The organism is Acinetobacter sp. YH12100, assembly GCF_013419135.1.
Lineage (GTDB): Bacteria > Pseudomonadota > Gammaproteobacteria > Pseudomonadales > Moraxellaceae > Acinetobacter > Acinetobacter pseudolwoffii.
This window is the reverse complement of record NZ_VPAQ01000004.1, coordinates 57,672-115,342: the sequence shown is the minus strand read 5'-3', so window position 1 is coordinate 115,342 and position 57,671 is coordinate 57,672. Positions and strand designations below refer to the sequence as shown.

Here is a 57,671-nt window from a genome sequence, read left to right as displayed (position 1 = left end):
GACGGACCGAGGTACATTTATGAATCACGATGATGCCGTGTTGTTTAAAGGCTTCAATATGTTCATGCGGCTTGTTGCCTGCCGTTTCTACTATCTTGATCCCACTTTCAATAATGGCCTGTCGATATTCAGCATACGGCGGTGGGTTTACAGCGGGTAATAAAGTCAGATTCACCGCAAAAGGCTGATTGGTCATTTCTTGGCAACGTGCAATTTCCTTGGTCAGCGCTTCAGGTGTGGGCTGAGTCAATGCAGTCAGTGTTCCCAAGCCACCCGCATTGGAGACTGCACTGGCCATTTCTGCGGTACCGACCCACATCATGCCGCCTTGAATAATCGGATAGCGAATGCCTAAAAGCTCGGTAATACGTGTTTGAATGTTCATGAATGCTCTCCTTAGCGTCCGGTAAATTGTGCGGGGCGTTTTTCGACAAAGGCATGCACACCTTCTTTGTAGTCTTGGCTACTCAAGGCCAAGTATTGCAGATTTTGTTCAAGCTCCAGTTGCTGATCCATGCTATTTTCAGCACTGCGTTGCAAAGCCTGTTTGGTTAAGGCCAGTGCATAGGTCGGCTGTTGTGCCAGTCGCTGTGCCAGTTCATCGATATAAGCATCAAATTCTGCATCAGGGATCATTTTCCAGATCATGCCCATTTCAGCTGCTTCTTTGGCATGCACAGGTTCACCGAGTAAGGTTAATGCCATAGCGCGTGCATAACCAATTAAACGCGGCAACATCCAGGTACCGCCGGCATCGGGAATTAAGCCAATTTTTGAAAAGGCTTGAATAAATTTGGCACTTTCCTTGGCAATGACCAGATCGCAAGCCAGTGCGATATTGGCCCCTGCACCGGCAGCCACACCATTTACCGCTGCAATCACCGGTTTGGGACTTTTACGAATCAGATTAATCAAAGGATTATAATATTTGGCTAGCGAACCTTCGGGAGGCAAAGGTACATTGCCGAGCTGTCCGGCACGTTCTTTTAAATCCTGTCCTGCTGAAAATGCCCGGCCATTACCCCGAATCACAATCACCCGAATACCTGAATCCGTATTCCAGCTTTTCAGTACTTGCTGGACTTCCTCATGCATTTGCCGGTTGAAACTATTCAGTGAATCTGGACGGTTAAAACTTAAAGTCGCGACGCCTTGCTGAATCTGGGTTTGAATCATTTCCCACATCATCAATTTCCTTATTTTTTTGTCTGTATCCCTACAATTAATAGCCTTTATTGACATCCACTTGATGACACAAATCCAGGCCTTGATTTAAGCGGCGGTCATTTTCCAGAATCTGCTCTACCACCACAGACATTGGGGCATGTGAGGCAACATGTGGTGTCACCACAATTTTTTCATGCTGCCAGAATGGATGGTCAGCAGGTAATGGTTCCTGCTCAAAGACATCAACAATTGCACCACGCAGATGACTAGAATCCAGTGCATTCAATAAATCCTGTTCAATTAAATGCTGACCACGCCCGACATGAATCAAAGCTGCCTGTTCAGGTAGTTGCTGAAATAATTCAGCAGAAAGAATCCCGGCATTTTCTTCGGTGAGTGGTAGCAGGTTAATTAGAATCTGACTTTGAGCCAGGAACTCGGAAAGTTGTTCTTGGCCCACATAACTTTTAACTTGATTAATATCTTTTGGGGAATTCGACCAACCAGAGACTTGATAGCCCATGTCAGCAAAGCGTTCTGCTACGTATCCGCCCATATGCCCCAGTCCCATAATCCCGACCTGGATATGATGGCTATAGCTTTGGCGATACTGCTTCCATAGCTGCTGCTTTTGCTGCTGGATCATGCGGTCAAAATAACGCTGAAAATACAGCACGCCCCAAAGCAGATAATCAAACATGCCTTTTTGATGATGCGGATCCAGTACCCGGCAAACGGCTTGATCCGGGCGTACAGCATTTAAGTTTAAATGTTCTACCCCAGCAGCAATCGAATGAATCAGGCCAAGCTTTGGTAGCTGCTGCACTTTTTCCAGATCTGGAAACCAGGCAGCAACTGTGGTTGCCTGTTCAGCTTCAGGGCTGTCCACTGTACAGAAACTTCCAGCAGGCGCATATTTTTGAAAAGACTTGACCAGAATGGCTTCAATATTTGGTACAGAACTGGAAATAACAATCATGATGCATACTCCGTATATTGATGCTCAATCAGGGACAAAGCGGCCTGCCAGGCACGCTGTAAAATCGGTTCAATAAGAGGACTGGCGAACTGCTTAGCTGTTTTAATTCGGACTTCTTCTGCTGGATAATGCAATTCAGCACCGCCACTTAAGGCCTTGACCTGTGCCTGACAGGCGCGTTCCAGGAAATAGATTTCATGAAAAGCTCGTGCAATGGTTTCCCCAGCCGTTAACAGGCCATGATTACGTAAAATCATGGCGCGATGGCTGCCTAAGTCCTGAATCAGACGCTCCTGCTCATCAGTTGAAAGCGCAACGCCTTCATATTCGTGATAGGCCACATGCTGATAAAACTTCATGGCGTGCTGGGAAATTGGGAGAAGTCCATGTTTCTGTGCAGAAACAGCAATTCCATCCGCGGTATGCGTATGAATGACACAGTTCAGATGAGGATGTGTTTCATGAATTGCAGAGTGAATCACGAATCCCGCCATATTGACTGGCTTGTCTTGTTCATAGCTTTCTACCACTTGCCCTTCATGATTAATCTTTACCAGCGTTGAGGCACGCATTTTTTCAAATGCGACACCATATTGATTAATCAGAAAGCAGTCTGGTTGATCTGGGACTCTTAAACTGATGTGGGTATCAATCAAGTCGGTCATCCGATAATGCGCAATAATGCGATAAAGCGCAGCCAGTTCACAGCGTGCCTGCCATTCAGCAGCTGTAACGAGATTTTTTATTGTCATCATTCCATCCTGGAAAAATATAGCATTTCGATCACTATCTGTTATATCATAATTTTAGAAAAACAGAATATTATTTCATAAAGCGAAATAAATCATTACAAGGAGTTGCTATGCCAACATCACAATTAAACGGACTTGAATATCTCACTGCCATCAAGAATGGGGAAATTTCCAGTTCAGCCATGAGTGAAATTATTCCCATGCGTCTAACGTTGGTGCGTGAGAACTATGTGGAATATGAAGTACGCCCCGATCAGCGCCATTACAATTTACAAGGTGGGATTCATGGCGGTTTTTGTGCAACGGTTTTAGACAGTGCGACCGGTGCTGCCGTGCATACGACGGTTGATGCCGGGGTAAGTTTTTCGACCATCGATCTGAATGTGAAAATGCTGAAAGCCATGAAAAGTGGTGAAACCTATACTGCCATTGGTGAAGTCATCCGGATCGGACGTAATGTACTCACTTCAGAAGGCCGGATTGTCGATAAAGAAGGTAAAGTTTATGCCTTTGGTTCAGCGACTTTATTGGTGACTGGACGCAAATAGTCTTTGAACTGATTTAAACATTCCCTGCATGTGCAGGGATTTTTATTTCTCTATCTATATAAATAGCGCAATAAAAAATGCCATGCATATCATCTATACATGGCATGAAGGTGATAACTCAAGCGGTTAAGCTGCTTCAGGGTTTTCAATCACCATTGCCAAGCCTTGACCCAGACCAATACACAGGCTGATCACGGCATATTTTTTACCGGTACGCTGTAACTGACGCGCAACGGTTAAAGCCAAACGCGCACCCGAACAGCCCAGTGGATGGCCAATCGCAATACCACCACCGTTTGGATTCACACGCGGATCATCAAAAGCCACATCCAGACCTTTCAGGCAAGATAATACCTGGCTAGCAAATGCTTCATTGATCTCGATAATGTCCATATCATCTAGCGTCAAACCCGCACGTTTTACGGCTTTTTTGATCGCTTCAATTGGACCCGCACCCATGATGCGTGGCTCAATGCCAGCGGCTGCAGAAGACAGGATACGTGCTAAAGGTTTTAAACCATACTGTTCCTGAACTTTTTCACTGCCGATAATCAGTGCTGCAGCGCCGTCATTGATACCTGATGCATTACCTGCAGTCACAACACCACCTTCGAAAAGCGGTTTTAACTTGGATAATGCTTCAAATGTCGAAGATGGACGTGGATGTTCATCTTCAGTCACTAATTTAGGCGGTAATTTACGCCCTTGTGAAACTTCAATCGGGGTAATTTCACCCTCAAAGAAACCTGCTTCTTTTGCAGCTTGATATTTCGCTTGTGATGCAGCAGCAAAAGTATCTGCCTGTTCACGCGTAATGCCAAACTCTTCAGCGACGTTATCACCTGTTTCTGGCATGCTGTGCGCGCCAAACTGATCGGTGAATTTACGGTTCGGGAAACGTGTACCAATGGTGGTGTCATAAATTTTGGCATCACGTGAATACGCACTTTCAGCTTTACCCATTACAAACGGTGCACGCGTCATGCTTTCTACACCACCTGCAATATACAGTTCGCCTTCACCTGCGGTAATGGCACGTGCTGAATCGATCACAGCACCCAGGCCTGAAGCACAAAGACGGTTTACAGTTTGACCTGGAACGGTCACTGGCATACCTGCAAGCAATGCTGCAAAACGAGCCACATTACGGCTGTCTTCACCGGCTTGGTTGGTGCTACCAAAGATCACATCTTCTACATCTGCTGCCGGAATACCGGTTTTTTCTAGCAGATTTTTAATGACTGTTGCTGCCAGATCATCTGGACGGACAGTTGCCAGGCTTCCTGCATGGCGACCGATTGGAGAACGTAAACCATCATAAATATAGGCATTTAACATGAGTGTTATTCCTTTAACTTTTTAATTAATGTGTAGTATGAACAAGAGGTAAACCGAGCTGAACGCGGCGGCGCAACCAAGGACTTGGACGGTAACGCTGGTCACGAGTAATCGCAGTCATGCGGTCTAAAATTTTCAGAATTTTTTCAGCGCCTAATACATCGCCCCATTCAATTGGGCCGTATGGATAACCAAGACCTAACTTCACGGCAACGTTGATATCTTCTACGGTTGCAACACCTTGCTGGGCAATATCACAGCCTAGATTCACGATCATGGCCAAAGCACGTTGGGCTACAAAACCAACGCTTTCCTGAATTGTGCTCGCAGTCACACCATCCAAATTGAAAATCGATTGTGCTGCGTTTACCAGTTCAGGTTTGGTCACAAACGTTGGCATCAAGGTGCGGTGTTTATTCAGGCCGTAAAGTAGATCGATACAGACTACTTGCTGGGGAGCTACCTGATAACGAACTGCGGCAGAAGTCGCATCTTCGCCATAAGTGGCAATCAGAATTAAAGCATCTGCTGATGGTGTTTCAGTTTGCTCGATCTGGATGTTGAACTGCTGCAGATATTGCTCAAGCGCCTGACGGTCTTCGCTATATTCTGTGCCTAGCCAAACCGATGGATATTGATCCAGCTTTTCAACCAAGGTTGGAGCCACATCACCTACTTTGCTACCTGAAGTGTAATCATAAAAACCTTTACCAGTTTTGCGGCCTAATTGTTTGGCAATAAAACGCTGGCGGGTAATCACGCTTGGGCGGTAACGTGTTTCTTCATAATATTGGTGATAAATAGATTCGCTCACCGGATGAGATACATCCATCCCGGTCAAATCGCCTAACTCGAATGGTCCCATTTTGAAACCGATCCCGTCACGATAGATGCGGTCAATGTCATAAAATGGAGTGACATTTTCATTCAGGATCGCATAGGCTTCACTACCAAAAGCACGGCCAGCATGGTTGATAATAAACCCTGGGGTGTCTTTAGCCTTTACCGGGCGATGTCCCATCTTGGTCGATAGCTGAGTGAGTGCATCCACAATATCGGCACGAGTATTAAAGCCTTCAATGACCTCAACCACTTTCATCAGTGGAACTGGGTTAAAGAAGTGATAACCAGCAACGCGTTCCGGCTGGCTGCAATTGGCAGCAATCGCACTAATGGATAGTGAAGATGTATTGGATGCCAGAATTGCTTCCGGTTTTACGATACCTTCCAGTTGCTGCATCAGTTTTTGCTTGATTTCCAGATTTTCAATAATCGCTTCAACGATTAAATCGCAATCTTTCAGGTCTTCGATCTGATGAGCAATCGATAAATGAGCAATATCTTCAGCAGCTTTTTCATGGCTGAATTTACCTTTATCAGCCAGGGTATTTAATGTTTTAGCCAGCTTTTCCTGTGCCTGTTCAGCAGCACCCGCTTTGGCATCAAACAACACGACATCATGGCCAGATTGAATTGCGATCTGGGCAATGCCCGCACCCATCGTACCTACACCAATAATACCGATTTTCTGAATTTGAATGCTCATGCTTATCGTCCCTGATAATTTGGTTTACGTTTTTCAATAAAGGCTTGCATACCTTCTTTTTGATCTTCTGAAGAGAACAGCATCTGGAAGGATTTACGTTCCAGCATTAAGCCGGCATTGAGTGGCACATCTTCAGCCAGTAAAGCCACTTCCTTAATTTGTTCCAGCGCGATTGGCGGCATTTTTGCCAGACCTTCAGCCATCTTGATTGCTGTTGCCAGGGTTTCGCTATCTTCCGTTACTTGAGACACCAGGCCAATCTGATATGCCTCTGGTGCAGGTACCAGGCAACCCGTCATGATGATGCGCATCGCATGGAATTTACCCACGGCACGGAATAAACGCTGTGTACCTCCAGCACCCGGCATTACCCCTACTTTGACTTCAGGCTGACCGAACTGGGCACTTTTTCCGGCAATGATAATGTCAGCGTGCATCGCCAGTTCACAGCCACCGCCCAATGCATAACCGTTTACTGCTGCAATCACCGGCTTTGAACACTGTGCAATGGCTTGCCAGTAACGTTCGGTACGACGTTGCATCATCTGGATCGTTTCAGCATTGGCTAATTCTTTAAGATCAGCACCTGCAGCGAAGTCAGTTTCACCACCAGTGAGAATAATGGCACGGATATTTTCATCGTCATTCAATTGCAGAAAAGCCGCAGCCAGTTTCTGACGCACTTCTGTATTCAGGGCATTTTTAGCTTCTGGACGATGGATCTTGACCATCGCCACATGTGCCGAGATTTGCTCTACTTGAACTACCTGTTCCATTAAAATCTCCATTTATTTTGTATAGCGAAATTTTATTTTATATAAAACTACGGTTTCTAAGGGCATAAATCAAGGATTTTTAACTCCAAAATTCAAAAAAGTTATTTTTTACTAAAAATAGAGTAAAAACTCTTGTCCATCTGGTTATTTTATGATTAATTGATTTCGCAATACGGAATTAATTATTTAAGGCTAAATTTGGCTATTCATTTAAGTAATTATTAGCCTTATAGCGAAACTAAAAATTAATTTACGTAATAAAGATACTTCGTCGTTCAATGATTTTTTACCCGTATAGGACTGAAAAATCAGATTTAACCTGATTGTTGAAGTGACTAAACCGAACAGAAACGGACACTTTATATCAGGAAAAACACTTTTCCGAGAGGAAGAAAAATGGATTTAGCGGTAGCAGAGGAAATGCTACTTTTAATTTATAGAGGATATAAGAATGACAAGCGATACCATCGTAGCTGAGGAAACTAAAACGGGAGTCTCCTCCGACGGCACTGTCAAACAGGCACCTAAACGCCTGTGGATGACAGCCTTTGTCTTTGCTTTTTTGATTTTACTATGTGACGGTGCAGACATTGGTATTCTGGCTTTCAGTTTGACCAGTCTGAAAGCGGAATGGGGACTGACTTCTGTACAGGCAGGTGCTCTGGGAAGTTATTCTCTTTTGGGTATGGGGATTGGTGGCTTTGTCGGTGGATGGGCTTGTGACAAGTTCGGTCGCGTACGTGTCATCGTATTAGCAACCATCGCCTTTTCAATTTTATCTGCCTATTCAGGTTTTGCTCAGTCTTATACTGAATTCTCAATTCTACGTACCCTTTCGTGCTTGGGTTTAGGTTGTTTATATATTGCCTGTAATACCCTGATGTCAGAATACGTACCGACTAAATACCGTACCACCGTACTGGCAACATTAATGACCGGTTTCACTTTAGGTTCTCTGGTCATCACCATGCTTTCAGGCTGGATCATTCCTGAATTCGGTTGGCGTATGCTGTACTGGATCACGATTGCTCCATTGGCTTTAGGTATCCTCATGCATTTCATGGTACCAGAGCCTGAGTCATGGAAGCGTGTCCGTGAAATGAAAAGAACTGGTCAGATTGTGGATAACGATGCCAAAAAGGGCAATCCATACATCACCATTCTTAAAGACAAGACCCATGGCAAGATGTTCATCCTGTGGTCTTTCAGCTCCGGGTTCCTGTTATTTGGTTACTTCGGTGTAAGTAACTGGTTGCCAAGTTATCTTGAAGCTGAACTAGGCATCAAGTTTAAAGAAATGGCGTTATACATGGTAGGTACCTTTATCACCATGATGTTCGCCAAAATCATTGCAGGCTATGTGGCTGACAAAATTGGTCGCCGTATCGTATTTGCTTTCGGCACCATGGGAACAGCGCTATTTATTCCTGTCGTAGTGTATATGCATACCGCCGATAACATTGGCGTTCTCATGCTGATCTTCGGCTTCCTGTATGGTATTCCATATGCGATTAACGCAACCTATCTCACTGAAAGCTTCCCGACTGGCGTTCGTGGTACTGCCGTAGGCGGTGCGTTCAACATTGGCCGTATCGGTGCGATCTTCGCGCCAATTACCATTGGCTATCTGGCGATGCAAGGTTCGATTGGTACAGGCTTGATGGTGATGGGTGCAGCATACTTCCTGTGCGGCTTGATTCCAGCCCTGTTTATTAAAGACCGTTTATACGATCCGCAAAAAGCAGAATAAGTTTTAAATCAGGAGAGCTGTGTATTTACGGCTCTCCTGAATCCAAATTTCATGACTTTAATATCGAATCCATATGCTTTGATCTGATCAGGATGTGTCGGGTTGAACTGATCGCGTATTCACTATTTAAAAGTCAAAATTTCTGCATTTAGCAATAAGAGCAACGACAAGGAAAGATTTTCCTTTTTAGATATCAGAAAATTTCTTTAGGGATTAAGAAATGAAAAAATTAGTTTTAGCGACACTATGTGGCATTGCTTCAGCACAGACATTTTCAGCAGAAGCATCTGAAGACCGGATGCAGTTTTTAGAATCACAGTTAAAGCAAATCCAGGCCGAACTGGAACAGCAAAAAGCAGCGCAACTTGCCTTAAAGAACCAGCAGGAAGAAGCCAAAGCACAAGACTCTAAAACCTTGAGTTCGATGGTGGATAATGTCGATGTTTATGGATTGATTCGCTTTGATGGCGCAGTCGATTTCAAAAGTACCACCGAAGCTCGTGGCCGTACCATTAACCAGATCAATAAAGTCCCTTTTACTGAACCTGACTCTACCCGTTCAGATTTTACTGCAGCTGCCAGCCGAATTGGTTTCTTGGCGAAAGACCTTGGTGGAAATCCAAATGTTTCTGCACGTTTAGAAGCTGATTTCTGGACCAATAATGGTAAAGGTGACGGTGGATTACGTATTCGTCATGCACATTTAAAATACTATAACTGGACATTTGGTCAGGCCTGGTCACTAATGTCTACCCCTGAAATTAGTACTGAAGCTGTCGATTACAGCCTGTTTCTGGGTGGATCAGTCCTACGTACCCCTCAAGTCAGCTATGCTTTCAAACTTGATCCGGAAAATACCTGGAATGTCGGTCTGGAGTATATGGCCGGTGGCGATCGTTCTTCTGCCTTGCCTGCTTTGACGACGAAATATGTCCATCAATCAGGTCCGCTGCATGTATTAGCTCAAGGCTTTGTCAATCAAAAGCAGGCGCAAACAGATACAGGCGATATTGAAAAAGTCGGTTGGGGTGTAGGTCTTGGTGGACGTTATCATCTTGATGATCAAAACTCGATTCAGGGCAACTATTTCCATATGGTCGGTGACCAGCGCATTGCAGCTTTCTTGACTCAAGGATCAACAAGTGATGGCGCTGAATGGGGGGGTGATTATTCAGTCGATCCAGTTAATAACGAACTTTTACTCAATGAGTTTAATAGTTTAAATATTGGATTCACACATAAATTCACCCCAAAACTACGTAGCAGCATTAATGCCAGCATTGTTGATTTTGATGATTCCAGCGACTATGCACGCGCGCATCCTGAAACCAACAAACGTTTAACTGACTATGTGGCCAATGTGATTTACTCTCCAGTTCCAAAGGTTAATCTGGGCGCAGAATATCACCACGGCAAACGTGAGACTTTTGATAATCGAGAAGCGGATGTTTCGCGTGTGAACCTATCAGCGACTTATAGTTTCTAAAGCCTCAGGAGACAAGGATGTCAACCCAAGGGCAAATTTCACGAAAATTTATGTTTATGATGGCTATGACCTGCGCACTCTGCGCGGGTTGTAATTACTTTAACCAGCCCTTAATTTATTCGATTGCCCAGGACTTAAATATAAGTGTGGCGCAGTCTGGCTGGACAGTGGTCCTGACTCAGATTGGCTATGCAGCCGGTCTGTTTTTGTTTGTGCCTCTGGGTGATTTATTTGAAAAGCGTTTATATATCTGTAGCCTGATGTGCTGTACCGGTCTGGCGCTAATCGGACTTTCTGCCAGTACCAATCTGCATATGCTGTATGGTTTTACTCTGCTCGCCTCTTTCTGTTCGATTACCACCCAGATTCTAATTCCTTTTGCGGCCAACCTATCTCAAAGAGAAAAAAGTGCTGAAGTGGTCGGTCTGCTGATGAGTGGTGTTCTGGTCGGTATCCTGTTTGCCCGAACTGTATCAGGAATGATTTCTACCTTATGGTCCTGGCATGCCGTGTACTTATTAAGTGGTTGCGCCATTTTACTTTTAAGTATTGCGATGTGGTATCAATTACCCAAAGCGAAAAGCCAGTTACAGATGAGCATTTTACAGATCTATTATTCCTTATTTACCTTTGCCAAGACCGAACCGATGTTGATGCGACGGAGTCTTATCGGCGGTCTGGGTTTTGGAATGCTGAGCATCATTTTTACCACCATGACTTTTATTCTGGCAGAAGCACCCTACCATTTTAATGACTTCCAGATTGGTCTGATGGGCGTCGTGGGGGTAATCGGGATCTGGTCTTCACAATGGACGGGGAAAATGATTGGCCGCCATCGGGAGAAGTGGCTGGCACAGCTCGCGACAGCTGGACTGATTTTGGCCTGGATTCCTCTGGCTTTTGCACAGCGCAGTTTATGGTTATATATTCTGGGCCTGATGATTGCCTATTTTGGCATTTCATCTTTACATGTACTCAACCAGAATCTGGTCTATCGGCTTTCAGTCCAAGCCCGCTCGCGTATTAATGCCATCTACATGACCTGTTATTTTTCTGGTGCCGGGCTTGGTGCATTTCTGTCTTTAAGTTTATGGAAAATCTATGGCTGGCCGGCCTGTGTAGCACTCGGTTTTCTATTTGCCTTGCTGATGTTTGTAATTAATTATTATGACCTGAATCAAAAACACAATTTGGTGAATATCCAGCCCAGACCTTAATCACTGTACTTTCACCTTGAATTTTTAATTTCTTTGCGGATGATCAGATTCCATGGATAAATAAAGAGGCTTTAATTCAGTTAAAGGCGCAGGTTTCGCATAAAAAAAGCCTTGTAGTAAATCACAGCCTTGTTGATAAAGTAATTGGGCTTGATTCAAGGTTTCCACACCTTCAGCCACAACATCTAAATCAAGCTGATGGGCCAGATGAATGATGGATTGAACAATTGCAGCATTCTGATCATCCAGTGTCAGTTCCTCGATAAAACTCCGATCTAGCTTGATCTGGTTGATCGGCAGGCGCCGTAGATAACTCAGGCTTGAATAGCCGGTCCCAAAGTCATCAATCGCGACTTGAACACCTAAAGCACGTACCGTTTTCAAAATTTCAATGGTGCGATCTGCGCCATTAATAATCACCCCTTCGGTAATCTCAATTTTGAGCAGCTCCGGAGGCAATTGACTGCTTGCAAGGACATGTTTAAGTATTTGCAGGAAACCTGCCCTGCGGAATTGGAGCGGAGAAATATTGACCGATACGGTGATCTGACGATTGTGCTGCTTGTTCCATGCAGCAATATCTACGCAGGCTTTTTCCAGAACCCACTGGCCTACACCGATAATTTGCCCTGTTCGTTCTGCAAGCGGAATGAAAACCGCAGGAGAAATATAACCCTGCTGCGGGTGCTGCCAGCGAATCAGAGCTTCTACGCCAGTCACCTGACCATTTGCAGGATTAATAATCGGTTGATAGAAAAGATTAAACTGTTTCTGGTTGATCGCTTGCATCAGTTCCATACGCAGATTTGCATAATCTATTTCTGGTGCAGGTTTCATATTGGTTTTTTCATACCATTGCCAGATATTTCGGCCTTGTCTTTTGGCTTCCTGCATCGCCAGAACAGACTGATAAATCAGCTCAGAAGAATGCTGAATCGAACTGTCATCTGCAACAATACCAATACTGGCACTTAAATGAATCTTGTATTCATCCACGATAAAAAGCTGGGACTAAACACATAGCAAAAATTTGTATTTATATCTTCAAATTGCGTAAAGATCGGCCTTATTCCAGATATTCAAAATCTATATGTAATACTCAGCATTTAAACATGCGTAAATCGCAGCCTAAGCTACGATTTACAAGTTACAGGCATACTGTAATTTATACAAGGTGAAGCTCTGCGCTGTCTACTGCTGCCGATGATCCAGCAATTTACATCCGGTCTGCTGTTGCAGTTCCTCAAAGCTTAACCCCTCCACCATCTCAATGACCCGGGCCTGCTGGTCTTTGAGCTCAATCACACACAAATCGGTATAAATACGGTTTACACAGTGCTTGCCGGTAATCGGATAAGTCAGCTCTTCAACAATTTTGGCTGCACCGTTTTTGGTGACATGTTCCATACAGACATAAACACAACGGGCACCGACGGCCAGATCCATGGCGCCGCCTACGGCAGGTACAGCAGCGGCATTACCGGTATGCCAGTTGGCCAGATCACCATTAATCGCCACTTGAAAGGCCCCCATGACGCAAATATCCAGATGCCCACCGCGCATGATATCGAAGGAATCTGCAGAGTTCATAAAACTGCCGCCTTCCAGCATGCTCACCAGTTCCTTGCCGGCATTAATCAGGTCATCATCTGCCTGTTCAGGATCATTCAAGGCCGCAAAACCCAAAACACCATTTTCAGAGTGCAGGATCACGTTCTGTTCCGGTTTTAAATGACCTGCCACACGGGTCGGTAAACCGATGCCCAGATTGACAAAAGAACCGCTTGGAATATCTTGCGCGACTTTTGCCACAATCTGTTCACGAGTACGTTTTTGAATAGTCATTATTTGATATCTCCGACCTGAACCACATGCTGTACAAAAATGCCCGGCGTTACGATAATCTCTGGATCAAGATCTCCCAGCTCCACAATCTGATGTACCTGAGCGATAGTGGTTGTCGCCGCTTTGGCCATGATCGGACCAAAATTACGCGCTGCCTTGCGGTAGGTCAAATTGCCCCAGCGGTCTGCCTGATTGGCATAGATCAAGGCATAATCGGCATGAATCGGATATTCCAGCACATAATCCTTGCCATTAATGTGGCGCGTTTCTTTGCCTTCTGCAATTTTGGTGCCGAAGCCAGTCGGCGTGAAAACTGCCCCTAAGCCGGCACCTGCTGCCTGAATACGGCAGGCCAGATTGCCCTGCGGAACCAGTTCCAGTTCAATTTTTCCAGCCTTGTACAGGTCTTCAAATACAGTAGAGTTATTGGCGCGTGGAAAGGAACAGATCATTTTTTTGACCAGTCCCGATAACAGTAAATTGGTAAGTCCACGATCTCCAGAGGCTGCATTATTATTGATAATGGTTAAATCTTTCGGGCCCAGATCAATCAGTGCTTCGATCAGTTCCACCGGTTGGCCTGCCAGACCGAAACCACTGGTCATAATGTGTGCACCATCAGGAATCTGTTTGAGAACTGTTTCGATATCCTGCGTGATTTTATTCATCATATTGCTTCCTAGCATCTTTTCTATATATTTTGATTGGTAGATCAATCGGCTTTTTGCGGATCAAATAAGCGGTCTTTAATAAAGAAAGCCGGAATCAAGCCACAAAGAAAATAGGCAATTCCCATGATCAGTAAACCCGTACCAATTGAGCCTCCTTGAGCAAAATAACCAATGGTAAGAGGTGCAAACACAGCACCCAGTCTGCCTACGTTATAGGCACCACCCACGGCTGTTCCACGCACTTTGGTGGAGAAGCTTTCTGTCATGTAAGTCGCATTAATACCGTATGGAATACCATAGAGAAAACCAAAAAATAACATCAGCCAGAGAATGTTATCCGGCGTATTACCAAAGACAATCACAGGGATAAAAATTGCAGTACCCATAGTGCCGAAAGCAAATACCGCACGACGGCCAATCCGGTCAGCGATAAAACCGGCAATAACCTTGGTACACATCATGATCAGGAAAGTTCCGATCATATACATGGTCATTTCTTTAAACTTGATTCCCAGATCAGTCTCTAAGTAGGCCGGTAACCAGTTGCTGACTCCATAATAGCCAAACTGTAAAAATGCGGTACTGAAGGACCAGAGGATAAACATGCGACGGCTGAGTGCATCTTCAAAAATCATTTTGAAAGTGTTCTTGGGCTTTTCCTGCACAATGCCACTGGCTTTTGCATCCAGTCGGGCCTGACGTGCTTCTAACCAGGCTTTCGGTTCAGGCACCAAAAAGTACATCGCGAAAGCCAGTACAATTGGAATAATGGCAATATAATAGAGGTATCGCCAGCCAAACTCAGGTAATAACCATCCAGCCAGAACAGTTGCGACCACCGAGCCTAAAGTCCAGCCAGTCATGAGCGTTGCCAATACTGTAGAGCGATATTTGGTGGGTACATACTCTGCCATGAGTGTGTTACAGGCAATATATAGAGCACCTAGTCCAATCGCAGACGTAAATCGCAGCCATTTGAACTGATCATAACTTTCCACGAATCCCAACCAGAAGGTTAATGAAGAAAATAATGCAATGGCAATGACGATAACACGAACCCGGCCAAAACGGTCACATGCCCAGCCACCAAAAAATCCACCAATCGCCATACCTGCCAATGTCCAGCTGCCCAGCGCCCCGGCTTGCATACTGCTTAATGAAAATTCCTGTTTCAGACTGGTCAGACTGTAGGCCAACAACGCAATATCGGCTCCATCGACCAGTAATGCCAAAAATGAGAACACAAAGGCCAGAATCCAGACTTTTTTCTTGGGTTGGTTATCATTTTCCAAATGAGGGTGTTGCGCACTGATCGTATTCATGGCGTCCTTAAAATATTTTGAGCATTCCGGTGCTTTTATAACTTTTATCTTTCACGTAATTATTTATATGAAAGATATAGTGAAACAGGGTGATAATCCTATCATCTGCCTATCGGGTATTTAATTTATGTGCATGTTTCCACTTGATTTTAATTGAATATCTTATAGAAAACCTGGTATTTGCAAACAAACGGCAGCAAATAGTCGGCGCTCTAGCCAGCATGTGCTGGCTAGATGTTATAGCTAGACTTAGTTACAAAATGCAGCGATGCCGGTTTGTGCACGTCCTAAAATCAGGGCATGTACATCATGAGTACCTTCATAGGTATTCACCACTTCCAGATTGACCAGATGACGGGCTACGCCAAATTCATCAGAAATCCCATTACCGCCCATCATGTCACGGGCCAAACGGGCAATATCCAGTGCCTTACCGCAGTTATTACGCTTAATTAAAGATGTACCTTCAACTGAAGCAATGCCATCATCTTTCATGCGGCCAAAACGTAATGCGACCTGTAATCCAAGAGCAATTTCAGTTTGCATGTCCGCCAGTTTCTTCTGGATTAGCTGATTTGCTGCCAACGGACGACCAAACTGTTTACGGTCCATGGTGTATTGATGCGCGGTATGCCAGCAGAATTCTGCTGCCCCCATGGCACCCCAGGCAATGCCATAACGCGCACTGTTCAGACAGGTAAATGGCCCTTTTAGACCACGCACTTCCGGGAAGGCATTTTCTTCAGGGACAAAGACGTTATCCATCACGATTTCACCAGTGATTGATGCGCGTAAACCGACCTTGCCATGAATCGCAGGTGCAGACAGCCCTTCCCAACCTTTTTCCAGAATGAAACCGCGAATGTCACCGACATTACCCTCAGCAGAGACTTCTTTAGCCCAGACCACAAATACATCCGCGATCGGACTATTGGTAATCCACATTTTTGCGCCAGTTAAACGGTAACCACCATCGACTTTTTTGGCACGGCTAATCATGCTGCCTGGATCAGAACCATGATCTGGCTCAGTCAGACCGAAACAGCCAATATATTCACCGGTGGCTAATTTTGGTAAATACTTTTGTTTTTGCTCTTCAGAACCGAATTCATTAATCGGCACCATTACCAGTGAACTCTGTACGCTGGCCATCGAACGGTAACCTGAATCGACACGCTCGACTTCACGCGCAATCAGACCATAGCTGACATAATTTAAACCGGCACCGCCGTACTGTTCAGGAATGGTTGGGCCCAGTAAACCAAGCTCGCCCATCTCACGAAAAATGGCCGGATCGGTTTTTTCATGACGGAACTGTTCTAATACGCGTGGCATCAGCTTGTCCTGACAATATGCTGCTGCCGCATCACGGATCATACGTTCCTCTGAGCTGAGCTGCTGTTCAATCAGGAACGGGTCTTGCCAATCAAATCTAGTTTTAGTCGTCATTTTTATATTTCCCTATTTTAAAAATTATATGTTTAGGCTGTGGCCTGTTTAATCATTTCACGTGCAATAATAATTTGCTGGATTTGTGTCGTGCCTTCATATAAACGGAACAAACGCACATCACGGTAAAAACGTTCAATTGAATATTCACTGATATAGCCTGCTCCACCATGAATCTGTAAACAGCGGTCAGCAACACGACCACACATTTCAGTGGCAAACATTTTGGCGCAAGAGGCTTCCGTCGTCACATTCTGACCGGCATCACGCAGTCGGGCTGCATCCAGCACCATACATTTGGCTGCATAAATTTCAGCTTTAGAATCTGCCAACATGCCCTGAATCAGCTGAAAATTTGCAATAGCCTGACCAAACTGCTTGCGTTCTACCGCATAATTTAAGGCATCTTCCAGCATACGCTCTGCCATACCCACGCTATAGCCGGCAATATGTAAACGGCCTTTGTCCAGAACGCGCATGGCTGTCTTGAAACCAACGCCTTCAACACCACCAATCAGCTGGTCTTTATGCACCCGGCAATTATCGAAAATAACATCGCAGGTATAAGAACCATGTTGACCCATTTTTTTATCAATTTTGCCTAGGCTCAAGCCCGGTGTGCCCGCTTCTACCAGAAATGCTGAAATGCCACTGGCGCCTTTGATTTCTGGATTGGTGCGTGCCATGACTGTAAATGTCGTTGCACGTGGCGCATTGGTAATAAAACGTTTGGTGCCATTTAAAACATAATAATCGCCATCTTTTACCGCATTGGTTTTTAAAGATGCAGCATCTGAACCGGAATCTGGCTCAGTCAAACAGAAAGAACCAATGATTTCGCCGGTTGCATAACGCGGTAAATATTTCTGTTTTTGCTCTTCTGTACCATCAATGACGATGCCACTTGAACCAATACCGTTGTTGGTCCCGATTAGAGAACGGAATGCAGCCGATGTCCGGCCTAATTCCATCGCAACCAGAATTTCCTCTTCCATGGTAATGCCTAAACCGCCGTATTCTTCTGGAATCGTCAGACCAAACAAACCCAGTTCTTTCATCTGCTCCACAATATGTTCAGGAATGGCATTGTTCTCTTCTACTTCATGTTCGAGAGGAACCAGTTCATTTTTTACAAAATCTCGAATCGTAGACAGAAGTTGATCGAGCATTTCCGGATCGCGAATCATATGAATCTCCATGTATATGGTCTGGGTAAATTCCTTTACCGTTTTATTTTTAGTTTCGTATTACGAAATAAATAACCATAAAAATAAAAATTCAGCAAGCAAATTCGTCAAAAAATTTATTTTTTATAAAAAAACGAAATTTATCTGGCTTTAAAATGGATTTTATATAGAATAATATTTCACAATACGAAATTATTGCTTTTTAAATTTCGCTTTACTAACGCTGCTTTCTATAAGGAGCTGACCAGAGATGAGAGCTTAAAAAGTGGTAAAATTTATTGTTTATTTAAAGGCTTTATTTTAAAAATAGCTTCACTATTTTTTGCAGTTATTTACTCTGTATAGCAGCATTTAGACATGAGATAGAATAATATTTAGTCGTTACTCATATAATTCATCTACAATTTAAATGTTTTATTTTGTATCGTGAAACTAAGTTGCTATGATATTCATTAATTTACTTCTCTATTTCTGTAGACCATGACTAAAAATAAAACAGGTGAAATACCTAATTTTGATGAAATTCGCTTAGATCCGATCTCGCATATTCATCGCGAAAACAATCCCCAATTTATTGCGTCTATTGCGCGTGGCCTTGAGATTCTAAGATGCTTTTCTGCGACCAATCAGTTGTTGGGCAATCAAGAAATTGCACAAATGACCAATTTACCAAAGCCAACCGTGGCGCGTATTACCAGTACGCTGGTATCTTTAGGCTATCTGAAACAACTTCCAAATACGACTAAATATTTACTCGATGTCGGTGTACTGGCTCTGGGCTATTCTGCCTTAAGCAATATTTCTGCGCGAACCCAAGCCTATCCATTTATGGAAGAAATGTCACGTTATGCCCAGGCGCCAGTGGCAATGGCAACACGTGACCGTCTCAATATGATCTATCTGGAAGTGGTACATACAGATACGACTTTAACCATGCGCCGTTCAGTGGGTTCAACTTTACCAATTCATTCGAGTGCCATGGGGCGTGCATGTCTGGCGGCGATGGACGTGAAAGAACGTGAATATTTATTTGATGCCATTAAAAAAAGAAATGAAGATCAATGGACAACAATTAAACGAAATCTAGAACGCGCCATTCGCGATTATCAGGATTATGGTTATTGTTTATCTCTCGGAGACTGGGCCAAAGATGTGAACTCTGTGGCCGTTCCTTTGATTCATCCCAAACATGGTATTTTAACTTTTAACTGTGGTGCACCAAGTTATTTGCTAAATCAGGAAAAACTGGAAAATGAAATTGGCCCGCGTCTGATTCACATGGTGAATAGTATTGCCATGAACCTGAATAATATGTAAGTAAAACCTCTCATTCGGGCGGCTTAGGTCGCTCTTTTTATTTGTTGCAGCCAATAATAATTAAACCGTTTTCTAATATTGAACCGGATCTTTTCAATTCTATTCATTCTACAGCAATCCAAGACTCTCAAAATCTATCCCTATAAAAAACAAAAATTAGACTTCATAAGCCATCTGGATAATGCTATAAATATCGTATAGCGAAACTGGATTTTATATTATGGAAGATATAACAAGAGAATCGATGGAGTTTGACGTCGTCATCGTCGGCGCAGGCCCTGCAGGTCTATCTGCTGCGATCAAGATCCGTCAACTTGCAATTGAAAACAACTTAAATGATTTGTCCGTTTGTGTCGTAGAAAAAGGCTCCGAAGTCGGTGCACATATCCTGTCAGGTGCGGTACTTGAACCACGTGCCATCAATGAATTATTCCCGGACTGGAAAGATCAAGGCGCACCGCTCAATGTGCCGGTGACCGAAGATAAAACTTTCTTCCTGCTTTCAGATGAAAAATCACAAGAAGCCCCACACTGGATGGTGCCAAAAACCATGCATAACGATGGCAACTATGTCATCTCGCTGGGCAATGTGGTGCGCTGGTTAGGCCAGAAAGCGGAAGAACTGGAAGTCTCGATCTTTCCGGGCTTTGCCGCATCGGACATTCTGTATCATGCTGACGGTACCGTGAAAGGCATCCAGACCGGTGACATGGGCATTGGTAAAGATGGCGAACCAACGCATAACTTTACCCCGGGTTATGAACTGCATGCCAAATACACCATTTTTGCTGAAGGTTGTCGTGGCCACCTCGGTAAACGTCTGATCGAACAGTTCAACCTGGCCAAAGATGCAGATCCACAGCATTACGGTATCGGGATCAAAGAACTGTGGGAAATTGATCCGGCCAAGCACAAAGCGGGTCTGGTGATGCATGGTGCCGGCTGGCCACTCAATGAAACCGGCTCGAGTGGCGGCTGGTGGTTATACCATGCTGAAAATAATCAGGTGACTTTGGGCATGATCGTGGATCTGTCCTACACCAATCCGCATATTTATCCATTTATGGAAATGCAGCGCTGGAAAACCCATCCTCTGATTAAACAATATCTGGAAGGCGGCAAGCGTATTTCTTATGGCGCACGTGCCGTGACCAAAGGTGGCTTTAACTCACTGCCTAAATTTACCTTCCCGGGTGGCTCTTTAATTGGTGATGATGCAGGTTTCCTGAACTTTGCCAAAATCAAAGGTTCACATACGGCAATGAAGTCCGGCATGCTCTGCGGCGAAGCGGTATTTGAAGCGATTGCGGCTGGTGTGGAAAAAGGCGGTGATCTGGCGGTTGCGCGTGTAGTTGAAGGCGAAGATTTCTTTGTCAAAGAACTGACCGCCTATAAAGACAAGTTTGATGCAAGCTGGCTGAAAGAAGAGTTATATAACTCACGTAACTTTGGCCCGGCAATGCATAAATTCGGTCAATGGATCGGTGGTGCATTTAACTTCATTGATCAGAACGTGTTTAAAGTACCGTTTACCCTACATGATCTGGTACAAGACCATGCGGCACTGAAAACTCAGGCGGCTGAAACGTTTAAACCGAACTATCCTAAACCGGATGGCAAGCTGACCTTTGACCGTCTGTCTTCAGTATTTGTATCCAATACCGTACATGAAGAAAACCAGCCTGCGCATTTAAAGCTGACTGATGCTTCGATTCCGGTGGAAGTGAACTTACCGAAATGGGATGAGCCGGCACAGCGTTACTGCCCGGCAGGTGTATACGAAATCATGGAAAATAATGACGGTTCCAAGCGTTTCCAGATCAATGCAGCCAACTGTGTGCACTGCAAGACCTGTGATATTAAAGATCCGTCTCAGAACATCACCTGGGTAACACCGGAAGGTGGCGGTGGTCCAAACTATCCAAATATGTAATTTGGATAGTTCTTGTGAATTAAAAAAATATATCTATTTCTCTGATTCACTTACCCAATCTTGAAGTAGTTCGTACTAACTCTTCACTTTAATTTTTTAGGTAATCCCAGTTCTCTCGAGAGCTGGGATTAATAAATTTTAAAGTAAATCAAAATAAGCCTGTATCACTCTATCTATTGAAATGAGATAGGAAAATAATCTGGTTTATGTCGTGCTGAAAAAATGGCTGACCCGAAGCCGGATCAGCCATTTTAAAATCAGACCTGAACGACTAAAATTTGAGTCATTCAGGGAATTGATTTATTTTGCCACAAACTTGGCACGCGCAGCATGCAGTTTTTTATAGCTATCAATCAGGCGTAAATGACGATCCAGACCTTCAAGCTTCATACTGGTTTCGCTCAAACCATGGAAACGTACTGTGCCTTCAACTGAAGCCATAACCGCGTCCATACGTGCATCACCAAACATACGGCGGAAGTTATGTGCATAATCTTCCAGTTCCATCTCGTCATCAAGCAATACTTCAAGTACGACATTCATGCACTGGTAGAACAGGCCACGTTCAACGGTATTGGTATTGAACTGCAAGAACTGCTCAACCAGATCTTTGGCTTCTTCAAATTGTTGCAGCGCAAGATAAATTAACAATTTTAATTCTAAAATCGTTAATTGGCCCCATTCGGTATTTTCATCGAATTCAACCCCGATCAAGGTTTTGATCTCGGTATAGTCATCCAGCTCACATTCTTCCAGACGCTCTACCAGCGCCTCAAGCTGTTCTTCATCCAGACGATGCAGGTTCAAGATATCTTCGCGGAATGCCAGAGCCTTGTTGGTATTGTCCCAGATCAGATCTTCAACCAGATAGATTTCAGAATAGCCTGGCACCAGAATCCGACAAGCTGTTGCGCCGAGATGCTGATAAACCGCCATATAGACTTCATGACCGAGCTCTTCCAGAATGCCGAATAAAGCTGCAGCTTCATCTGCATTGGAGTTTTGGCCATTATTGGTAAAATCCCATTCCACGAATTCATGATCTGCTTTGGCACTAAAGAAACGCCAAGACACCACACCACTCGAATCGATAAAGTGTTCGACATAGTTGTTTGGTTCAGTCACGGCATTTGAACTAAAGGTTGGTTTTGGCAGGTCATTCAGACCTTCAAAGCTACGACCTTGCAACAATTCAGTCAGGCTGCGTTCAAGTGCCACTTCAAAGTTTGGATGCGCACCAAAAGAGGCAAACACACCGCCAGTGCGCGGGTTCATCAAGGTCACACACATTACCGGGAATTGGCCGCCTAATGAAGCATCTTTGACCAGCACCGGGAAGCCCTGTTCCTCTAAACCTTTAATGCCTTCCACGATTTTTGGATATTTTGCCAGCACCTGTTCAGGCACATCCGGTAAAGCCAGTTCACCTTCAATAATTTCACGCTTGACTGCACGTTCAAAGATTTCTGACAGGCATTGCACCTGAGCTTCAGGCAAGGTATTCCCTGCACTCATGCCGTTACTTAAGTAAAGGTTTTCAATCAGATTTGATGGGAAATAAACAGTTTCACCATCAGAGTGCCGTACAAATGGCAGTGAACAAATGCCGCGTTCGGTGTTGCCCGAGTTGGTGTCATAAAGATGAGTACCTAAAAGTTCATCTTCAGGATCATAAATTTCAAGCGTGTATTCGTCTAAGACTTCCTGTGGAAGTTCGCCATTTGGACCCGGCTTAAACCATTTTTCATCCGGATAATGTACAAATTCTGCATTGGCAATGTCTTCACCCCAGAACTGGTCATTATAGAAAAAGTTACAGTTCAAGCGCTCGATGAACTCGCCCAGTGCAGATGCCAGCGCACTTTCCTTGGTTGAACCTTTACCATTGGTAAAGCACATTGGCGACTGTGCATCACGAATATGCAATGACCATACGTTTGGTACGATATTGCGCCATGATGCGATTTCAATCTTCATGCCCAGACCGGCCAGAATGGCAGACATATTGGCAATGGTTTCTTCCAAAGGCAGATCTTTGCCCGGAATAAAAGTGCTGTTTTCAGAGGCCAGACTTGGCATTAACAAGGCTTGCGCATCGGCATCAATGCTTTCGACTTCTTCAATCACAAACTCAGGGCCAGTCTGGATCACTTTCTTGACCGTACAACGGTCAATCGAACGTAAAATGCCCTGGCGGTCTTTTTCTGAAATATCAGCTGGCAGTTCAACCTGAATTTTAAAAATCTGTTTATAACGGTTTTCAGGATCGACAATATTGTTTTGTGACAGGCGAATATTTTCGGTCGGAATATCACGTGCTGCACAATATACTTTGACAAAGTAAGCTGCACAAAGTGCCGATGAGGCCAGAAAATAATCGAATGGACCGGGAGCGGAACCATCGCCTTTGTAACGAATCGGTTGATCGGCAATCACCGTGAAGTCATCAAATTTGGCTTCTTGGCGCAGATTGTCGAGATAATTGACCTTGATTTCCATGTGGACACCTAAATGTTCTTATGTGCCGCCATGGACAAATAAGATGCTGAATCTGAATGTACAAGCCGAATCACGCAGGAGAACTTGACTTAAAAATAAATCAGGGTAATAACGTAGTCATGAGACTACGGCGAACCCTTTAAGAATGGGCGCTATTATAGAGTCATTTGATGAAATTGATAACGTTTGTGAGTTTTTCCGCGATATTTTCTATAAAGCTAAGAAATAGGAACAACATGAATCAACACATTTAAAATTTGTGACGATCCATGTGTTGCTTTTAATATCGAATGAGCGCTTCTGATGTAGCTTTAAAATATGTATAGACAGATTAACAATAATTTCATCTTCTAAGCTTTAAGGCCTTAAAAATCATAGCTTAAACCGAATAAAGCCAGATTTCGCTGCTTGTCACCGTAGCGGTCATAGCCCCCCAGCAGATATTCGCCTGACACACTTAATTGAGGCAAGATTGCATAACTCAGTCCAGCAGACGCATAACGGAAGGCATGCTGTTTTTGGGTATCGCCCAGTTCTCCACCTTCATATTTGCCTTCATCATTAAAATAGCTACCTGCAGCAGTCAGACTGGCATTCACACGATCATTCAATTGATGGTTCAGATTCAGCGTATAAAAGGTATCGCCCTGATTGGCATAGGCCACATCATAAAGATAGGTCGATACGCTCGCGCCAATACTGGTTTTTTCATCCAGCATACGGCTGACATTTAAACCCAACTCATTACCGGTGGTGTTTTCGCCCCCTGGATAATAGTAGGTGGCATTCCAGAAATCCCAATCATAATGTTCCGAGCTGTGCGTATAACCGACCAGAAAATCATGCTCGAATTTATCGGTGCTATGCCCTTTGCGTCCTTGCACCTCAGCATAGGAATAACCCAATGTAGAACCCCAATAGCCCACATAAAAGTTGCCATAGGCCAAATTCAACCCTGCTTGTAGTGCAATATTATCGTCTTCCGGTGCATTGCTTAAACCGCGTGATACATATTTAGACACCACGCTCAGGTTGCCACTTGCTTGTATTTGATTATTTTGAACGTCATTTGCAAAACTACAAATACTGGAAAATGTGACACAGCCGAAGAGCAAGGTTTGATTTAAGATTCTCATAAAATATAAAATTCTTTTTGGGTAAATAAAAGGGCTGAAAACATGATGCAGCCCTACTTAAAGATCGATTAATATCAAAATATACAGCTTATTTTAACGCATAATTAATATAAGTTTATGCCTATTTCCACCTGTAAAATAGAAATTTCAAGCTTGGCTTGAGACTCGAGCTGCCCGATAAAACGGCGCAGTCGATGCAGCTAAAGCCGGATTTCCCCGAATATGATCTGCCAGTTTCTCGGCCATCATGATGGTAGTGGCATTCAAATTTCCGGTAATAATTAAGGGCATGATGGAAGCGTCAATGACTCTGAGACCCTGCATTTCATGTACCCGGCCATAACCGTCCACAACTGCCATATCATCCTCGCCCATTTTACAGCTAGAAGATGGGTGATATGCGGTTTCAGCATGATTACGCACAAACTCGTCAATCTGGGCATCTGTCTGTACAGCTTGACCCGGACTGATTTCTTCACCCCGATAAGGATCAAGTGCTGGCTGGTGCATAATTTCCCGGGTAATCCGGATGGCATCCCGGAATTCGCGCCAATCCTGCTCGGTACTCATATAGTTAAATAAAATACTTGGATGCTCAAACGGATCTTTGGATTTGAGTTGTATACGCCCGCGGGAGGGTGAACGCATCGAACCGACATGCGCCTGAAAACCATGCTCATGAATGGCATTGGTTCCATTATAGTTAATTGCAATCGGCAGGAAATGATACTGGATATTGGGCCACTCGAACTCGTCGGAAGAACGGATAAAGCCACCTGCTTCAAACTGATTACTGGCACCAATACCTGTGCCTAGAAATAACCATTCAGCACCAATCATCGGCTGGTTATACCACTTTAAGGCGGGATAGAGACTGACCGGTTTTTTACACTGGTATTGCAGGTACATTTCCAGATGATCCTGCAAGTTTTCGCCCACACCCGGCAAGTCCTGAACGACCGGAATGTCCAGACTTTTTAATAATGCGGCAGGACCCACACCTGAACGCTGCAAAATTTGCGGGGAAGCAATCGTACCGGCACACAGCAGAACTTCTTTATCGGCAAAGACCTGAATGGGTTGTAAGGCATTTTGACCTTCAAAATATTCCACGCCAATCGCCTGCTTCTGGCTAAACAGAATTCTATTGGTCATGGCATGGGTAATAATGGTGAGATTATCGCGCCCTTTGGCCATATCCAGATAACCGCGCGCGGTACTGGAACGACGACCTTTTGGCGTCACGGTACGATCCATCGGGCCAAAGCCTTCCTGCTGATAGCCATTTAAATCATCTGTTCGTGGATAACCGGCCTGTACACCAGCTTCGATCATGGCATGAAACAGCTCATTATTATCATTTTTTGGTGTTGCGACTGAAACTGGCCCGGCATCGCCATGATAGTCATTGCCGCCAATATCGCGTGTTTCCGCCTTTTTATAATAGGGCAGACATTCTGCATAGCTCCAGTGTTCCAGACCTTTCAAACTGGCCCACTGTTCCAGATCCATGGCATTGCCCCGGATATAACACATGCCATTAATCAGCGATGAACCACCCAGACCTTTACCACGTCCGCATTCCATACGGCGATTATTCATATGTGGTTCAGGATCGGTCAGATAGGCCCAGTTATAACGCCGTCCCTGTAAAGGATAGGCCAAGGCGGCCGGCATCTGGGTTCTAAAATCCAGACGATAATCCGGCCCGCCCGCCTCTAATAGCAAGACTTTGGTGTCCGGATCTTCAGTCAATCGAGCAGCCAACACATTTCCGGCTGAGCCTGCCCCGATAATAATATAATCGTAATTCATCAAGCGGAGACCTCCTTATGCGCTAAACACGGACTGGAATGGGCTCAATTCCACCTGAACCGATTTGGTCTGGGTATATTGCTGCAAGGTCATAATTCCGTTTTCACGCCCTACGCCCGAGTGTTTATAACCACCGACCGGCATTTCCGCTGGAGATTCGCCCCAGGTATTAATCCAGCAAATTCCGGCTTCAATCTGGTGAATGATACGATGCGCGCGGGCAAGATCAGGAGTCACCACACCTGCAGCCAGCCCATATTCGGTCGCATTGGCACGGCGAATGACTTCTTCTTCAGTGTCATAGCTTAAAATACTCATGACTGGCCCAAAAATTTCATGCTGAACCATAGTCATGTCGTCCCGGCAGTCACTAAATACTGTCGGCAAAACATAGGCACCCTGGGCTAAATCGGCTTGTGTGGCACGACCACCGCCACACAGTAAACGTGCACCTTCGGTTTTGCCCTGCTCAATGAATTTCAATACTTTTTCCATATGCGCAAAGCTGGAAACTGGCCCAAAATTGGTTTCCGGATCAAGCGGATCGCCTATACGGATATGAGGAATACGCTGCAAGATTTTTTCTTCAAAAGCCGCTTTTAAGGTATAGGGAATGAATACCCGGGTGCCGTTGGTACAGACCTGACCTGAGCTGTAAAAATTGGCCATCATGGCAATGTCAGCGGCAAGATCAAGATCGGCATCTTCACAGATAATCAGGGGAGATTTCCCACCGAGTTCCATGGTGACTTCTTTCAGGCTGGAATCTGCGGCTTGCGCCATGACTTTTTTACCCGTGGCAACACCACCGGTAAACGAGACTTTAGCAATATCCCGATGTGCAGTTAAATAAGCGCCAATCTCGCCACTGCCAGTCACGACATTAAATACCCCGTGCGGCACACCGGCTTCGGTATAGATTTCAGCCAGTTTCAGTGCGGTCAAAGGCGTGGTTTCACTGGCCTTAAAAATCATGGCATTGCCTGCCGCCAGTGCTGGTGCAGATTTCCATAATGCAATCTGGATTGGATAATTCCAGGCCCCGATGCCGGCCACAACACCCAAAGGCTCACGACGGGTATAAATAAATGAAGTCTCTCGCAGTGGAATCTGCTGTCCTTCGAGGGCTGGCAAGATGCCGGCATAATATTCGAGGACATCTGCACCAGTCGCAATATCTACCGTAGAGGTTTCACTCCAGGCTTTACCGCTGTCGAGACTTTCAATACGCGCCAGTTCATCACTACGTTCGCGTAAAATAGCGACTGCTTTATTTAAAATCCGGGAGCGCTCGATCGCCGTCATTGCAGCCCAGACCTTCTGCCCTTTTTGTGCAGATTCGACGGCACGATCAATGTCTTCTTTGCTGCAGATCTGGATTTCCGCCAGGATCTCACCAGTTGCAGGGTTGATGCTTTCAAAGCTGCGATGCGATGTTGCATCGACATATTGGCCGTGAATATAAGGACGCTGTAAATGATAGGTAGTCACTGTAATTCCCTCGCCTATTTGTGTGATTTCAATTGCTGCTGGATAAACTGGCTACACAGTTCGATCGGCATTTCTGGATCAATCTCGCCACTGATCAGTGCGCCGCGTAACCAGAATCCGTCGATCAGTGCAGCTAGCCCTTGTGCCGCTTTTTCTGCTTCTGATTTGGACAGCACTTTCATAAATTCGTGCTTGAGATTGGAATGTAAGCGGTAATGGTTAACCTGTTGCAACCGATGCAAGTCCGGTTGATGCAAGCTGCTCGCCCAAAATGCCAGCCAGACTTTCATAGCGGCCTTATTGGTTTGAGGTGCAGCAAAATTACCCCGTACAATGGCAAGCAAACGTTGCTCAGGTGTGGCATCCACCTGGGTCTGCATCTCTGCCACGGTTTTACCTAACTGCTGCAATAAATAACGCATTGTTGCTTCAATGAGGCCATTTTTCCCGCCAAAATAATGGCTTATGATGCCGGTCGAAACACCGGCACGTTGTGCAATCTGGCTGATTGAGGTTTCTGCAAAACCTAGTTCATTTACAGCAGCTAGGGTCGCGTCAATAAGCTGTTGACGGCGGATCGGTTGCATACCAACTTTTGGCATAAGACTAACCTGAATAACGAATCTATAAATCGGACTCATGCTGCAATAGCAGAATGAGGTAACATTAAAAAACGTTTTTTTAATTGAACGATCAATTAATAAAAATTATAGTGCCTAGCAACCTCAGATGTACAGCGCAGTTTGTTTTGGATTTGCAAATGTTTGTAATTGATTCGGCTTTGACTCTTTAAGTGTCGAACCCTGTGTCAAATCGAACTGCGCTGTAAATCACATGACAATAAAACTACGGTCACAGATTTATGCAAAAGAAAACTGAACAAGTGCAGGATAGTCTGAATAAAGTGGTGTTTTATGTTTCAGCAACACTTATTCTGCTTTTTTCTCTCGTCACGATTTTATTCAATCAACAGGCCAATCTGGTCATCACCAATATTCTGAACTGGGTCAGTCGTACATTTAGCTGGTATTACCTGCTGGCTGCCACTTTGTATCTGGTGTTTATTATTTTTATTGCCTGTTCACGTTATGGGGAAATTAAATTAGGGCCTAAACATTCCAAGCCTGAATTTAGTTTATTAAGCTGGTCAGCCATGTTGTTTTCTGCCGGAATCGGGATTGACCTGATGTTCTTCTCGGTGGCGGAACCTCTCTCGCATTATATGAATCCACCCGTCGGTGAAGGCCAGACTTTCGAGGCGGCTCGCCAGTCCATGGTCTGGACCCTGTTCCACTATGGTTTAACTGGCTGGAGCATGTATGCACTGATAGGTGTGGCCCTGGGCTATTTCAGTTATCGTTATAACCTGCCACTGACCATCCGTTCAGCACTCTATCCGATTTTTGGTAAAAAGATTCATGGTCCGATTGGGCATACGGTCGATACTGCGGCAGTACTCGGCACGATTTTCGGTATTGCGACCACCTGCGGTATTGGTGTGGTCCAGCTCAATTACGGCCTGCATGTGCTGTTTGATTTACCGGAAAACCTGTGGGTACAGACCGGATTAATCGCAGTCGCGGTGATTATTACCATTATTTCTGTTGCATCCGGTGTCAATAAAGGCATCCGCGTCCTTTCAGAAATTAATATTTATGTCTCGATTGGCCTGTTACTGTTTATTTTAATGATGGGCAATACCGAATTCTTGCTGGCCGCCCTGATTCAGAACTTTGGTGACTATATCAGTCAGTTTCCAAAGCTGTCCTTAACCAGTTTTCCATTTGAGCAACCTAAAGAATGGATGAATAGCTGGACTTTGTTCTTCTGGGCCTGGTGGATTGCCTGGTCTCCTTTTGTCGGGCTGTTTCTGGCGCGTATTTCACGTGGACGAACCATCCGTGAGTTTGTCGCCGGCACCTTGATTATTCCCCTATTATTTACCCTGACCTGGTTATCTATTTTTGGTAATAGTGCACTCCATAGCGTCATGTTTGATGGCAATACTCAACTGGCGACCACAGTCCTGGAAAATCCGGCACATGGTTTCTATGACTTGCTGGCGCAATATCCTGGCTTTAGCTTTATCGCAGGGATCGCGACCATTACCGGTTTGTTGTTCTATGTCACTTCTGCGGATTCTGGCGCTTTGGTACTGGGGAATTTCACCACTAAATTTACCAATATCGAGCATGATTCACCGCGCTGGCTGAGTATTTTCTGGGCCATTGCGATTGGCTTGCTGACTTTGGCGATGCTGATGGCCAACGGTGTTACAGCCTTGCAAAACACCACCATTATTATGGGACTGCCTTTTAGCTTTGTGATTTTCTTTGTCATGGCGGGCCTGTATAAATCCCTGCGTCTGGAAGATTTCCGTCAGGCCAGTACCAGTATGAATGCGGCACCTGTGGTCGGAAACGTGGACATCTTTAACTGGAAAAAACGGCTGAGTCGGGTGATGTTACATCCAAGCCTGTCCCAGACCCGAAGCATGCTAAATGAGGTGTGCAAACCGGCTATCGAGGCTGTTGCAGCCGAACTCATCACTAAAGGTGTGCATGTTGATGTACAGGAAAAACCGGTAGAGGATGAACCGGAACTCTATCATCTGGATTTGATTATTCAGCTCGATGAAGAAGAAAATTTTGTTTATGAAATCTGGCCGGTGCGTTATGACACCCCAAACTTCAGTTCGCGCGGGAAACGTGCCAAACGTTATTACTATCGTCTGGAAAGCTATCTGTTTGAAGGTTCGCAAGGCAATGATCTGGTCGGTTATAGCAAGGAACAGGTCATTAACGACATTCTGGATAAATATGAACGTCATATGATGTATCTGCATATTAACCGTATCAGTCCGGGTACACGCCCGCTGTTTCCAGACCGTGAAAATTAATACTGTCCAAGGTCTTAGAAGGAATTGATGATGTCAGAAAGCTTACATGCCTTTGCCCTGTTCTTCTCTTTACTCAATCCATTTTTGATGAGTATTTATATGCTCGGAATTATCCGTAATTCCGAGGCCAAAGTATTTAACATGGCATTGATTCAGGGCAGCCTGATCAGTTTTATCGTCTTTATCATTTTTGCCAAGACCGGTGAAGCCTTCTTTCAGGAAGTGCTGCATGTACGCTTTGAATCTTTCCAGATTTTTGGCGGTATCATTTTTCTGGTGATTGGTTATCGCTATGTCTTTGAAGGCGCCGATACCATTGGCGTGATGCGTGGGGCGCCTCATCATCTGGCAGGCACCATTGCCATGCCATTTATGATTGGCCCGGGCACCATTTCAGCGGCGGTGATTACCGGAATTCAGCTCAGTTTATGGCAAACCATGCTGGTGATTTTTCTTACCCTGTTTTTGACCTGCAGCCTGCTGATTCTAATGAAATATCTGCATGATCATTTACAGCATAAATACTCCAACTACATAGATTTATATGTGGATATTGTTGGCCGTGTTGCTGCGCTGCTGATCGGTACCATTGCGATAGACATGATCGTCACGGGCGTCAATGGAATTATCCAAAGTTAATGGTTGAATTAATCATATATAAAAAAGAGCGGGCTAATCTCCGCTCTTTTTTTTACGCTTGTAACAGTTTCAAGTTTAAAACTTGAAAGACACACCAGCATAGGTCGAGAATCCTTCTCCTGGTGAAGAACGCGCCTCATCCTTTCCTTGATCATTTAGACCGGGAATCACCACAGCAGCATATTTTTCATCGGTGATATTTTTGAAGTTGATCCAGGTTTTCCAGGACTGCTGTTCAGGTGCATAACCCAGATCAATGCCCCAGATCTGGTAATCATCACTAAAGCGGCTATTGGCATAATCATGTGCCATTTTGGATGCATATTCGGTATTCAAACCAATATAGAAACCATTATGCATGGCATAACTGAGCTGTGCCTGATACAAATGTTTTGGAATTCCCGGCAACTGATTTTCGCCAAAAAGTGGATCATTTTTGTATTGGAAATCACTTAGTGTATAAGCTTGTTGCAAGCGTAACTCACCGTGTTTAAATTCATGCAATGGTGTATCAAAACTGAGTTCGACACCTTGATGAATGGTTGGCGTGGCATTTGCTTCTACACTAATTCTTTCCTCTGAAGTAGTAGAATCAGAATCATTCCCGTAATTTTTAATCATTTCAGAAGACAATAGCTCCTTTTTAATCTTGGAATAATAGTAGCTCAGTGCCCAGTCTCCAAAACATGATTGTCCACGCCCACCCAGTTCAAAGCTATGGGCGGTTTGCGTATCCAAATAGATTGGCGCACGTACTCGATTTGATGCAGCTCCACTGTCTTTAGAATAGTAATAAGGTGAAGACCAAGCCATTGCCCAAGGATGTGCCGGTTCAATACTACGGCTTAAATTGGCAAACCATTGCACAGAGTCATTTGGCTGATAGGTCAATCCAAGTCGTGGTGCAAAATTCCATTCATAACGACTGACTTTAGGATCTACATAAGGACCTGAATTTGGATCAGGAATAATATTTGCATAAGTCACTTCACTTTCACGATGGGCATAGACTGCTGCAAGACCCAGATCTAGGGAGAGCTGGTCATTGAGCGCCGTCTGCTGATCAAATTGCAATACATTGTCTGAACCACGATAGGTATAACGGCGCGTGACCGTATCTGCCGGATATGTTTGATTACCAATTTCTGTATTAAATCTTAAAGTTTCCGTTACACCACTGTTTGGACGATGGGTGGTACTGCGTAAGGCAATACGCCCCTGATGTTCCAGACCCAACAATTGATAGGGCTTTTCATACTGAATACGTGCAGTAATATCTTCATAATCGACATTGGTACGATAGCGACTTTCACGTAAGTCTAACGGATAATGATGATATGCCAGACTAGCAGTCAATTTTGCATCATCCTGCAAATTCCAGGTGGTGGTGTTGGCGAGCCAGGTACTGCCCGGCTGGATACGTTTGGCATCAATTCCTACAAAATTAGGATCAGCTACTTCAGGATTGTTTTTTAATTGTTCCTGGGTAATACGCCCCGGTGTCAGATGTTTGCTTTCGCGGTAACGGGCATAAAAACGGGTTTCAATGTCCGGGCTAATCTGGTAGCCGAGATTAAAAGCCAGGCCTTTGCCATCACCTTTGGCATGATCCTGAATTCCGTCAAACTGGTTACCCGTTAGTGCCAGATAATAATCCAGCTGATCCAGTTTACGGCCGGTACTGAACTGATATTTTTGATAACCATGACTGCCTGCCTCATACTTCAGTTCAGAACCATTCTGCTCGGCACCAGTCTTGCTTTTATAGTTAATCGCTCCGCCTAGCGCCAGCGCCCCCTGTTTAAAACCGTTTGCACCGCGATAGACGCCAACATGATCAATCCACCAAGGCTCTAGTAATTCATAAGCGGTGCCGCCCGGCCCGGTAAATGGAATGTCATCAATCAGCACAAAGGTACCAGAGGCATGCGCACCTGATGTCCGGTTAATACCCGAGCCACGGATAGACACTTTGGCGCCTTCATTGCCCGGGGATTGAGCATAGATACCGGGTTGCAGACGAAATACATCGGCATTATTTGCAATATGTTGATGTTCAAGCTGCTGGGCTGAAATAAAATTGGTTCCACCTGAGGTTTGCGCAAGCTCGGTCTGGTATTGCTGCTGCGGATCTGTCTGTTCAGCACTGACCACGATGGTGTTGAGTTGTTGCACAGGATGCTGGCTGCGAGATGTTTCAGCATAGACAGCACTGGAAAGAACTGAAAGGATCATCAAGCTTAGCGGTTTTTTGTTCAGCGGAATTGTTCTCGTGCTCATATCGGGTTTATACAATCCTGTATACATGATCCTAATCCTAGAGGGATTCTGGTTTTAAAAATTATGCTGTAGCATAAATGAACAATGCCGAATCAAGGCATTATTTTCTGCCAAAAAACTGACTGATCAGCGTATATTTTTTGATGTAATTTTGGTATTTTTTGATTATACAACTTGCAAGATAGCCACCACATCCTCACAAGTTCCAAGAACTTAATAATTAAGTATTTGATATTAAATAATATGCTATTTAATTCTGCACACATGTATTTCCAGTTGGCATAATGTAATACTGCGTTAAATTCATAGTGGACTAAACCAGTTACTTCATATTCAAAGCTCACTGAAATTGAGTAGCATATCGATTTGAATTAGCTCATAGCATCGTCTTGGATCGAGCCCACAGTCGTTTATATATTTTGAGAAAATTACTGAGCACTGGGTCTTGGATCTGGGCTAAAGGATAAATTTTGGATCAGACTCAACCTGACTCATATTCAAAAATTATTCACTCATTGAGCAGAAAAAGGGTGAAAACCGCGTGAACATAAAGTGATGCAAACAGCAACTGTTTCATTAAAACCTGCACATAGAATAAGCAGATATTTGGACTGAATAATATGCCAAACATTCCCGAACTTGCTGCTGACAATTCAAAAAATATAATTGAATAGCCTATTAAAGAGCTTTATTTTGTAAAATATAGGGAAAAGACCAAGAGTAATAAGATAAACAGAATCGCGGTGCAGCATTTCCAGAATGTCAGGGGATGACGCTCAATCACAGGACGTGAAACAGATTTTTTTAATTCAAGATCAGGCTGTTTCAAGTCATAGATAAATGCTGAAAGTGCCTCATAACGTTGCTCTGGACGAATTGACAGTGCTTTTTTAAAAATCGTATCCAAACCCTTGGGCAAATCCGGACGATATTCAGACAGTGAATGATAGCGTACCTTTTTTAATTTTTTTTCGGTCTTGCAGCGCGCCAGCTCTGTCCCATAAGGCAATTGCCGGGTCAATAAATAATAGCTCATCACTGCCAGTGAAAACTGATCTGATTTTACCGAGGGTGAGCGCCCTATAAAATACTCTGGTGCCATAAATGCCAACGTTCCCAAAGGCACATCTGCATGTTTAGGATTCAGTTCGACCAGCCCTCTAACTGCCGTCGATCCATAATCAATCAGTTTTACTTTCAAAGCATCAATCGGTTCAAGCAGCATGACATTTTCTGGCCGTACATCCTGATGCAGCATTTCAAGTCGATGCATGGCATTCAGTGCTTTGGCCACCTGTTCAATAATCGGAATCAGTTGTTTTAAACTTAAAGCAGTTTTTTGACGATGTAGCCATCGGTTTAAGCTTTCCCCTTGCAAGTATTCATAACTTTGAAATAAAAACTTTTTACTGCCTGTATGCGGATAGTAGTGCATCAGGTTTTCATGTTTTAAACGCTTGGATACCCAGTCTTCCAGCTGGAATTGTTCCACTGCTTTCAGGTCATCCTGCAAATCGACAGACAAGGTTTTAATGACCAGCTGAGCTTGTGTGGCTGCATCCTGCGCCAAATAAAGGCTACTGCGATGATTTTGGTGCAGGATTTTATGAATGCGATAACCTTCAAACAAATCACCATGACTGAGTTGCTGTGGAAATAAAATATTTTCCTGAATCTGAAAGCTTTTCTCTTGAGCTAATGCATCAATTCGGATGATTTGAATGGTGAGATTGTCATCGCTGCCGCGCTTTAAGGCCAGTTCGACGATAGATTGGGCAATAGTATCCAGATTTTGTTTTTGCTGCAGCATATCCGAGATCTGCTGTATATCGATAAATTCATAGACACCATCGGTCATCAAGAGAAACAAATCATCTTCACATAATTCAAGTTGTTGATAATCGACTTCAATCCGATGATCTACACCTAAAGCACGACTTAAATAATGCTCGGTTGAAGATAAACGAACCCGATGATCAATGGTCAGCTGTTCAATGCTTTGGGCTTGAATGCGATAAACACGGCCATCACCTGCATGAAAAATATGTGCCCTGTTTTGTTTCAAAATCAGTGCACTCAAGGTGCAGACATAACCATGATCTTTATCAAAACGTCCCTGACTCTGTTGGGTTTGCGCATACAGCCAAGAGTTGGTCGCACGAATCACCCGAGCAGCTGAAGTTTGGGTACTCCATGCATCCGAAGTTGAATAATAATCGGATAAAAAACTACTGACCGCCGTTTCTGCCGCAATATGGCTGACATTGCTGCTGCTAATCCCGTCTGCAATGGCACAGGCAATACCTTTGCTGCTCAGCGCATGGCCTTCAGGAATATAAATGCCATAAAAATCCTGATTTTGTGCTTTGATTCCGGCGGAAGAATATTGTCCGATACTGATTTTTAATTTTTTATTCATTGTAGACACTCGAAAAGGGATCGAATCGATCCCTTCAATTTCAAGACATAAATATCATGCTCAAATTAAAATTCTTTTTTATCACCTGTACGGACATGCGTGGTATACAGCGCCAGACCAGTTAAAGCTAAACCACCAACCAAGTTACCCAGCACTACCGGTAATTCATTCCACAAGAAATAGTCTGTAATCGAGAAATCACCGCCCATCATCATGGCAAATGGGAACAGGAACATATTCACGACAGAATGCTCAAATCCCATGGCAAAGAACAGCATGATCGGCATCCACATGGCAATGAATTTTCCACTTACAGTTGTTGACATCATGGCGCCAATCACACCAAGTGACACCATCCAGTTACACAGCATGCCGCGTATAAAGATGGTCATCCAGCCAGCAAAGCCATATTCGGCATAACCCAAAGTCCGGTCTTCACCAATATGAGCAATTTTTACGCCGACTTCGTTTGGTTCAGCTGCGAAACCCATGGTATAGACCGCCGCCATCAAGATTGCGACGGTTAAACATCCAATAAAATTGCCTAAAAACACCAGCCCCCAGTTTTTTAAAATACGCGCCCATGTCACCCCTGGACGTTTGTCTAGCCAGGCCAAAGGAGTCAATACAAATACCCCGGTCAGCAGGTCATAGCCCAATAGATATAACATGCAAAACCCGACTGGAAATAACAGTGCACCGATCAGTGGCACCCCTGTCTGTACAGCAATCGTTACCGCAAATACTGCTGCCAGCGCCAGAATCGCACCGGCCATAAATGCACGAATTACAACATCACGTGTGGCCATATGCAGTTTTGCTTCACCAGCATCGACTACTTTTTTTGCAAACTCTGCAGGAGCAAGATAAGCCATAGTTTTATCCCCTTTATATAAAAATTTCTTGCCTGTTATTAAATAAAAAGACGCCTAAGGTCTATTTCAACCCTAGGCGTCTTTGCCTTGCATTATTTAAGCAGATCAATCGTGTCATGGCGCCGTTGCCATATTTACTAAATAGATCAGCAAATAACGTGCCATATTTTTAAATGTAATTGGCTTTGTTGCACCAACCTACAATTGAAGGCTTATCCAGCAATATAATTTCTGAATGAGCAAGCCTAAAATTTAATCCTCCCCAACCCTCCTTTGCTAAAGAAGGGCTGGAGAGCTTTATCCGATTAGCCTACTTTCCTTAATGCAAAATCCCGACCAAAAAGCAGCTTGCTGCGGATATTACTAATTGGTGTCTGATCTGCAATCAGTTCGGCATACCATGCCCCATCTTCAGTATCGCCAAACAACACCGCACCGATGACTTTGTCCTGTTGAATGATGATCCGTTTATAAATCTGACGCTTCTCATCATTCAGCACGATATCTTCGAAATCATTAGTCGGTTCAAAATTACCTGCCGAGAATACGTCACATCCGCTGACCTTAAGCTGGGTCGGAACAGTCGGTGCCTTAAAGGTCAGTCGGCCATGTTCAGCCAGATGAGTCGCACAGATAAAGGCCTGTCCCCATAATGGCTCAACCAATCCAAAGGTCTGACCACGATGCTCAATACATTCACCCACTGCATAAATACTCGGATCATAGGTCTGCATGGTGTCATTCACCAGCACGCCGCGGTTACAGCGCAGGCCAGACTGTTCGGCCAGACTTTTATTTGGTCGAATCCCGACGGCGAATACCACCAAATCAGCATCCAGCATTGTCCCGTCTTTTAAGCGCAGTTGAGTCACGTGACCATCACTACCTAGTAGTTCTTCGGTATTGGCTTCGGTGATAATCCTAATACCTTTTTCTTCAATTGATTTCTTCAGCATTTGACTGGCTTTCATGTCCAGCTGACGATCCATAATACGGTCTATCAGATGTAGCACCGTTACATTCATCCCTCGCTGTTTCAAGCCATATGCGGCTTCCAGTCCTAACAGACCACCGCCAATGACGACGGCATTTTGCTTGGTTTTGCAGTAATCCAGCATGCGGTTAACATCCTGAATATCCCGGAAGCTCATCACGCCTTCAAGTTCAGCACCTGGAATTGGCGGTATAAAGGGTTTGGAACCAGTGGCGAGGATCAGACGATCATAAGCAACCATTTCGCCTTTTCCGGTATACACCTGTTTGCGTGAGCGGTCGATAGAGAGTGCTGCATCTCCGCCAATAAAACGGATACCTTTTTCAGTATACCAGTCGACTGAATGCAACATAATTTCGGCAAAACTTTTCTCACCAGATAATACCGGTGACAACATGATGCGGTTGTAATTGCCCCATGGCTCTTCCCCAATCACGGTAATGTCATAACGATCTGGCGCCATATCCAGCAAGTCTTCCAGACAGCGCATACCCGCCAGCCCATTCCCGACCAATACCAGTTTTAAACGCTCTGTGTTTTGACCATTACTGGAAATATAGGTCTTTTGTGCAGTTGGGCTGATAAAGACTGTGCCATTTTCAATTCGGGTTGGAAATACCAGTAATTTCTGATCTTGCTCTTCCAGACAACGGCCGGTCACCAGACTGAAATGCTGCTTGTAAATTGGGGATGCGACTACACGCTCACCTTGCAGATCGCCCAGAATGCCACGTGCCATGACATTGGCCAGACTAAACGGATCCTGATTGCTGAGCGCATACACCCGCTGTTCCTGACCCACGCGAAAAATTGCAATCTGTTGATCTTCAATCAAAGCTGCAACACCAGTATTCGGGGTGATCTCATCCAGATGACAGACTTCGTACCAGTTCAGTTCGTTCATATCTTTTAAAATTGTCATTTTCATTCTCCCTGACTGTGGTGTTTAGGCTTCAACCACTGGAATACGGTTGAGATCACGTTCAGCGTCAGTCTTTGGCCGGATCTGACCACGTACAGGTGCAAACTGAATATGCGGGTCATTCTGCTCGGCTGCTTTGGCGTTGATAAAGGTTTTAAAGCGTTTGCGTACTTCTGGATCTTCAATCGCGGTGCGCCATTCATCCTGATAAGTGCCAATCACATGCTGCATACGGCTTTCCAGTTCAGCCGCAATGCCAAGCGAATCGTGCACAATGACATCTTTCAGATAATCCAGCCCACCTTCCATATTGTCACGCCATACACTGGTGCGCTGTAGACGATCCGCCGTCTGGATATAGAACATAAAGAAGCGGTCGATATATTTGATGAGTGTGGAAGTATCCAGATCTGAAGCCAGCAGTTCTGCATGGCGCGGCTTCATACCGCCATTGCCGCAGACATATAAATTCCAGCCTTTTTCCGTGGCAATCACCCCCACATCCTTGCTTTGTGCTTCGGCACATTCACGGGTACAGCCGGATACGGCCATTTTGGTTTTATGCGGTGAACGCAGGCCCTTGTAACGGTTTTCCAGAAAAATCGCCAAGCCGACAGAATCATCGACGCCAAAACGGCACCAGGTACTGCCCACACAAGATTTCACGGTACGTAAGGATTTGCCGTAGGCATGTCCGGACTCGAAACCGGCATTGATCAGTTTTCCCCAGATTTCCGGTAATTGATGTACCTGCGCACCAAACATGTCAATCCGTTGTCCACCCGTGATTTTCGTATATAAGCCATAATCTTTGGCAATCTGACCGATGCTAATCAGGCCATCCGGGGTGATCTCGCCGCCTGCCACACGTGGCACAATCGAATAGGAACCATCTTTCTGGATATTGCCCAGATAATAGTCATTGCTGTCCTGCAAACCGGCATGACTTGGTTTCAGAACAAAATCATTCCAGCAGGATGCCAGAATATTGGCCACAGTCGGTTTGCAGATATCACAGCCCATCCCATGACCATGTTGCTGAATCAGGTCAGAGAAAGTCTTGATTTCATGCACGCGTACCAGGTGATACAGTTCCTGACGCGAATAGGCAAAATGTTCGCACAGGTGATTGTTCACCGTGACACCCTGACGCTGTAATTCGGATTTGAGAACCTGCGTCACCAGTGGCGCACAGCCACCGCACGCCGTTGCAGCCTGCGTGCATTTTTTCAGTGCACCCAATGAAGTTGCACCGCCATCAATGGCTGAACAGATATCAGCTTTGGAAACGTTATTACAGGAACAGATGGTCGCACTGTCAGGCAATAAATCGATGCCACTGCCACCCGATTTGGAAGTTGACTGATCAAAGCCCGGCATGATCAGGCTTTCCGGTTGCTCCGGCACAGCCAGACCATTCAGCATCATTTGTAGGAGATCGCTATACTCTTTGGCACAGCCCACCAGCACCGCGCCCAGCAGCTTGGTCCTGTCTGCTGACACCACGATTTTTTTATAAACCTGCGCGGCTTCATCAGCATAGAAATAGCTCAAGGCACCAGGTGACATGGCATGTGCGTCACCAATAGAAGCAACATCCACACCCATCAGTTTGAGCTTGGTGCTCATGTCGGCGCCAGCGAATGCATGACTCTCTTGGCCCAGTACATGTTTCGCTGCGATACGCGCCATGTCATAGCCTGGTGCAACCAGACCATAAATTTTATTGTCCCAAAGTGCACATTCACCAATGGCATAAATGTCCGGATGTGAGGTCTGGCAATAATCATTAATGATGATACCGCCTCGTTCACCAATCAGCAGGCCGCTCTGGCGCGCCAGTTCATCACGTGGGCGAATGCCGGCAGAGAATAAAATGATGTCGGTTTCAAGGACTGAGCCATCGCCAAACTTTATTACATGCTGAGTGCTGTCACCATCTTCAATACTTGATGTGGCTTTCTGGGTATGAACCTTGACGCCTAAATCTTCGATTTTAGAACGCAATACCCGGCCACCCAGATCATCAATCTGCACCGCCATCAGACGCGGTGCAAATTCCACCACATGGGTGTCTAGATTCAGATCTCGTAATGCCTTCGCTGCTTCCAGTCCGAGCAAGCCGCCACCAATCACCACACCGGTTTTTGCATTCAGGCTGGCGGCACGAATCGCGTCCAGATCTTCAATAGTACGATAGACAAAACAGTTTTGACGCTCATTGCCCGGGATTGGCGGTATAAAGGCATAAGAGCCGGTGGCAAGAATCAACTTGTCAAAACTCAGCACATCACCGTGATTAGTCGTTACCGTTTTATTCAGCTGATCCATTTCAACTGCTTTGGTATTCAGTCGTAAATCAATGCCATAGGCATCGGCGAAATCACTACGGCATAGACTCAGATCCTTGACCGACTTGCCGCTGAAATATTCGGTCAAATGTACCCGGTCATAAGCCAAATGTGGCTCTTCTGCCAAAATGGTCAGCTCAATGTCATCACCGGCCTGTTCCAGTACAGATTCGATGAATTTATGCCCCACCATGCCATGCCCAATCATGAGAATTTTCATATCTGCGCTCCGACTATTGTTTTTTTAAAGACGATAAAAAGCCACATATCAGATCTAGTGGTTGATATGTCGACTGTTTGAATGGGTGGTAAATACCGTGCCCAGCTGTTTGAAATGCTGGATCAAAGGTTGAAATGCCCGTACGGTTTGTATTGCTGAACAACTGACCATGTCATTTATCCTGTGCTGAACGAAATATCAGTTGCACCCTTTTAAAGTGCAACTACGATCAGAACGGGCATCGTTGGCCGTTATTCGTATTGAAAGTCATCTTTGACAATTTGATAAGTGCAGGAAGCATGCCAACTTTTTTAGTAACACAATGACTGATATCAGCCAGAAAATTGCAGGAAATGCTTTATTTTGATGATGGATGCCAAACTCCTGCACCAAATTGAACTCAAAATAACTCTTTGATGCACCAATATCATGGCATGTTTTTTGCATTATTCGTACTTGAATATTCCTTAGGCCTTACTTGAAAATATTCCATGTCTAAATTACGAATTGCTCTTATTGATGATGATCTGGAGCGCGCCCAATTCATCCAGGAATCGCTGCTGTTACATGATTTTCAGGTGGTGGCCTGTTTAATCCTGAATGATCTGAATATGGTGCATGTCAAAGGCATCCATGCAGATGTGATTCTGCTAAATATGGATCATCCACATCGGGATATTATTGAAAGCTGTGTCAGCCAATATGAACTTCCTACCGTACTGTTTACCCAAAACTCCAATAAAGACACCATCAAAAGTGCGATTGATGCCGGGATCACGGCTTATATTGTCGATGGTATTGATCCCAGCAAATTAGAAAGCATTCTGGAAATATCAATTGAACAGTTCCGCAAGCATAAAAAGCTGCTGAACGATTTAAAAGAAACCCAAGACAAGCTGATTGACCGTAAAGATATCGATAAAGCCAAAGCATTGCTGATCCAGCTGCATGCATTATCTGAAGAACAGGCCTTTGCCTTATTACGTAAAAATGCCATGAGTCACCGGATTACCATTGGTGAAATGGCCAGACGCCTGCTCGATGCACAGAAGCTGTTATTGGGCCAATAAGGAAAAGCATATGTCCACATTAGAAAAAACTGAACTCAATATTGGCTATATTCCTTTGCTTGATTGTGTGGCCATTCTCTGGGCCGAAAAACAGGGTTATTTTGCCGAACAGGGATTAACCATCAACTTAATCCGGGAGGCCTCCTGGTCCAGTTTAAGAGACCGTCTGGCCTATGGCTTTCTGGACGCTGCGCATTGTTTGTCCGCCATGCTACCTGCTGCTGCTCTGGGTACAGACCAGTTACAGGTGGCTTTGCAAACCCCGTTGGTACTGAGCATGAATCAGGCTTTTATCAGCCTGCGTCAAGATCTGTGTCATGAATTGGGAATTGATGCAGAAGATGATGAAAAAAGCAGTTCTCAAAAACTGGTGCAGGCCTTGCAACAACAGCAGAAAATGAATCTGGCCTATGTCTATAAGCACTCAATTCATCATTATTGTATAAAAGAATGGTTAGCCCTGACAGATGTCAATATTGCCCACAAGATTCAGCTCATGACCTCACCACCAGCTTCGATGGTAAAAGGAATCTCGGAACAGGTCTTTGATGGCTTTTGTGTGGGAGAACCCTGGAATATTCAGGCCAAGCTTGAAGGCTATAGTTTAATTGTCGCTGCAAGCCAGAATGTCATTCCTAAAGTTGCCGACAAGGTTCTGGCCATGACTCAGGAATGGGCAGAATTACATCCATGCACGGTGAAGGCTTTGGTCAATGCTGTCCAGAAAGCCCAAACGGATTTAAAACAGCGTGCTGATCTGTCCCAAGTTTGGGACATGCTGGTTGATTATCAGATTATCCAGTTTGAATGCTCTGCACAGCGTCATGTCTGTAACTATCATAAAATTCAAAACATCATCCGCAATCTTGTTGGTGCAAGTGCGAAACCGCAGCTTGCCGATTTTATCTGGTTAATCGAGCAGATTGAAAAATGGGATGGTGTCGAAATCTCTGAGATAGAGAAAAAGCAGATTGCAGCACAATGCATGTATGCTGAAATGCTATTTGCTTAAGATTTCATGCAACATATTGCGTAGCCATTGATGACTGGTTTTATGATGACAGGACATATGCCAATACTGCTTTACAGAATAGGTCGGGAAAGCAATCGGTGCCCCAAAAATCTTGAGATTGCCACGTGATAACAGGACTTCACTCAAATAATAAGGCACGGTCGCAATCGCATCGGTTTCCTGTACCACCAGTCCCACGCCTAAATAGCTGGGCAGACGCATTAGAATGTCGCGCTTGAGTTCCAGATTCAGCAATTCATTTTCAATATGGTAATGCCCCATCCCGGCATCAATATCGATATGGGTTTCACGTAAATACTCTTCGGTCGTGATGCTGTCACCCGTTAGTCGCGGATGGTCTTTCGCTGCGATCACCACATAATACTGTTCAAACAGTTTCTGCTGATAAAAGCCATTCTCCAGATTTGGCAAGAAGCCCAAAGCCAGATCAATCTCGCCATTGGCCATCTGATAACTGGTTTCCGAGGTAATCGGACGCACATTCAGGCGGATATGTGATGCATGCTGCTTGAGATACTGTGAAATTTTTGGCAATAACACCAGATGCGATACATCGGTCATCGCCAGTGTAAAACGTTGCTGTGAAGTGACCTGATCAAAATTGATGGTGAAATTATTAATCGCTTCAACTTTACTGAGTGCTTCACTGACCAAGGGAAACAACTGCTTAGATAAATCTGTCGGCAGCATTTCATTGCCAATACGTAAAAATAAAGGATCACCATAATGCTGGCGAATTTTATTCAGCAGATTGCTCACCGCTGGCTGGCTCATGTCTAAATGATCAGCTGCCTGAGATACGTTTTTAAATTTATAGACATAATAAAAAATACTGAGCAATTTACAGTCAAGTTCAAACACAGAAACACATTTCCTTTAACTTTCTAATAATTTTGACGAAGATATCATCGACATCATTTTATCAATTGCCAATGTTCAAATATAACACTTTGCAACGATTTCTAGGATCAGTCAATTTCCATGTGGTGTTAAAAATTACTTTTCTCTGATGTGGAGCCTCGTTACAAGTAGTTCTGTTGTAAATATGCACTTCTGTTTTTCCTTGGTCAACTTAAACACGCAAGCTTCATGCTATATACTCAAGCCCACAGAATTAACGATGCAAATTAAGAGAAATATCTTATGTTCCAAGGCAAAAAGTTGGTGTGTTTTGATTTGGATGGCACCTTGATTGATTCCGTGGGAGTCTGGAATCAGGTCGATGCTGCGCTGATTCAGGAGTTGGCAAATATTGAAGTCGACTTAAGTCAGATCCAGCAACAGCGCGATCTTCAGCTCAAAAAATTTAAACATCGGCCGGATCCCTATCTGGAATATTGTGCTTATTTAAAAGCGCTTTATGGATTTGCGCCGAATAAAGAAGAAGTAAAAAACCGCCGTTATGCAATTTCACGGCATTTTCTCGATCATGTGGTCGAGCTAAAACCACATGCTGAACGGTTCATTCAAGCCCTGAAACAACAAGGGATTCAGATCGCCCTGACCACAACCACCAGTTTGTTCAATGTGCAGCGTTATCAGGACAATAATCAAAACATTAACAAAAAAATCAGCTTTAATGATGACTTTGCCCTGCTCTTGACCCGTGAAAATGTGCAGAACATCAAGCCGCATCCTGAAGTCTATTTCAATGCCCTTCAGCATTTTCAGGTGCAAGCCGCAGATTGCCTGATTATTGAGGATTCATTAATTGGCGTTGAAGCGGCCAACAATGCAGGAATCGATGTGATTGCAGTTTATGATCAATACTCTGTTCATGAAATAGATTTGATCAAGGTCCAAGCAAATTATTTTGCAGAAGATTTTACTGAGTTATTAAGTTTAGCCCAATAAAAAAAATGCCATGAATCATTGTATTTCATGACATTTTTTTCTGCAGATCTCTGACCTGAGAAGAAAACGTTATTTGGCTTTCTCATAGACTGAGCCTGAACCGACCAGATTTCCTGTTTTTTCATCGATTGCAAAATCAACCATACCTGCACCTGCATTTAACTGAAGTAAGCCATTTTTGCTCACTGCTGCCGGCATCGGATTTTTCTCTTCGGTTTTACCAGTTTCTTTGTCTTTTATGGTGTTGGTAATGAAGTAATTTTCACCATTTTTCGAAATGACCAATACATTTTCAAGTTTTGGATTTTCCAGCGTATTTTTCCAGTTTCCTTGATAATCTGGAGCTGGTGCTTCTGTGAGGTTACAAGCAGTTAAAAGCAGTAATAATGAGATGCCTGAAAAAAATTGAAGATATTTCAAAACTGAGACCTTGATTGTGACAACGCGGCCATTATAGGGACAACCCTCTAGAGCTTAAGCAGGTTGTTGTAGGCAAAGCGTTTCAGCAGTACCGTATCTGTTTTTCTTTGGTGATTTTTTTGAAATATCTCTCCATACTTCATTCATAAAAATGGATGATTCAATTTCTACTAAAACGACAAAAAAGGCCTCAATAGACCATGTAAATCTATTGAGGCGTAGCAAACGGGTGAATACCACACATTAAAAATTAGGGCATGATTTTAGATTTAAAGTGGCTCAATACAGATTTAGCAGAGTGGGTTTTTTCAATAATCTGTGCAGTCCAGTGATTCGGCAATGAACATTTGGCCAGACGCACCCAAACAGTAGAAAACTGTTTTATAAAGCTCGCTTCATTATAATGAATGCCATATTCAGCACACAGCGTTTTTACTTTCGGCGCCACCTGCGCATAGCGATTGGCTGGCATGTCCGGAAATAGATGATGTTCAATCTGATGGCTCAAATTACCACTCAAAATATGCAGCCAGTCCGTCCCGGTAAAATTACTCGAACCACGAACCTGGCGTAAATACCACTCAGCACGGGTTTCATTGTCGGTATTGTCCATCTCAAAAGTTTCAGCATCTTCCGTAAAATGACCATTAAAAATCACTGCAGACGCCCACAGACTACGAATTACATTGGCTACGGCATTTCCGGCAAACACAGGAATGGCATTCGGGCCAGCAATCACTGGAAAAAATACATAATCTTTTAACACCTGACGGCGCATTTTTTGACGCAGTGGAGCCGCTTCTTTCCAAACTTCTTTCCAGGTTTTGGTTTTATAGGCAATCACATCTTCCAGATGCAAGCGTTGCAGGCCGACATACCATTCAAAAAACACCATTAACTGCATGCCCAGTGGAATATTCAACAGGAAACGTGGTTCCCATTTTTGGGATTCACTGACCCGAATCAGGCCATAACCGACATCATGATCCATCCCGACAATATTGGTATAAGTATGATGAATATAGTTGTGCGTGTATTTCCAGTCATCGCCGGTTGAAATCGTATCCCAGTCATAGGTCGCTCCGTTCAGACTCGGATCATTCATCCAGTCGAACTGGCCATGCATGACATTGTGGCCGAGTTCCATATTTTCCACGATTTTGGAAAGACCGAGCAGACCTGTCCCTGCCAGCCATACCGGTGGCAACCAGCCAGCAAACATCAACATGCCTCGGGATGCAATTTCGCTATAACGGACAAAATTACGGATTTTATAAATATAATTGGCGTCTTTTTCACCCAGATCGTCCATGACCTCGCGGCGGATCGCATCGACTTTAGCACCAAACTCCTCAATCTGTTCCGGACTGAGAAATTGCGACTTACTGTGTCGTTTAAAATCAATTTGCATATTCATGGGAGCACCTTTTTATTCGTTTAATACTGGCTTATAAATTAATAACGACTGGACTCATCGCCTGGGAAATACAAAGTTTAATCTGGGTGTTATTGCCATGATCAACCTCACCGGTCAGGACATTACGCACCGAGCCACTGACTTTGGTACAGGAACAGGTATTACAGATTCCCATCCGGCAACCATGAGCAGGACGCAGGCCTGAATTTTCAGCGCTTTCCAGCAAGTTGGACTGAGCCTGAAACACTTGCTGCGATCTTAAAAACTGTACTGGCTGCGCCTTAATTTTTTCATCGACCACAATCTGGAAATATTCCGAATGAAAATTGGATTTCAAATCCAGTTTTTCTACAATTCTAAGTGCAGCCTTCATCATCCCAGCAGAGCCACAGGCATATATTTTTCGTTCTGCAACATCTGGCACCAGTTTTTGCAATAATCTTTGATTCAGATGCTGTTGCTGTTCCCGTGTATTAAAATGATGATATTTCAAGTTTGGATGCATTAAAGCCAGGGTTTTCAATTCAGCATGAAAGGCATCATCGCGAGTAAAATAAATCAGGTCGATCTGTTCCAGGGACTGGATCACTGCTTTTTGCAGCAAGGAATATATTGCAGTAATACCACTGCCGGATGCCAGAAATAAGGTTGGCTGGCTAGAGTTTTGCAGTATAAAGTCACCTTGCGGCTGCGAAATTTCAATGACAGCCCCGATTTGCATCTGGCTCAAGGCGCGTGACACTTTGCCTTGCTGTTTCACCGCAATAATCAAATCACCATTTTTTAATACCGTCACCACAGAATAATATCGCTGATGACGTACACCATCGAGTCTTATTGTTACTGCAATATGCTGGCCAGCCTGAAATGACCTGGCTTTAAAATTATGATTCGGGCGCAAGTGAATCTTGAAAAAGTCAGGACTGATGGCCTGAATGCCCATAATGGCCGCTTTAACTTTTTTAAACGCCCAGGTTGGATGGATTTTTTCACCAATAAAATCAATGAAATCTTCACGAACCCAATGCGGCTGATAGGTCGGCATACTTGTCATTTTTATCCCCTTATCCGCAGACAGTAATATTAATGTACAACTGTCTATTTATTATGTTGTCAGCATAAAGCGTTTTATAATTCAGACCATATCAATACAGGTCAAATTATGTGCTTATCAAACATAATAGAGCTTTTTGTCGGACAATATGAAGCAAAAGCATCTGCTGAAACTATAGTTTTTAGAAAAAGGGATTTTTATATCTGTTAATTCTGCTAACTCTATATAAAAAACTGACTCCTGTATAGAAGTCAGTTTCAATCATTCACTTTGATTATCAGATTCAATGTAAAACTCTAGCCTGCTGCTTGTTCCATGAGAATAGCGCCATAGAGTTCCCGCAAATCTTTTTTCAGCATCTTTCCAGTTCCACTTAGTGGAATTGAGTCTACAAAAACCACTCTGTCTGGAACCTGCCATTTAGCGACTTTATCAGCATAATAATCGAGTAGCTCTGTCTCACTCAGCTGACTGTCCGATTTTTTAATCGCAATCAATACCGGACGTTCATCCCACTTTGGATGCTGGGCGGCAATCACCGCCGCCATCGCAATTTCCGGATGGCCCATGGCAATATTTTCCAGATCCACCGATGAAATCCATTCGCCGCCAGACTTGATTAAATCTTTGGAACGGTCACTGAGTTTTACAAAACCATCTTGATTCAGCGTGCCAATATCCCCTGTATCTAACCAACCATCCTCAGTCAATGGAGATTCTTGCTTACCGAAATACTTATTAATAACCCAGTGCCCTTTCACCTGTAAACTTCCGATAGTTTCACCATCTCGTTCAATTTCATGCGTACATTTTTCTACATCAGTTAAACGTACACTAACCCCAAATGGCGGTCGGCCTTGAGACAGACGAATCTGCTGTTTTTCTTCATCTGATAGCTGCAAATGTTTGGCTTTGAGCTGATTGGCAGTAGCCACTGGACCTGTTTCCGTCATGCCCCAAGCATGAATTGTTTCACAGTTAAACTGCTCTTTGAAAGTTCGTAACATTGCCGGTGGACAGGCCGATCCTCCGATTACATTACGTTTCAGACTTTCCAGCTTGGAACCTGACTGGTTTGCTGCGGCAATCAAACCCTGCCAGATGGTTGGCACGCCAAGCGCCACTGAAACTTTATAAGTATCAATCAGATTCACCAGACTAACACCATCAAGACCTGGCCCCGGCAGTACCAGCGTACATCCCACCATGGCCGCCGCGTATGGCGTGCCCCATGCATTCACATGGAACATCGGCACCACTGGCAACATAATATCGGCAGCCGAGACATTTAGTGAGTCCGGTAAAATGATGGCATAGCTATGTAATACAGTAGAGCGATGACTATATAGCACGCCTTTAGGGTTGCCCGTGGTTCCTGATGTATAGCACAGTGAACTGGCTGAGTTTTCATCAATGATTGGCCATTCAAATTCTGTGTGTTGACTGGCAATCAGATCATCATAAAATTGTACTTCTGGAATGGCTTCAGTGACGCTCGGATCGGCAGCATCCAGACAGATAAAATGCTCGACAGAGGTCAGCAGTGATTTCACTGCTTTAATTAAAGGAACAAATGTCTTATCGAATAGCACCACACGGTCTGCGGCATCATTCATAATAAAAATCAGCTGTTCAGGAAACAAGCGCGGATTAATGGTATGACAGACCAGACCACTACCAGAAATGGCATACCAAGATTCTAAATGGCGGTGATTATTCCATGCAATGGTTGCGACCCGATCTCCCTGCGCCAAGCCAAGTTGTTGCAGCACATTGGCAAAACGTTTCGAGTTTTGGTGAATTTCGCCCCAGTTGGTCACCTTAATGCTGGTGTCGGTATTTTTGGAAATTACCTCGGTATCGGCATGATAGCGTCCTGCATGTTCAATCATGCTGCTGATCAGTAAAGGCTGAAACATCATATTTCCGAGCATTGTCCACTCCTTTGTGCTTGTTATTGGTCCGTGTATTCGTATCGTTGTTATCTAGACATGATGGAGCGGTCTAAGACCGTGACATAGTTTTTATCATCATGTGGACTGAATTTAGCAAGTAAATCTGAATTTGTAAGTATCGAATTGTGACAAATTAAGAGAAGTGACTCAGGCGTATAAAAATTAGAATACGATTGATGGAGAGGTAGAGAATTTCCCTAGAAAGGTTGAGGCCTGATATTCAGTTTAATGATCATGTATTGAGTTCATGTCGACCCGATTAATACAACCATCCCATTTGAATGGAAATATTTACTTGGATACTGATCTTAGAAGAACAGTACAGCAGATCGATAGAACGCCAGCTTGAAAATAGACTGACAACCACATTAACCTTAATTTGTTATATTGAGCATCTTGAAATATGCTATAAATCAAAATAATTAGAACAGTCTTAGTTCAAGCAAGTGTATGTATAAGTCTGAAAAACTGGCGCAGAATATCCGTCAGATGATTGAAAACGGCGTATGGAGGGTACATGAAAAATTACCTTCACTCCGCGAACAGACCCAATTGTCTGGCTATAGCCTGATGACGGTACTCAATGCTTATCAGGAACTTGAAGCGCAAGGTCTGGTTTATGCCAGAGATAAATCCGGCTATTACGTTGCAGAGCGTTCTACAGATCTGGTCAACAGCAAACAACCAATCCAGATTAGTTTAAGCCCAAAAGTTCAAATCAACTCTGTGGTATTTAATTATTTAAAATCGATCCAAGCAGCAGAAATTGTGCCTTTTGGTTCCGCATTTCCCAATGCAGAGCTGTTATATAACGCCAAATTTATGCAGATTCTGGCGCAGCAGGCCAAAAGAAAAAGCAGTTATAACAACCAGAATCATATGCCGCCTGGCAATCAGGATTTACGCCAACTGATTGCCAATCGTTACCAGTTGCAAGGCATTGCTTGCCATGCAGATGATATTGTCATTACATCTGGAGCATTAGAAGCACTGAATCTGTCTTTACAGGCATTGACCCAACCCGGTGATTTTATCCTGTTGCAACAAACCATATTTTATGGGGCCTGGCAGGCAGCCGAGCGTTTGGGGCTACAGGTGATTACTATCCCTGAGCATCCGCAATTCGGTTTTGATCTGGCATCATTTGAACAGGCTTTGAAACAGTATCCGATCAAGGTGTGCTGGCTAATGCTGAACGCGCATAATCCGATTGGCTTTACTGTTAGTTCGGAAATTAAACAGAGAATTGCTGAACTTTTGTATGAATATCAGGTCTATTTAATCGAAGATGATGTTTATCAGGAATTGAATTATGGTTCATCCAAACCGCTACCGGTTAAATATTTTGACCAGCATCAGATGGTGCTGCACTGTGCTTCATTTTCCAAAACACTAGGCATGGGCGCACGCGTCGGTTGGGTCTATGCCGGTCCATTTTCCGATGCCATTCAGCATTTGCAGCTCATGAGCACTTTAACGGTCAGTCCCTTACTCCAGAACACGCTGGTAGAATTTATTTCGCATCATCATTATGAAAAACATTTACGACAGCTAAGACATCATCTGGAAAAATATAAAAAGAAGTTTTATCAGGAACTCAAAAACCGCTTAGCGCCTACATGTAAAATTTACTATTATTCCAGTGGTTATTTTCTCTGGATCGAATTGCCAAATGGTCTAGATGGACAGGTGCTTTATGAGCAACTGATTCAGAAAGGTATTTCAATCGCCCCTGCATTATTGTTTAAACCGGATCATGCCAGTCAGCATTATATGCGCCTGAATTGTTCTTTTGAATGGACCGCCGAGATAGAAAATGCAGTGAATCTTTTAGCAGATACCATTCAGCAGAAATAGAAAAGCGTGAATGAGTTCATCCACGCTTTTTTTAGGTCAAGATACCCGAATTTACAAGCATCTTAGAAGTTGTAAATGGCAACCGCATTGATTCGGTTGTCTTCACCTGTACGACCGCTAACTGGTTGATCGTCTTCATCTAAAACAGGACCATAGGCTTTACGTTCACCATAGACATATTCTAGACCGAAGCTAAGTGGTTTACGTGGGCTATAGAATATATTGGCCCATGCCTGCCAAAGATCTTTATTCGCAGCACTCTTGTTACTTAAAGCATTAATGTAATCTTGATCATCATCAAACTTCATATAGCCATAGCCCAAAGTACCACGCAATTTGTCATTAAACTGCTGGGTTAAACCTACCGTAATCGAGTCAAATTCGCTTTGTATCAGATTACCATCTTTAACTAGTACGCCTGGGTTTGCAAATGATACAAAGCTATTATCACCTTTCACATGATAGTAGTCGGCTTTTATAGTAGTACCTGGTACAACTTCATATTTTGTACCAACACCTACCCCCCATGCCATTTCTTCATCAGTATCTATACGTTTTTCGTGCCCCATTGCACGAACACTTACGTTTAAATTATCTGCAAATTGATGGTTTAAACGTGCAGTTAAAGCTGGAAAACGCTGATTAATCGCTTTATCACTGACTAATTTATCTTTTGGATCTTCCGCAGCAACAACTAAATTAGTTTGTGGGCTAAACTTAGTTGTGTAACGCACTTGTGGTGTACGTTTTACTGCGCCACCTACATAAGCCAAAGCATCCACTGTTTCTGGCATATAATCCGGTACAGCAAAGTTTGACCAGGTTTGACCAATTAACCAGTTGGCATAGCTGATATAAGCATGGCGGATACGTAAATTATCAAAGCTTGCACCGCCCAGAAAGTCTACTTCAACTTTACCACTCAGGGCTTTGTCCCCAGCGCCGATAGGTGCTTTGAAGTCCATTCCTAAGCGGGTAGCAGAAAGTGTTGATCTTAAACGATCACTATTTTCATTATTTCCTTCTAATGCCACAGCATTAATATGGTTGTATGGCAAATCTCGACTGGTTCCCTCTACCTGATAAGAGGCATCGGCACGAATATTTCCATAAAGATTAAATTCGGCACCACTGGCAATTTTCATGACAGGTTTGCTAGCTGGAGCAGGTGTTGCTGCAACATGTGCAGTGACCACAGCCGTCTGTCTTTGCTGTTGCTCAACCAGTGCGCGTAGAGCCTGAACTTCTTGGCGCAGTTGTTCAATTTCCTGCTGACTGCTTTGCGTGGTTTGTGCTTGAACCGATAAGCTCATGCTCCCCATACTGATTGCAATCATGCTCATCAAAAGCGTGTGTTTTCGTGTTGGCTTATTGATTGTTGTGGTGAATAGTGTCGTGTTCATCCTAAACTCGCTTTTTATTGTTCGACTAGATTCTAGCAACAGATCACCACCCGTTACGATGGCGATCTATATCATTGACGATATTATATTGATTAATTGAAGTTTAACTTATTGGGTCGCGTTCTCAGCCACAGGATTTGGCTTCATGCTAGATCTTGCAAGGGCTTGCGCATCTACTGAGGTCTTTAAGTTGACCAGGAAAATCGCAAGTGCAGCAATCACACCAGGAATCGCAATAGCAAAGAAGTTCATTTGATGCGGTAAATTCATGGTTAATAAAGCACCAGTCAATACCGGACCAACAATCGCACCAATACGTCCAATACCTGATGCCCAGCCCATGCCTGTAGAACGTACAGTCGATGGATAATATTGTGCAACAAAGGTATAGAGTAGAATTTGCGAGCCAATTGTTGCAGCACCCGCCACAGCAATCAGGGTGTATAGGACGAATTGCGGACTGTTAAAGCCAAGCAGAATCAGGGCCAGCGCACCACATAAGAACATGATGGTCAGTACTTTCTTGATATGGAAGCGATCTGCCAGATATCCACCACCGATTGCACCGATCATGCCACCAATATTTAAGGCAAACAGGAAGATCATGCTGGCACCAAGCGAGTAACCGGCCTGAATCATCAGTTTTGGCAACCAGCTGCCCAATGCGTATACCATTAACAGGCACATAAAGAACGCTAGCCAGAACATGAACGTACTGAAACTGCGGCCCTGTTGGAAAAGTGCTTTTAATGGCGCTTCATCACCTTTCTGCACTTCATTCAGTACAAATTGAGTATCATGGGTAATGACCTGTTCCGGAGATATTTTTTGAATAATATCGTGCGCTTGGGAGGTCTGATTTTTGTTGGTCAGGTACATCAGTGATTCTGGCAAGTATTTCCAGATAACTGGCAAAAGCAACAGTGGAATACCGGCTAACAGGAACATGATTTTCCAGCCAAATTGTGGCACCAGCCATGCACCTAAGAGTGCCGACGTCATTCCACCAATCGCATAACCACTAAACATTAAAGCCACTAGGGTACTACGGATACGTTTAGGCGCATATTCGGTCATCAGTGCGACCACGTTTGGCATCACCCCGCCAATACCTAAGCCCGCCAAGAAACGTAAAATCCCAAATTCAACCGGAGAGGTCGCAAACGCCCCAATAAAAGTGAATCCGCTAAAAATAGCCACACAGATCATAATGGTTTTTTTACGACCTAACTTATCGGACAAGGTTCCAAAAGTCATGGCACCAAACATCATGCCAAAAAGTGCGGTACTGGCCAACAGACCTGCTTGTACTGCACTTAAGCCCCATTCTTGCATCAACAGAGGCAATGCGACGCCATAGATCACCAAGTCATAACCATCAAAAATAATGATCAGCAGACACCAGATTAGGACGCCCCAATGAAAGGGAGTGAATTTAGCTTCATCAATCAGCGTATTTATATTCACCTTATTTGTAGACATCTCCACCTCCATATTGTGAAGTTCATTCAATGAATGCCACAATGAAGAAGATGCAGCAGAATGTCCAAAACTCAATAGGCATGCCTTTATACCTATAAAGTCTGATTCAGGCTAAGCATTTAAATTAATTAAAAAATATATTATTGAATCGTGGAATATTTTTTAACATAGGCCGATAAACTTGCCAAGAGCTGCTGATTGCTGTTCCTCTTGAGAGGATTGATTGGACTTAAAACACCGAACGATCATACTTTAATGCTTCAAGATCATAGACTTGATAGACAGCATCAAATAGGTAGCGGATATATTCACTTTCATCCATATTACGCATGGCCATAAATACAGGACTCACAGCAAATGCATCTGCTAAAGGTATAAAGTTGAGATGGGCCAATTTAATATTTTGTGCACTTTCCGGTGCGATACAAACACCCTCTCCCGCCGCTACAAAACCGAGTGCCAGCTGCAATTCGCGTACAATCCGCAGATTTTTAGGCTCTAATCCATACTCAGAAAATATACCGCGCACCTGGGTGGCAAAATTGGCCTTTCCCGTATTCGGATATAAAAACAACTGCTGATCGACCAGTTCAGATAAATGCAGGCTCTCGCGTTGAGCAAGAACATGACTGGCATGTGCTGCCACCACCAAACGCTCTTCACGCAACAACACCCGCTTTATGGCCGGATCCGAGATTCTTAAGCGGCCAAAACCGACATCTATACGGCCTTCTTTGAGGGCCTGAATCTGTTCATAAGTATTCATTTCCATCATCTCAATTTTGAGATAAGGATGCTGCTGTTTAAACAAAAACAGAATACGCGACAGCAAGCCGAACAATAAAGAACCAACAAAACCGATGGTAATGGTGCGATCTGCAATGCCGATGCGCTTGGTCATCGACTTAATCTCTTCCGCATTAGACAAAAGTTTAACAGCGTGCTGATAGAAGAACTGACCTGCTTCTGTGGTCTTCAATGGACGGCTACCACGCTCAAATAACTGAATATCCAGCTCTGCTTCAAGGTTTTGGATCTGTCTGCTTAAAGGAGGCTGAGCAATAAATAGTTTTTCTGCCGCTTTAGTAAAACTTTGCTCTTCTACCACTGCAACAAAATAGCGTAAATGTCTAAGTTCCATGATCTAGAATACCTTTAAAGTATAAAAAAATGCTAAATCGATCTTAGACCAATCAACATTATTCTTTTAAGGTATATCAAATCGAAGCATTAAAGCAAGAATGTGAATCCGTATTATGTATAAGTCAGTTGAAACCTTGCTGGTAGAAATCCCGACCATTCGCCCTCACAAGATGGCTGTGGCGACGATGCAAACCCAGACCCTGGTCTTAGTTAAAATCACCACTGAAGATGGTTATATCGGTTGGGGTGAGGCAACGACGATCGGCGGCTTAGGTTATGGTGATGAAAGCCCGGAAAGCGTTAAAGTCAATATTGAAACTTATTTCGCCCCCCTTTTAAAGACATTATCCGGTTTAAATGTTGCACAAACATTACAAGCGATCAAAAAGAATATTAATGGTAACCGTTTTGCCAAATGCGCGATTCAGACTGCCCTGCTAGATATTCAGGCACAGCGCATGCAGCAGCCGCTCAGTGAAATATTAGGTGGCCGCTTACGTGACAGTATTCCAGTGCTTTGGGTCTTGGCTTCAGGCAATACAGAAAAAGATATTGCTGAAGCAGAAAAAATGATTGCAGCAAAACGCCATAACATTTTCAAACTGAAAATTGGTTCCCGTCCAGTTGAAGAAGATGTTGAGCATGTGCTGGCGATTAAAAAAGCCCTGGGCAAAGACATTTCGATTCGTGTCGATGTCAACCGTGCCTGGTCAGAATTAGATGCCATTAAAGGGATTCAGTTGCTGCAAGACGGCGGTGTTGATCTGATTGAGCAGCCATGTGCGATTGATAACCTCGATGCAATGCGCCGTCTCACCCGACGTTTTGATATTGCCATCATGGCAGACGAATCTTTAATGGGTCCACATTCAGCCTATGAAATTGCAAAACAAAACGGTTCATCTGTTTTTGCAGTGAAAGTTGCCCAGTCAGGTGGTCTGATCGAAGGTTGTGAAGTCGGAAATATTGCCAAACTTGCAGGAATCGATCTGTACGGCGGCACCATGCTGGAAGGTCCGGTCGGCACGATTGCTTCGGCACATGTATTTTCAACCTTTGAAACATTAGCTTTTGGTACTGAACTGTTTGGTCCTTTGCTACTGACTGAAGATATTTTGAAAACCCCACTCAACTATCAAAACTTTGAACTTGAGATTCCG

The 57,671-nt window shown here is 44.1% G+C and carries 43 protein-coding genes and 1 pseudogene (2 of these 44 cut by a window edge); 13 read left to right on the top strand and 31 right to left on the bottom strand.

What is annotated here, in order from left to right; genetic code table 11:
* The 4 genes in view from FTU40_RS04505 to FTU40_RS04490 are tightly spaced (at most 37 nt apart) and all read right to left on the bottom strand, a layout consistent with a single transcriptional unit that may run on beyond the window.
* A protein-coding gene (locus tag FTU40_RS04505) for a nitronate monooxygenase family protein (RefSeq protein WP_180039945.1) crosses the window boundary here: on the bottom strand, positions 1-385 show its 5' portion. 596 nt of this gene lie to the left of the window's left edge; only the first 385 of its 981 coding nucleotides appear in the window; its start codon is at positions 383-385; its stop codon lies off the left edge, out of view.
* Between the two features lie 11 nt (positions 386-396).
* The gene (locus FTU40_RS04500; protein WP_180039943.1) at positions 397-1,185 is read right to left on the bottom strand and encodes an enoyl-CoA hydratase-related protein; all 789 of its coding nucleotides are present in this window, start codon (positions 1,183-1,185) and stop codon (positions 397-399) included.
* A gap of 37 nt (positions 1,186-1,222) precedes the next feature.
* Positions 1,223-2,146, bottom strand: coding sequence for a glyoxylate/hydroxypyruvate reductase A (locus FTU40_RS04495; protein WP_180039941.1), 924 nt, complete (start codon positions 2,144-2,146; stop codon positions 1,223-1,225).
* Entirely contained in the window at positions 2,143-2,898 is a 756-nt protein-coding gene (locus tag FTU40_RS04490) for a class II aldolase/adducin family protein (protein WP_180039939.1), read from the bottom strand. Before FTU40_RS04490 ends, FTU40_RS04495 begins: the two co-directional genes overlap by 4 nt.
* A gap of 110 nt (positions 2,899-3,008) precedes the next feature.
* Between FTU40_RS04490 and FTU40_RS04485 the strand changes: the two genes are divergently transcribed.
* Positions 3,009-3,446 (top strand): PaaI family thioesterase, encoded by a 438-nt coding sequence (locus FTU40_RS04485; RefSeq protein WP_005170934.1) that lies wholly within the window; start codon positions 3,009-3,011, stop codon positions 3,444-3,446.
* A 126-nt stretch (positions 3,447-3,572) separates the two neighbouring features.
* Here FTU40_RS04485 and FTU40_RS04480 read toward each other — a convergent pair whose 3' ends face one another.
* Genes FTU40_RS04480 through FTU40_RS04470 form a run of 3 tightly spaced genes read right to left on the bottom strand, consistent with a single transcriptional unit; the run spans position 3,573 to position 7,106 of the window.
* A complete protein-coding gene (locus FTU40_RS04480; protein WP_005235695.1) occupies positions 3,573-4,784 on the bottom strand; it encodes a 3-oxoadipyl-CoA thiolase in 1,212 nt (403 codons plus the stop codon).
* A 25-nt stretch (positions 4,785-4,809) separates the two neighbouring features.
* Positions 4,810-6,330 carry a 3-hydroxyacyl-CoA dehydrogenase gene (locus tag FTU40_RS04475; RefSeq protein WP_180039938.1) on the bottom strand — a complete coding sequence of 507 codons (1,521 nt, stop codon included), beginning with the start codon at positions 6,328-6,330 and terminating at the stop codon, positions 4,810-4,812.
* Between the two features lie 2 nt (positions 6,331-6,332).
* Positions 6,333-7,106, bottom strand: a complete 774-nt coding sequence (locus FTU40_RS04470; RefSeq protein ID WP_180039936.1) for an enoyl-CoA hydratase — start codon at positions 7,104-7,106, stop codon at positions 6,333-6,335.
* A gap of 451 nt (positions 7,107-7,557) precedes the next feature.
* On the opposite strand from FTU40_RS04470, the gene FTU40_RS04465 reads away from it, so the two are divergent.
* From FTU40_RS04465 to FTU40_RS04455, 3 genes are all read left to right on the top strand, one after another.
* A complete protein-coding gene (locus FTU40_RS04465; RefSeq protein WP_180039934.1) occupies positions 7,558-8,856 on the top strand; it encodes an MFS transporter in 1,299 nt (432 codons plus the stop codon).
* Positions 8,857-9,076: 220 nt separating this feature from the next.
* Complete coding sequence (locus FTU40_RS04460) at positions 9,077-10,342, top strand: DcaP family trimeric outer membrane transporter (protein WP_180039932.1); 1,266 nt, start codon at positions 9,077-9,079, stop codon at positions 10,340-10,342.
* A gap of 17 nt (positions 10,343-10,359) precedes the next feature.
* Positions 10,360-11,559 carry an MFS transporter gene (locus tag FTU40_RS04455; RefSeq protein ID WP_180039930.1) on the top strand — a complete coding sequence of 400 codons (1,200 nt, stop codon included), beginning with the start codon at positions 10,360-10,362 and terminating at the stop codon, positions 11,557-11,559.
* A gap of 24 nt (positions 11,560-11,583) precedes the next feature.
* Here the strand turns inward: FTU40_RS04455 and FTU40_RS04450 are convergent.
* The 6 genes and pseudogenes from FTU40_RS04450 to FTU40_RS04425 all read right to left on the bottom strand — a co-directional run.
* Positions 11,584-12,570: pseudogene (locus tag FTU40_RS04450) on the bottom strand (putative bifunctional diguanylate cyclase/phosphodiesterase); the annotation flags it as partial.
* A gap of 180 nt (positions 12,571-12,750) precedes the next feature.
* A complete protein-coding gene (locus tag FTU40_RS04445) occupies positions 12,751-13,404 on the bottom strand; it encodes a 3-oxoacid CoA-transferase subunit B (RefSeq protein ID WP_005170908.1) in 654 nt (217 codons plus the stop codon).
* Complete coding sequence (locus tag FTU40_RS04440; protein ID WP_005170906.1) at positions 13,404-14,075, bottom strand: 3-oxoacid CoA-transferase subunit A; 672 nt, start codon at positions 14,073-14,075, stop codon at positions 13,404-13,406. The genes FTU40_RS04445 and FTU40_RS04440 overlap by 1 nt, the downstream gene beginning before the upstream one ends.
* Positions 14,076-14,116: 41 nt before the next feature.
* Positions 14,117-15,397, bottom strand: coding sequence for an MFS transporter (locus FTU40_RS04435; protein WP_100535110.1), 1,281 nt, complete (start codon positions 15,395-15,397; stop codon positions 14,117-14,119).
* Between the two features lie 249 nt (positions 15,398-15,646).
* Positions 15,647-16,846 carry an acyl-CoA dehydrogenase gene (locus FTU40_RS04430; RefSeq protein WP_180039928.1) on the bottom strand — a complete coding sequence of 400 codons (1,200 nt, stop codon included), beginning with the start codon at positions 16,844-16,846 and terminating at the stop codon, positions 15,647-15,649.
* A gap of 32 nt (positions 16,847-16,878) precedes the next feature.
* On the bottom strand, positions 16,879-18,033 hold the full coding sequence (locus tag FTU40_RS04425) for an acyl-CoA dehydrogenase family protein (RefSeq protein ID WP_074383164.1): 1,155 nt from the start codon (positions 18,031-18,033) through the stop codon (positions 16,879-16,881).
* 480 nt (positions 18,034-18,513) lie between these two features.
* Between FTU40_RS04425 and FTU40_RS04420 the strand changes: the two genes are divergently transcribed.
* The gene (locus tag FTU40_RS04420; protein ID WP_005170895.1) at positions 18,514-19,350 is read left to right on the top strand and encodes an IclR family transcriptional regulator; all 837 of its coding nucleotides are present in this window, start codon (positions 18,514-18,516) and stop codon (positions 19,348-19,350) included.
* A 220-nt stretch (positions 19,351-19,570) separates the two neighbouring features.
* Entirely contained in the window at positions 19,571-21,283 is a 1,713-nt protein-coding gene (locus FTU40_RS04415) for an electron transfer flavoprotein-ubiquinone oxidoreductase (RefSeq protein ID WP_180039926.1), read from the top strand.
* 300 nt (positions 21,284-21,583) lie between these two features.
* Here FTU40_RS04415 and FTU40_RS04410 read toward each other — a convergent pair whose 3' ends face one another.
* The 5 genes from FTU40_RS04410 to betI form a co-directional block, all read right to left on the bottom strand.
* Positions 21,584-23,782: an OsmC domain/YcaO domain-containing protein gene (locus FTU40_RS04410; protein WP_180039924.1), complete on the bottom strand. Its 2,199-nt coding sequence runs from the start codon at positions 23,780-23,782 to the stop codon at positions 21,584-21,586.
* 365 nt (positions 23,783-24,147) lie between these two features.
* Positions 24,148-24,918 carry a hypothetical protein gene (locus tag FTU40_RS04405; RefSeq protein WP_100357599.1) on the bottom strand — a complete coding sequence of 257 codons (771 nt, stop codon included), beginning with the start codon at positions 24,916-24,918 and terminating at the stop codon, positions 24,148-24,150.
* A gap of 147 nt (positions 24,919-25,065) precedes the next feature.
* A complete protein-coding gene (betA, locus tag FTU40_RS04400; protein WP_180039922.1) occupies positions 25,066-26,733 on the bottom strand; it encodes a choline dehydrogenase in 1,668 nt (555 codons plus the stop codon).
* A 15-nt stretch (positions 26,734-26,748) separates the two neighbouring features.
* The gene (gene betB, locus FTU40_RS04395) at positions 26,749-28,224 is read right to left on the bottom strand and encodes a betaine-aldehyde dehydrogenase (protein WP_180039920.1); all 1,476 of its coding nucleotides are present in this window, start codon (positions 28,222-28,224) and stop codon (positions 26,749-26,751) included.
* Between the two features lie 14 nt (positions 28,225-28,238).
* Entirely contained in the window at positions 28,239-28,826 is a 588-nt protein-coding gene (betI, locus tag FTU40_RS04390) for a transcriptional regulator BetI (RefSeq protein WP_005170886.1), read from the bottom strand.
* Between the two features lie 260 nt (positions 28,827-29,086).
* On the opposite strand from betI, the gene FTU40_RS04385 reads away from it, so the two are divergent.
* Both FTU40_RS04385 and FTU40_RS04380 read left to right on the top strand, forming a co-directional pair.
* Positions 29,087-31,123 (top strand): choline transporter, encoded by a 2,037-nt coding sequence (locus FTU40_RS04385; protein WP_005170883.1) that lies wholly within the window; start codon positions 29,087-29,089, stop codon positions 31,121-31,123.
* Positions 31,124-31,153: 30 nt separating this feature from the next.
* Positions 31,154-31,762, top strand: coding sequence for a MarC family protein (locus FTU40_RS04380; protein WP_100328614.1), 609 nt, complete (start codon positions 31,154-31,156; stop codon positions 31,760-31,762).
* A gap of 75 nt (positions 31,763-31,837) precedes the next feature.
* On the opposite strand, the gene FTU40_RS04375 is transcribed toward FTU40_RS04380, so the two are convergent.
* The 5 genes from FTU40_RS04375 to nirB all read right to left on the bottom strand — a co-directional run bounded on the left by FTU40_RS04375 (position 31,838) and on the right by nirB (position 41,823).
* Positions 31,838-34,042 carry a TonB-dependent receptor domain-containing protein gene (locus tag FTU40_RS04375; RefSeq protein ID WP_180039918.1) on the bottom strand — a complete coding sequence of 735 codons (2,205 nt, stop codon included), beginning with the start codon at positions 34,040-34,042 and terminating at the stop codon, positions 31,838-31,840.
* Between the two features lie 688 nt (positions 34,043-34,730).
* Entirely contained in the window at positions 34,731-36,461 is a 1,731-nt protein-coding gene (locus FTU40_RS04370; protein WP_180039916.1) for a bifunctional protein-serine/threonine kinase/phosphatase, read from the bottom strand.
* Between the two features lie 65 nt (positions 36,462-36,526).
* Positions 36,527-37,336, bottom strand: a complete 810-nt coding sequence (locus tag FTU40_RS04365) for a formate/nitrite transporter family protein (RefSeq protein ID WP_005170868.1) — start codon at positions 37,334-37,336, stop codon at positions 36,527-36,529.
* Positions 37,337-37,641: 305 nt separating this feature from the next.
* Positions 37,642-39,252, bottom strand: coding sequence for a nitrite reductase small subunit NirD (gene nirD, locus FTU40_RS04360; protein ID WP_180039914.1), 1,611 nt, complete (start codon positions 39,250-39,252; stop codon positions 37,642-37,644).
* A gap of 24 nt (positions 39,253-39,276) precedes the next feature.
* Complete coding sequence (nirB, locus tag FTU40_RS04355; protein WP_218951632.1) at positions 39,277-41,823, bottom strand: nitrite reductase large subunit NirB; 2,547 nt, start codon at positions 41,821-41,823, stop codon at positions 39,277-39,279.
* 491 nt (positions 41,824-42,314) lie between these two features.
* On the opposite strand from nirB, the gene FTU40_RS04350 reads away from it, so the two are divergent.
* Both FTU40_RS04350 and FTU40_RS04345 read left to right on the top strand, forming a co-directional pair.
* The gene (locus FTU40_RS04350; protein ID WP_100328604.1) at positions 42,315-42,893 is read left to right on the top strand and encodes an ANTAR domain-containing response regulator; all 579 of its coding nucleotides are present in this window, start codon (positions 42,315-42,317) and stop codon (positions 42,891-42,893) included.
* Positions 42,894-42,903: 10 nt separating this feature from the next.
* Complete coding sequence (locus tag FTU40_RS04345) at positions 42,904-43,905, top strand: CmpA/NrtA family ABC transporter substrate-binding protein (RefSeq protein WP_180039911.1); 1,002 nt, start codon at positions 42,904-42,906, stop codon at positions 43,903-43,905.
* On the opposite strand, the gene FTU40_RS04340 is transcribed toward FTU40_RS04345, so the two are convergent.
* Positions 43,894-44,787: a LysR family transcriptional regulator gene (locus FTU40_RS04340; RefSeq protein ID WP_005096940.1), complete on the bottom strand. Its 894-nt coding sequence runs from the start codon at positions 44,785-44,787 to the stop codon at positions 43,894-43,896. The two genes, FTU40_RS04345 and FTU40_RS04340, sit on opposite strands and share 12 nt — an antisense overlap.
* A gap of 282 nt (positions 44,788-45,069) precedes the next feature.
* On the opposite strand from FTU40_RS04340, the gene FTU40_RS04335 reads away from it, so the two are divergent.
* A complete protein-coding gene (locus FTU40_RS04335) occupies positions 45,070-45,780 on the top strand; it encodes an HAD family phosphatase (protein WP_005096941.1) in 711 nt (236 codons plus the stop codon).
* A 69-nt stretch (positions 45,781-45,849) separates the two neighbouring features.
* Here the strand turns inward: FTU40_RS04335 and FTU40_RS04330 are convergent, their stop codons facing one another.
* The 4 genes from FTU40_RS04330 to FTU40_RS04310 all read right to left on the bottom strand — a co-directional run bounded on the left by FTU40_RS04330 (position 45,850) and on the right by FTU40_RS04310 (position 50,605).
* A complete protein-coding gene (locus tag FTU40_RS04330) occupies positions 45,850-46,200 on the bottom strand; it encodes a hypothetical protein (protein WP_074382760.1) in 351 nt (116 codons plus the stop codon).
* A gap of 250 nt (positions 46,201-46,450) precedes the next feature.
* The gene (locus tag FTU40_RS04325; protein ID WP_180039909.1) at positions 46,451-47,617 is read right to left on the bottom strand and encodes an acyl-CoA desaturase; all 1,167 of its coding nucleotides are present in this window, start codon (positions 47,615-47,617) and stop codon (positions 46,451-46,453) included.
* Between the two features lie 31 nt (positions 47,618-47,648).
* Positions 47,649-48,671 carry a flavin reductase family protein gene (locus FTU40_RS15110; protein ID WP_005096945.1) on the bottom strand — a complete coding sequence of 341 codons (1,023 nt, stop codon included), beginning with the start codon at positions 48,669-48,671 and terminating at the stop codon, positions 47,649-47,651.
* 296 nt (positions 48,672-48,967) lie between these two features.
* Positions 48,968-50,605, bottom strand: a complete 1,638-nt coding sequence (locus FTU40_RS04310; protein ID WP_180039907.1) for a long-chain-fatty-acid--CoA ligase — start codon at positions 50,603-50,605, stop codon at positions 48,968-48,970.
* 471 nt (positions 50,606-51,076) lie between these two features.
* On the opposite strand from FTU40_RS04310, the gene FTU40_RS04305 reads away from it, so the two are divergent.
* Entirely contained in the window at positions 51,077-52,483 is a 1,407-nt protein-coding gene (locus tag FTU40_RS04305) for a PLP-dependent aminotransferase family protein (protein ID WP_180039905.1), read from the top strand.
* Positions 52,484-52,545: 62 nt separating this feature from the next.
* On the opposite strand, the gene FTU40_RS04300 is transcribed toward FTU40_RS04305, so the two are convergent.
* From FTU40_RS04300 to FTU40_RS04290, 3 genes are all read right to left on the bottom strand, one after another.
* Positions 52,546-53,886: a DcaP family trimeric outer membrane transporter gene (locus FTU40_RS04300; RefSeq protein WP_180039903.1), complete on the bottom strand. Its 1,341-nt coding sequence runs from the start codon at positions 53,884-53,886 to the stop codon at positions 52,546-52,548.
* 108 nt (positions 53,887-53,994) lie between these two features.
* On the bottom strand, positions 53,995-55,368 hold the full coding sequence (locus FTU40_RS04295) for an aromatic acid/H+ symport family MFS transporter (RefSeq protein ID WP_180039901.1): 1,374 nt from the start codon (positions 55,366-55,368) through the stop codon (positions 53,995-53,997).
* 229 nt (positions 55,369-55,597) lie between these two features.
* Positions 55,598-56,509: a LysR family transcriptional regulator gene (locus FTU40_RS04290; RefSeq protein ID WP_005096953.1), complete on the bottom strand. Its 912-nt coding sequence runs from the start codon at positions 56,507-56,509 to the stop codon at positions 55,598-55,600.
* 115 nt (positions 56,510-56,624) lie between these two features.
* Here FTU40_RS04290 and FTU40_RS04285 point away from each other — a divergent pair, with 115 nt between their 5' ends.
* A protein-coding gene (locus FTU40_RS04285; RefSeq protein WP_100328598.1) for a muconate/chloromuconate family cycloisomerase crosses the window boundary here: on the top strand, positions 56,625-57,671 show its 5' portion. It continues 63 nt past the right edge of the window; the window shows 1,047 of its 1,110 coding nt (coding positions 1-1,047); the start codon lies at positions 56,625-56,627; the stop codon falls past the right edge of the window.

Bases quoted from the DNA above. Each gene is read 5' to 3' on its own strand.
- FTU40_RS04290 (WP_005096953.1), bottom strand. From the start codon at position 56,509: ATGGAACTTAGACATTTACGCTATTTTGTTGCAGTGGTAGAAGAGCAA.
- FTU40_RS04415 (WP_180039926.1), top strand. From the start codon at position 19,571: ATGGAAGATATAACAAGAGAATCGATGGAGTTTGACGTCGTCATCGTC.
- FTU40_RS04455 (WP_180039930.1), top strand. From the start codon at position 10,360: ATGTCAACCCAAGGGCAAATTTCACGAAAATTTATGTTTATGATGGCT.
- FTU40_RS04305 (WP_180039905.1), top strand. From the start codon at position 51,077: ATGTATAAGTCTGAAAAACTGGCGCAGAATATCCGTCAGATGATTGAA.
- FTU40_RS04365 (WP_005170868.1), bottom strand. From the start codon at position 37,336: ATGGCTTATCTTGCTCCTGCAGAGTTTGCAAAAAAAGTAGTCGATGCT.
- FTU40_RS04465 (WP_180039934.1), top strand. From the start codon at position 7,558: ATGACAAGCGATACCATCGTAGCTGAGGAAACTAAAACGGGAGTCTCC.
- FTU40_RS04325 (WP_180039909.1), bottom strand. From the start codon at position 47,617: ATGAATATGCAAATTGATTTTAAACGACACAGTAAGTCGCAATTTCTC.
- FTU40_RS04370 (WP_180039916.1), bottom strand. From the start codon at position 36,461: ATGAATAAAAAATTAAAAATCAGTATCGGACAATATTCTTCCGCCGGA.
- FTU40_RS04500 (WP_180039943.1), bottom strand. From the start codon at position 1,185: ATGTGGGAAATGATTCAAACCCAGATTCAGCAAGGCGTCGCGACTTTA.
- FTU40_RS04300 (WP_180039903.1), bottom strand. From the start codon at position 53,886: ATGAACACGACACTATTCACCACAACAATCAATAAGCCAACACGAAAA.
- FTU40_RS04385 (WP_005170883.1), top strand. From the start codon at position 29,087: ATGCAAAAGAAAACTGAACAAGTGCAGGATAGTCTGAATAAAGTGGTG.
- FTU40_RS04425 (WP_074383164.1), bottom strand. From the start codon at position 18,033: ATGATTCGCGATCCGGAAATGCTCGATCAACTTCTGTCTACGATTCGA.
- FTU40_RS04295 (WP_180039901.1), bottom strand. From the start codon at position 55,368: ATGTCTACAAATAAGGTGAATATAAATACGCTGATTGATGAAGCTAAA.
- FTU40_RS04435 (WP_100535110.1), bottom strand. From the start codon at position 15,397: ATGAATACGATCAGTGCGCAACACCCTCATTTGGAAAATGATAACCAA.
- FTU40_RS04375 (WP_180039918.1), bottom strand. From the start codon at position 34,042: ATGAGCACGAGAACAATTCCGCTGAACAAAAAACCGCTAAGCTTGATG.
- betA (WP_180039922.1), bottom strand. From the start codon at position 26,733: ATGAATTACGATTATATTATTATCGGGGCAGGCTCAGCCGGAAATGTG.
- FTU40_RS04440 (WP_005170906.1), bottom strand. From the start codon at position 14,075: ATGATGAATAAAATCACGCAGGATATCGAAACAGTTCTCAAACAGATT.
- betI (WP_005170886.1), bottom strand. From the start codon at position 28,826: ATGCCAAAAGTTGGTATGCAACCGATCCGCCGTCAACAGCTTATTGAC.
- nirB (WP_218951632.1), bottom strand. From the start codon at position 41,823: ATGAAAATTCTCATGATTGGGCATGGCATGGTGGGGCATAAATTCATC.
- FTU40_RS04475 (WP_180039938.1), bottom strand. From the start codon at position 6,330: ATGAGCATTCAAATTCAGAAAATCGGTATTATTGGTGTAGGTACGATG.
- FTU40_RS04310 (WP_180039907.1), bottom strand. From the start codon at position 50,605: ATGCTCGGAAATATGATGTTTCAGCCTTTACTGATCAGCAGCATGATT.
- FTU40_RS04430 (WP_180039928.1), bottom strand. From the start codon at position 16,846: ATGACGACTAAAACTAGATTTGATTGGCAAGACCCGTTCCTGATTGAA.
- FTU40_RS04480 (WP_005235695.1), bottom strand. From the start codon at position 4,784: ATGTTAAATGCCTATATTTATGATGGTTTACGTTCTCCAATCGGTCGC.
- FTU40_RS04490 (WP_180039939.1), bottom strand. From the start codon at position 2,898: ATGACAATAAAAAATCTCGTTACAGCTGCTGAATGGCAGGCACGCTGT.
- FTU40_RS04445 (WP_005170908.1), bottom strand. From the start codon at position 13,404: ATGACTATTCAAAAACGTACTCGTGAACAGATTGTGGCAAAAGTCGCG.
- FTU40_RS04405 (WP_100357599.1), bottom strand. From the start codon at position 24,918: ATGAGAATCTTAAATCAAACCTTGCTCTTCGGCTGTGTCACATTTTCC.
- FTU40_RS15110 (WP_005096945.1), bottom strand. From the start codon at position 48,671: ATGACAAGTATGCCGACCTATCAGCCGCATTGGGTTCGTGAAGATTTC.
- FTU40_RS04350 (WP_100328604.1), top strand. From the start codon at position 42,315: ATGTCTAAATTACGAATTGCTCTTATTGATGATGATCTGGAGCGCGCC.
- nirD (WP_180039914.1), bottom strand. From the start codon at position 39,252: ATGACAATTTTAAAAGATATGAACGAACTGAACTGGTACGAAGTCTGT.
- FTU40_RS04460 (WP_180039932.1), top strand. From the start codon at position 9,077: ATGAAAAAATTAGTTTTAGCGACACTATGTGGCATTGCTTCAGCACAG.
- FTU40_RS04485 (WP_005170934.1), top strand. From the start codon at position 3,009: ATGCCAACATCACAATTAAACGGACTTGAATATCTCACTGCCATCAAG.
- FTU40_RS04345 (WP_180039911.1), top strand. From the start codon at position 42,904: ATGTCCACATTAGAAAAAACTGAACTCAATATTGGCTATATTCCTTTG.
- FTU40_RS04495 (WP_180039941.1), bottom strand. From the start codon at position 2,146: ATGATTGTTATTTCCAGTTCTGTACCAAATATTGAAGCCATTCTGGTC.
- FTU40_RS04470 (WP_180039936.1), bottom strand. From the start codon at position 7,106: ATGGAACAGGTAGTTCAAGTAGAGCAAATCTCGGCACATGTGGCGATG.
- FTU40_RS04410 (WP_180039924.1), bottom strand. From the start codon at position 23,782: ATGGAAATCAAGGTCAATTATCTCGACAATCTGCGCCAAGAAGCCAAA.
- FTU40_RS04335 (WP_005096941.1), top strand. From the start codon at position 45,070: ATGTTCCAAGGCAAAAAGTTGGTGTGTTTTGATTTGGATGGCACCTTG.
- FTU40_RS04380 (WP_100328614.1), top strand. From the start codon at position 31,154: ATGTCAGAAAGCTTACATGCCTTTGCCCTGTTCTTCTCTTTACTCAAT.
- FTU40_RS04420 (WP_005170895.1), top strand. From the start codon at position 18,514: ATGACTAAAAATAAAACAGGTGAAATACCTAATTTTGATGAAATTCGC.